At 34.4% G+C, this 57,671-nt stretch carries 64 protein-coding genes, 3 pseudogenes and 1 riboswitch (2 of these 68 cut by a window edge); of the genes and pseudogenes, 15 read left to right on the forward strand and 52 right to left on the reverse strand.

What is annotated here, in order from left to right; all coding sequences use genetic code 11:
* Positions 1 to 1,014: the 3' portion of a catalase gene (locus tag MKX31_RS12910; RefSeq protein ID WP_064475654.1), read on the forward strand. It extends 366 nt beyond the left edge of the window; the window shows 1,014 of its 1,380 coding nt (coding positions 367-1,380); the start codon falls outside the window, past its left edge; its stop codon occupies positions 1,012 to 1,014.
* Positions 1,015 to 1,153: 139 nt separating this feature from the next.
* Here the strand turns inward: MKX31_RS12910 and MKX31_RS12915 are convergent, their stop codons facing one another.
* From MKX31_RS12915 to MKX31_RS12950, 8 genes and pseudogenes are all read right to left on the reverse strand, one after another.
* Positions 1,154 to 1,666, reverse strand: a complete 513-nt coding sequence (locus tag MKX31_RS12915; protein ID WP_064475655.1) for a hypothetical protein — start codon at positions 1,664 to 1,666, stop codon at positions 1,154 to 1,156.
* A gap of 112 nt (positions 1,667 to 1,778) precedes the next feature.
* Positions 1,779 to 3,533: an adenine deaminase C-terminal domain-containing protein gene (locus MKX31_RS12920; protein WP_064475656.1), complete on the reverse strand. Its 1,755-nt coding sequence runs from the start codon at positions 3,531 to 3,533 to the stop codon at positions 1,779 to 1,781.
* Positions 3,534 to 3,832: 299 nt separating this feature from the next.
* Positions 3,833 to 4,999 carry a serine hydrolase domain-containing protein gene (locus MKX31_RS12925; protein WP_064475657.1) on the reverse strand — a complete coding sequence of 389 codons (1,167 nt, stop codon included), beginning with the start codon at positions 4,997 to 4,999 and terminating at the stop codon, positions 3,833 to 3,835.
* A gap of 258 nt (positions 5,000 to 5,257) precedes the next feature.
* Positions 5,258 to 5,764: a DUF3902 family protein gene (locus MKX31_RS12930; RefSeq protein ID WP_088046659.1), complete on the reverse strand. Its 507-nt coding sequence runs from the start codon at positions 5,762 to 5,764 to the stop codon at positions 5,258 to 5,260.
* Between the two features lie 276 nt (positions 5,765 to 6,040).
* Positions 6,041 to 6,175, reverse strand: a pseudogene (locus tag MKX31_RS12935) (AAA family ATPase); the annotation flags it as partial.
* Between the two features lie 144 nt (positions 6,176 to 6,319).
* Positions 6,320 to 6,613, reverse strand: coding sequence for a putative quinol monooxygenase (locus tag MKX31_RS12940; RefSeq protein ID WP_064475659.1), 294 nt, complete (start codon positions 6,611 to 6,613; stop codon positions 6,320 to 6,322).
* A 44-nt stretch (positions 6,614 to 6,657) separates the two neighbouring features.
* The gene (locus tag MKX31_RS12945; protein WP_088046658.1) at positions 6,658 to 7,296 is read right to left on the reverse strand and encodes a nitroreductase family protein; all 639 of its coding nucleotides are present in this window, start codon (positions 7,294 to 7,296) and stop codon (positions 6,658 to 6,660) included.
* Between the two features lie 18 nt (positions 7,297 to 7,314).
* Positions 7,315 to 7,743, reverse strand: a complete 429-nt coding sequence (locus MKX31_RS12950) for a MarR family winged helix-turn-helix transcriptional regulator (RefSeq protein ID WP_064475661.1) — start codon at positions 7,741 to 7,743, stop codon at positions 7,315 to 7,317.
* Positions 7,744 to 8,007: 264 nt separating this feature from the next.
* On the opposite strand from MKX31_RS12950, the gene tet reads away from it, so the two are divergent.
* Positions 8,008 to 9,951: a tetracycline resistance ribosomal protection protein gene (gene tet, locus MKX31_RS12955; protein ID WP_088046657.1), complete on the forward strand. Its 1,944-nt coding sequence runs from the start codon at positions 8,008 to 8,010 to the stop codon at positions 9,949 to 9,951.
* 48 nt (positions 9,952 to 9,999) lie between these two features.
* Here the strand turns inward: tet and MKX31_RS12960 are convergent, their stop codons facing one another.
* The gene (locus MKX31_RS12960) at positions 10,000 to 10,644 is read right to left on the reverse strand and encodes an alpha/beta hydrolase (protein WP_088046656.1); all 645 of its coding nucleotides are present in this window, start codon (positions 10,642 to 10,644) and stop codon (positions 10,000 to 10,002) included.
* Between the two features lie 21 nt (positions 10,645 to 10,665).
* On the reverse strand, positions 10,666 to 11,133 hold the full coding sequence (locus tag MKX31_RS12965) for an NUDIX hydrolase (RefSeq protein WP_088046655.1): 468 nt from the start codon (positions 11,131 to 11,133) through the stop codon (positions 10,666 to 10,668).
* Positions 11,134 to 11,269: 136 nt separating this feature from the next.
* Here MKX31_RS12965 and MKX31_RS29285 point away from each other — a divergent pair.
* Positions 11,270 to 11,413, forward strand: a pseudogene (locus MKX31_RS29285) (DUF4240 domain-containing protein); the annotation flags it as partial.
* 55 nt (positions 11,414 to 11,468) lie between these two features.
* Here the strand turns inward: MKX31_RS29285 and MKX31_RS12970 are convergent.
* From MKX31_RS12970 to MKX31_RS13010, 9 genes are all read right to left on the reverse strand, one after another.
* Entirely contained in the window at positions 11,469 to 12,506 is a 1,038-nt protein-coding gene (locus tag MKX31_RS12970) for an SDR family oxidoreductase (RefSeq protein ID WP_064475665.1), read from the reverse strand.
* 183 nt (positions 12,507 to 12,689) lie between these two features.
* Positions 12,690 to 13,361 (reverse strand): ABC transporter ATP-binding protein, encoded by a 672-nt coding sequence (locus MKX31_RS12975; protein ID WP_000522857.1) that lies wholly within the window; start codon positions 13,359 to 13,361, stop codon positions 12,690 to 12,692.
* Complete coding sequence (locus tag MKX31_RS12980; RefSeq protein WP_340980955.1) at positions 13,361 to 14,626, reverse strand: ABC transporter permease; 1,266 nt, start codon at positions 14,624 to 14,626, stop codon at positions 13,361 to 13,363. The genes MKX31_RS12975 and MKX31_RS12980 overlap by 1 nt, the downstream gene beginning before the upstream one ends.
* A 2-nt stretch (positions 14,627 to 14,628) precedes the next feature.
* Positions 14,629 to 15,714, reverse strand: a complete 1,086-nt coding sequence (locus tag MKX31_RS12985) for an ABC transporter permease (RefSeq protein WP_340980956.1) — start codon at positions 15,712 to 15,714, stop codon at positions 14,629 to 14,631.
* A gap of 65 nt (positions 15,715 to 15,779) precedes the next feature.
* Entirely contained in the window at positions 15,780 to 16,148 is a 369-nt protein-coding gene (locus MKX31_RS12990) for a hypothetical protein (RefSeq protein WP_088048318.1), read from the reverse strand.
* 207 nt (positions 16,149 to 16,355) lie between these two features.
* Positions 16,356 to 17,303, reverse strand: coding sequence for a serine hydrolase domain-containing protein (locus tag MKX31_RS12995; RefSeq protein ID WP_088048317.1), 948 nt, complete (start codon positions 17,301 to 17,303; stop codon positions 16,356 to 16,358).
* Positions 17,304 to 17,326: 23 nt separating this feature from the next.
* Positions 17,327 to 18,217, reverse strand: a complete 891-nt coding sequence (locus MKX31_RS13000) for an AraC family transcriptional regulator (RefSeq protein ID WP_088048316.1) — start codon at positions 18,215 to 18,217, stop codon at positions 17,327 to 17,329.
* A 48-nt stretch (positions 18,218 to 18,265) separates the two neighbouring features.
* On the reverse strand, positions 18,266 to 18,736 hold the full coding sequence (locus tag MKX31_RS13005; RefSeq protein ID WP_088048315.1) for a GNAT family N-acetyltransferase: 471 nt from the start codon (positions 18,734 to 18,736) through the stop codon (positions 18,266 to 18,268).
* Positions 18,737 to 18,753: 17 nt separating this feature from the next.
* Positions 18,754 to 19,155, reverse strand: a complete 402-nt coding sequence (locus MKX31_RS13010; protein WP_000610481.1) for a DUF3980 domain-containing protein — start codon at positions 19,153 to 19,155, stop codon at positions 18,754 to 18,756.
* 96 nt (positions 19,156 to 19,251) lie between these two features.
* Between MKX31_RS13010 and MKX31_RS13015 the strand changes: the two genes are divergently transcribed.
* Positions 19,252 to 19,719, forward strand: coding sequence for an NUDIX hydrolase (locus MKX31_RS13015; RefSeq protein WP_098111781.1), 468 nt, complete (start codon positions 19,252 to 19,254; stop codon positions 19,717 to 19,719).
* Positions 19,720 to 19,737: 18 nt separating this feature from the next.
* Here MKX31_RS13015 and MKX31_RS13020 read toward each other — a convergent pair whose 3' ends face one another.
* Entirely contained in the window at positions 19,738 to 20,649 is a 912-nt protein-coding gene (locus tag MKX31_RS13020) for a DMT family transporter (RefSeq protein ID WP_088048314.1), read from the reverse strand.
* A gap of 124 nt (positions 20,650 to 20,773) precedes the next feature.
* Here MKX31_RS13020 and pdxR point away from each other — a divergent pair, with 124 nt between their 5' ends.
* Positions 20,774 to 22,216, forward strand: coding sequence for a MocR-like pyridoxine biosynthesis transcription factor PdxR (pdxR, locus tag MKX31_RS13025; RefSeq protein ID WP_064475673.1), 1,443 nt, complete (start codon positions 20,774 to 20,776; stop codon positions 22,214 to 22,216).
* A gap of 81 nt (positions 22,217 to 22,297) precedes the next feature.
* Positions 22,298 to 22,738, forward strand: a complete 441-nt coding sequence (locus tag MKX31_RS13030) for a YaiI/YqxD family protein (RefSeq protein WP_064475674.1) — start codon at positions 22,298 to 22,300, stop codon at positions 22,736 to 22,738.
* An 86-nt stretch (positions 22,739 to 22,824) separates the two neighbouring features.
* Here the strand turns inward: MKX31_RS13030 and MKX31_RS13035 are convergent, their stop codons facing one another.
* From MKX31_RS13035 to MKX31_RS13080, 10 genes are all read right to left on the reverse strand, one after another.
* On the reverse strand, positions 22,825 to 23,139 hold the full coding sequence (locus tag MKX31_RS13035; RefSeq protein ID WP_064475675.1) for a DUF3892 domain-containing protein: 315 nt from the start codon (positions 23,137 to 23,139) through the stop codon (positions 22,825 to 22,827).
* A 63-nt stretch (positions 23,140 to 23,202) separates the two neighbouring features.
* Positions 23,203 to 24,198 carry a sensor histidine kinase gene (locus MKX31_RS13040; protein WP_088048313.1) on the reverse strand — a complete coding sequence of 332 codons (996 nt, stop codon included), beginning with the start codon at positions 24,196 to 24,198 and terminating at the stop codon, positions 23,203 to 23,205.
* Complete coding sequence (locus MKX31_RS13045) at positions 24,195 to 24,866, reverse strand: response regulator transcription factor (protein WP_340980957.1); 672 nt, start codon at positions 24,864 to 24,866, stop codon at positions 24,195 to 24,197. The genes MKX31_RS13040 and MKX31_RS13045 overlap by 4 nt, the downstream gene beginning before the upstream one ends.
* Positions 24,853 to 25,887: an alpha/beta fold hydrolase gene (locus MKX31_RS13050; protein WP_064475678.1), complete on the reverse strand. Its 1,035-nt coding sequence runs from the start codon at positions 25,885 to 25,887 to the stop codon at positions 24,853 to 24,855. Before MKX31_RS13050 ends, MKX31_RS13045 begins: the two co-directional genes overlap by 14 nt.
* A gap of 105 nt (positions 25,888 to 25,992) precedes the next feature.
* Positions 25,993 to 26,817 (reverse strand): DUF2785 domain-containing protein, encoded by an 825-nt coding sequence (locus MKX31_RS13055; protein ID WP_340980958.1) that lies wholly within the window; start codon positions 26,815 to 26,817, stop codon positions 25,993 to 25,995.
* Between the two features lie 236 nt (positions 26,818 to 27,053).
* On the reverse strand, positions 27,054 to 27,596 hold the full coding sequence (locus MKX31_RS13060; protein WP_064475680.1) for a GrpB family protein: 543 nt from the start codon (positions 27,594 to 27,596) through the stop codon (positions 27,054 to 27,056).
* Between the two features lie 43 nt (positions 27,597 to 27,639).
* Entirely contained in the window at positions 27,640 to 28,308 is a 669-nt protein-coding gene (locus MKX31_RS13065; RefSeq protein ID WP_154131961.1) for a hypothetical protein, read from the reverse strand.
* A gap of 112 nt (positions 28,309 to 28,420) precedes the next feature.
* Positions 28,421 to 29,164 carry a metallophosphoesterase family protein gene (locus tag MKX31_RS13070; protein ID WP_340980959.1) on the reverse strand — a complete coding sequence of 248 codons (744 nt, stop codon included), beginning with the start codon at positions 29,162 to 29,164 and terminating at the stop codon, positions 28,421 to 28,423.
* Between the two features lie 13 nt (positions 29,165 to 29,177).
* Positions 29,178 to 30,116 carry an aminoglycoside phosphotransferase family protein gene (locus MKX31_RS13075; protein ID WP_103656004.1) on the reverse strand — a complete coding sequence of 313 codons (939 nt, stop codon included), beginning with the start codon at positions 30,114 to 30,116 and terminating at the stop codon, positions 29,178 to 29,180.
* Between the two features lie 14 nt (positions 30,117 to 30,130).
* Entirely contained in the window at positions 30,131 to 30,928 is a 798-nt protein-coding gene (locus MKX31_RS13080) for a VOC family protein (protein WP_098111786.1), read from the reverse strand.
* 98 nt (positions 30,929 to 31,026) lie between these two features.
* On the opposite strand from MKX31_RS13080, the gene MKX31_RS13085 reads away from it, so the two are divergent.
* Entirely contained in the window at positions 31,027 to 32,037 is a 1,011-nt protein-coding gene (locus tag MKX31_RS13085; RefSeq protein ID WP_064475974.1) for a sulfite exporter TauE/SafE family protein, read from the forward strand.
* A 39-nt stretch (positions 32,038 to 32,076) separates the two neighbouring features.
* On the opposite strand, the gene MKX31_RS13090 is transcribed toward MKX31_RS13085, so the two are convergent.
* Positions 32,077 to 32,526: a GNAT family N-acetyltransferase gene (locus tag MKX31_RS13090; protein WP_064475685.1), complete on the reverse strand. Its 450-nt coding sequence runs from the start codon at positions 32,524 to 32,526 to the stop codon at positions 32,077 to 32,079.
* Positions 32,527 to 32,849: 323 nt separating this feature from the next.
* Positions 32,850 to 33,042: riboswitch (Lysine riboswitch) on the forward strand.
* 112 nt (positions 33,043 to 33,154) lie between these two features.
* Here MKX31_RS13090 and MKX31_RS13095 point away from each other — a divergent pair.
* From MKX31_RS13095 to MKX31_RS13105, 3 genes are all read left to right on the forward strand, one after another.
* Entirely contained in the window at positions 33,155 to 34,621 is a 1,467-nt protein-coding gene (locus MKX31_RS13095) for an amino acid permease (RefSeq protein ID WP_064475686.1), read from the forward strand.
* Between the two features lie 113 nt (positions 34,622 to 34,734).
* Positions 34,735 to 35,040: an iron-sulfur cluster biosynthesis family protein gene (locus tag MKX31_RS13100; protein WP_064475687.1), complete on the forward strand. Its 306-nt coding sequence runs from the start codon at positions 34,735 to 34,737 to the stop codon at positions 35,038 to 35,040.
* Between the two features lie 33 nt (positions 35,041 to 35,073).
* Entirely contained in the window at positions 35,074 to 35,844 is a 771-nt protein-coding gene (locus MKX31_RS13105) for a DNA alkylation repair protein (protein WP_064475688.1), read from the forward strand.
* Between the two features lie 63 nt (positions 35,845 to 35,907).
* Here the strand turns inward: MKX31_RS13105 and MKX31_RS13110 are convergent.
* Positions 35,908 to 35,982 (reverse strand): annotated as a pseudogene (locus MKX31_RS13110) (DUF2716 domain-containing protein); the annotation flags it as partial.
* A gap of 240 nt (positions 35,983 to 36,222) precedes the next feature.
* Here MKX31_RS13110 and MKX31_RS13115 point away from each other — a divergent pair.
* Positions 36,223 to 36,984: a class I SAM-dependent methyltransferase gene (locus MKX31_RS13115; RefSeq protein ID WP_088048307.1), complete on the forward strand. Its 762-nt coding sequence runs from the start codon at positions 36,223 to 36,225 to the stop codon at positions 36,982 to 36,984.
* A gap of 49 nt (positions 36,985 to 37,033) precedes the next feature.
* On the opposite strand, the gene MKX31_RS13120 is transcribed toward MKX31_RS13115, so the two are convergent.
* Both MKX31_RS13120 and MKX31_RS13125 read right to left on the reverse strand, forming a co-directional pair.
* Complete coding sequence (locus MKX31_RS13120) at positions 37,034 to 37,891, reverse strand: PhzF family phenazine biosynthesis protein (RefSeq protein WP_340980960.1); 858 nt, start codon at positions 37,889 to 37,891, stop codon at positions 37,034 to 37,036.
* Between the two features lie 206 nt (positions 37,892 to 38,097).
* Positions 38,098 to 38,286 carry a hypothetical protein gene (locus tag MKX31_RS13125; RefSeq protein ID WP_064475691.1) on the reverse strand — a complete coding sequence of 63 codons (189 nt, stop codon included), beginning with the start codon at positions 38,284 to 38,286 and terminating at the stop codon, positions 38,098 to 38,100.
* Positions 38,287 to 38,534: 248 nt separating this feature from the next.
* Between MKX31_RS13125 and MKX31_RS13130 the strand changes: the two genes are divergently transcribed.
* Positions 38,535 to 39,167 (forward strand): cephalosporin hydroxylase family protein, encoded by a 633-nt coding sequence (locus MKX31_RS13130; protein ID WP_081257278.1) that lies wholly within the window; start codon positions 38,535 to 38,537, stop codon positions 39,165 to 39,167.
* A gap of 33 nt (positions 39,168 to 39,200) precedes the next feature.
* Here the strand turns inward: MKX31_RS13130 and lepB (MKX31_RS13135) are convergent, their stop codons facing one another.
* On the reverse strand, positions 39,201 to 39,722 hold the full coding sequence (gene lepB, locus MKX31_RS13135) for a signal peptidase I (RefSeq protein WP_064475693.1): 522 nt from the start codon (positions 39,720 to 39,722) through the stop codon (positions 39,201 to 39,203).
* Between the two features lie 82 nt (positions 39,723 to 39,804).
* Complete coding sequence (locus MKX31_RS13140; RefSeq protein WP_064475694.1) at positions 39,805 to 41,958, reverse strand: peptidoglycan D,D-transpeptidase FtsI family protein; 2,154 nt, start codon at positions 41,956 to 41,958, stop codon at positions 39,805 to 39,807.
* Positions 41,959 to 42,237: 279 nt separating this feature from the next.
* On the opposite strand from MKX31_RS13140, the gene MKX31_RS13145 reads away from it, so the two are divergent.
* Entirely contained in the window at positions 42,238 to 42,816 is a 579-nt protein-coding gene (locus MKX31_RS13145) for a hypothetical protein (protein WP_149174168.1), read from the forward strand.
* A 47-nt stretch (positions 42,817 to 42,863) separates the two neighbouring features.
* On the opposite strand, the gene MKX31_RS13150 is transcribed toward MKX31_RS13145, so the two are convergent.
* The 8 genes from MKX31_RS13150 to MKX31_RS13185 all read right to left on the reverse strand — a co-directional run bounded on the left by MKX31_RS13150 (position 42,864) and on the right by MKX31_RS13185 (position 49,252).
* Complete coding sequence (locus MKX31_RS13150) at positions 42,864 to 43,592, reverse strand: NAD-dependent protein deacylase (protein ID WP_064475696.1); 729 nt, start codon at positions 43,590 to 43,592, stop codon at positions 42,864 to 42,866.
* A 75-nt stretch (positions 43,593 to 43,667) separates the two neighbouring features.
* Positions 43,668 to 44,315 carry a pyroglutamyl-peptidase I gene (gene pcp / locus MKX31_RS13155; protein WP_064475697.1) on the reverse strand — a complete coding sequence of 216 codons (648 nt, stop codon included), beginning with the start codon at positions 44,313 to 44,315 and terminating at the stop codon, positions 43,668 to 43,670.
* A 15-nt stretch (positions 44,316 to 44,330) separates the two neighbouring features.
* Positions 44,331 to 45,293 (reverse strand): DUF979 domain-containing protein, encoded by a 963-nt coding sequence (locus MKX31_RS13160; protein ID WP_064475698.1) that lies wholly within the window; start codon positions 45,291 to 45,293, stop codon positions 44,331 to 44,333.
* A 1-nt stretch (position 45,294) separates the two neighbouring features.
* Positions 45,295 to 45,990 carry a DUF969 domain-containing protein gene (locus MKX31_RS13165; protein WP_000593388.1) on the reverse strand — a complete coding sequence of 232 codons (696 nt, stop codon included), beginning with the start codon at positions 45,988 to 45,990 and terminating at the stop codon, positions 45,295 to 45,297.
* Between the two features lie 21 nt (positions 45,991 to 46,011).
* The gene (pxpA, locus tag MKX31_RS13170; RefSeq protein ID WP_064475699.1) at positions 46,012 to 46,773 is read right to left on the reverse strand and encodes a 5-oxoprolinase subunit PxpA; all 762 of its coding nucleotides are present in this window, start codon (positions 46,771 to 46,773) and stop codon (positions 46,012 to 46,014) included.
* Between the two features lie 18 nt (positions 46,774 to 46,791).
* On the reverse strand, positions 46,792 to 47,781 hold the full coding sequence (locus tag MKX31_RS13175) for a 5-oxoprolinase subunit C family protein (protein ID WP_064475700.1): 990 nt from the start codon (positions 47,779 to 47,781) through the stop codon (positions 46,792 to 46,794).
* Positions 47,772 to 48,485, reverse strand: a complete 714-nt coding sequence (pxpB, locus tag MKX31_RS13180) for a 5-oxoprolinase subunit PxpB (RefSeq protein WP_149174169.1) — start codon at positions 48,483 to 48,485, stop codon at positions 47,772 to 47,774. The genes MKX31_RS13175 and pxpB overlap by 10 nt, the downstream gene beginning before the upstream one ends.
* A gap of 14 nt (positions 48,486 to 48,499) precedes the next feature.
* Complete coding sequence (locus MKX31_RS13185) at positions 48,500 to 49,252, reverse strand: IclR family transcriptional regulator (RefSeq protein WP_340980961.1); 753 nt, start codon at positions 49,250 to 49,252, stop codon at positions 48,500 to 48,502.
* Positions 49,253 to 49,504: 252 nt separating this feature from the next.
* On the opposite strand from MKX31_RS13185, the gene MKX31_RS13190 reads away from it, so the two are divergent.
* The gene (locus MKX31_RS13190) at positions 49,505 to 49,918 is read left to right on the forward strand and encodes a hypothetical protein (RefSeq protein ID WP_064475703.1); all 414 of its coding nucleotides are present in this window, start codon (positions 49,505 to 49,507) and stop codon (positions 49,916 to 49,918) included.
* A gap of 49 nt (positions 49,919 to 49,967) precedes the next feature.
* On the opposite strand, the gene lepB (MKX31_RS13195) is transcribed toward MKX31_RS13190, so the two are convergent.
* The 4 genes from lepB (MKX31_RS13195) to MKX31_RS13210 form a co-directional block, all read right to left on the reverse strand.
* On the reverse strand, positions 49,968 to 50,519 hold the full coding sequence (gene lepB, locus MKX31_RS13195; RefSeq protein ID WP_098102128.1) for a signal peptidase I: 552 nt from the start codon (positions 50,517 to 50,519) through the stop codon (positions 49,968 to 49,970).
* A gap of 23 nt (positions 50,520 to 50,542) precedes the next feature.
* Positions 50,543 to 51,220, reverse strand: a complete 678-nt coding sequence (locus tag MKX31_RS13200; RefSeq protein WP_098102127.1) for a copper homeostasis protein CutC — start codon at positions 51,218 to 51,220, stop codon at positions 50,543 to 50,545.
* Between the two features lie 193 nt (positions 51,221 to 51,413).
* Positions 51,414 to 52,547, reverse strand: coding sequence for a stage II sporulation protein P (locus MKX31_RS13205; RefSeq protein WP_149174171.1), 1,134 nt, complete (start codon positions 52,545 to 52,547; stop codon positions 51,414 to 51,416).
* Positions 52,548 to 52,765: 218 nt separating this feature from the next.
* The gene (locus MKX31_RS13210; protein WP_064475706.1) at positions 52,766 to 53,494 is read right to left on the reverse strand and encodes an ArsR/SmtB family transcription factor; all 729 of its coding nucleotides are present in this window, start codon (positions 53,492 to 53,494) and stop codon (positions 52,766 to 52,768) included.
* Positions 53,495 to 53,563: 69 nt separating this feature from the next.
* On the opposite strand from MKX31_RS13210, the gene MKX31_RS13215 reads away from it, so the two are divergent.
* Positions 53,564 to 54,034: a DinB family protein gene (locus tag MKX31_RS13215; protein WP_222655291.1), complete on the forward strand. Its 471-nt coding sequence runs from the start codon at positions 53,564 to 53,566 to the stop codon at positions 54,032 to 54,034.
* 197 nt (positions 54,035 to 54,231) lie between these two features.
* Here the strand turns inward: MKX31_RS13215 and MKX31_RS13220 are convergent, their stop codons facing one another.
* The 4 genes from MKX31_RS13220 to MKX31_RS13235 all read right to left on the reverse strand — a co-directional run.
* A complete protein-coding gene (locus tag MKX31_RS13220; protein WP_222655290.1) occupies positions 54,232 to 55,380 on the reverse strand; it encodes an acyl-CoA dehydrogenase family protein in 1,149 nt (382 codons plus the stop codon).
* A gap of 154 nt (positions 55,381 to 55,534) precedes the next feature.
* Positions 55,535 to 56,167: a YdcF family protein gene (locus tag MKX31_RS13225; protein ID WP_000662228.1), complete on the reverse strand. Its 633-nt coding sequence runs from the start codon at positions 56,165 to 56,167 to the stop codon at positions 55,535 to 55,537.
* Between the two features lie 330 nt (positions 56,168 to 56,497).
* Positions 56,498 to 57,085, reverse strand: coding sequence for a GNAT family N-acetyltransferase (locus MKX31_RS13230; protein ID WP_064475709.1), 588 nt, complete (start codon positions 57,083 to 57,085; stop codon positions 56,498 to 56,500).
* Positions 57,086 to 57,547: 462 nt separating this feature from the next.
* A protein-coding gene (locus MKX31_RS13235) for a YjiH family protein (RefSeq protein WP_340980962.1) crosses the window boundary here: on the reverse strand, positions 57,548 to 57,671 show its final stretch. 1,205 nt of this gene lie beyond the right edge of the window; 124 of the gene's 1,329 nt are visible here — the last part of the coding sequence; its start codon lies off the right edge, out of view; it ends in the stop codon at positions 57,548 to 57,550.

Here is a 57,671-nt window from a genome sequence, read left to right on the forward strand (position 1 = left end):
TCTACAAAGTTTTATACAAAGGAAGGCATTTTCGATCTTTTATGTAATCACATTCCTGTCTTTTCTGTTCGTGATCCGATGCGTTTCCCTGAAACGATTCAAGCGTTGTTACCTTCACCTATAAATAACTTAATAGACCCTAATAAATTCTGGAGCTTTGTCGCTAGCGCACCTGAATCCATTCATTTCGTTGTCCATTTATACTCTGATGCTGGTACAGCCAAAAGTCTGCGCCACATCCCAGGACATAGTGTTAATACATATGTTTGGAGAAATGAAGAAGGTTACCGCAAGTATGTAAAGTATCATTGGTACCCATTTGAAGGTGTACAATTCATTACTAATGAGGAAGCGAATAAACTGGCTGCTGAAAACCCTGATTATAGCGGGAAAGATTTATATGATGCAATTGCAAATGGTAAACCAGTGGAATACGGGTTATATGTCCAGCTCATGGATCCGAAAGATGAATCACATCTTTCTTATGACCCTTTAGATGATACAAAAGTATGGGATGAAAAGTCATACCCTCTTATACCAGTAGGCAAAATGGTATTAAACAAAAACCCTGGAAATTATATGGAAGAAGTAGAAAAAGTCGCCTTCTCTCCTTCTAATTTACTAGACGGTGCAGAACTATCAGATGATAAAATGCTGCAAGGACGCGCTAACATTTATAGTGATTCTCAAAGAAGAAGAATTGGTTCCGAATTTCGCAAATTGACCATTAACCAACAACAAAATTGGACACCTGCTAATCAAATAACGAGCGGTGACGGAAGATACGTTGAAGGTAAACTTGAAAGAACTTCTATTACGAAACAGGATGACTTTACGCAGCCTAGTGAATTTTATGCGAAGTTAAAACCGATTGAAAAAGAACATCTTGCTAAAAACTTAGCTAGTGATTTGAAAGTTATATCCGATGATATTAGTAAGGTCGTTTTAGGGTATTTCCATAAAGTGTCTGCTGATTTAGTGAAGAGAATTGAGAGTGCGATGCAAAAGATTTAATGATATAAAAAAACGTCATTTTAAACATTAAAATGACGTTTTTTTATGGCGAAATTACTAGTAATTTCTACCGCCTCATTTACAATTCTTAACGGAATTTTACCCCTTCAAAATTTCCGTTATTTCATTTTAGATTATGTTACTCATTTCTCTTTTTCAAATAATCTTTTTCACATTGTAACGGCTTGAATTTCACTTTTTTCCCTTTCTTCTTTTTCGTTTCTATAACGATCCATTCCCCTTTTTCAATATCTAGATTTAAGTGTTTCATTACATTGATATTATCTTTTTCTTTATAAAGTAAAAATGCTTCTTGCACTGCCACAAATAAACTAGGCTGCTCTCTAAATCCACCACTATTATAAATTTTAGTTAGCGAATTATAATAAGAATCATTTTCTCTTCCGCCATACATTAAATGTGCAGCATCCAGGTCTCTTTGGCTCACTTCCCAAAAACTGTGTTCATCAATATTTAAATCAAACGTAGATTGAATGTCCCTCATAATATTTTTCACATACTTCTCATCTCGAATTTTCCTTTTTTCAAGACAATCAGAAGATAGCTCTGGTGCATCTGTTTGAGAATGTACAACTTGTTGAATAGATACACATAATATAAATACACTTAAAATATACAATATTTTTTTCATACTTACGTTTCACCTCAAGTAATTTAGATACTATATTATTTGAGGCTCACAATATTCTTATGCTAACAATGTGAAAGGCCCTATAAATGGGACTTTTATAGGGCCTTTCATATTAACATTGCTTTATTAAATTCACCGGTGAAGCCACTACCTTACTATTTTTCACATCATATATTCCTATAGGCGTTACTCTTATAAAAGGCAAGTGCGTCGCGGAAAAGAATAAAATGGTAAATGCCGGATCATCATACGCGTAGCCACGCTCTTGCAATAATTTCACCAACCGTTTCTCTTCCTGTATTAATTCATTCATTTTTAACTTAGACATAATCCCGAGCAATGGTAATGCGATTTCGTGTAATACTTCATTCTTTTCAGCTATTACCATTCCCCCACCAATCTCTTTCACTCTATGAAAAGCTGTAAGCATATCTTCTTTATTCTTCCCAATAAGAATGATGTCACCGGTACCAGAATAAGAGCTAGCAAGGCCTCCTAATTTATTTGCAAAGCCTTTTACAACTGTATTCACTCGCCACGTACCATCACGAGCAATCATCATAAGGAAACACTCATCATGATTTAGAGAAAGTTCATCACGGTTTAAATCCATTTCACTCGTGTATGGTTTAGTTATAACGTTATTCAATAAATGTATACCCATTTTATGAGAAAAAATCATATCCTCTTTTTCTATGGACCAGTTTAATAATAATGAAGTTACTTTAAATTTACTCCAGTCTATTTGTACTGATTCACTTTTGTTTATTCCGTCACGCTTCACCCATTTTCCTTTTGCAATTACACTTATTGGAACCGGGTTTTCTTTACTTTCCAAAATATTAATATTAGCTATTCTACCTGTCGCAATTGAACCATGTAGATGTTCCATATTATAATAACGAGCGATATTATAGCTTGCCATATGATAAGCATCTATTATTGGCACTCCTTGTTTTATCGCGGTAGCTATCATTACGTTCGTCATTCCATTTTCATAAAACGAAGGATGTGAGCCGTCTGTAGTAAGAATGAATCTATCAAACTGCTTTACTCCTAGTTCTAGCAATTCTTTTAGTAACACTTCTAAATCTGGACGGATTGAAGAATTTCTTAGTGAAACCGTGTAACCTTGCATAAGACGAATGAAAGCTTCCTGCCCTGTCATCGCTTCATGATCACAATCTGTACCTAACAATTTTAATTTCGCTAAAGTCGTTTCAGATGCTCCTGGAAAATGTCCTTCCACTTTTTTATGTAATCGTTTCGTTTCCTGCACCCAATATAACATTTCATCATCGCCATGTAATAACTTTGGCCACGCTGTTAGCTCGCCACCTTGAAGAACTGCTTTATGCTTAAGCCACTCTATTATTTCTTCACGATTAAATAAAGATTCCCCTTTTTGCAATTCAGTTTGCCCATCAAAACGACACCACCAATACATACTTGCTGGAATCTTTTCAAATTCATCTAATAAACGAAATGCTTCTTCACGTTGTAATGTGAAAAATAAAGTTAAATTATCATTAATAAAAGTCGTTGTCCCAAACTGCATCGCATAATTCGCTAACGTTTCAGGATTATATAATTGATATGGATGTGCATGCGGTTCTATGTAACTTGGAACTACGTACTTTCCATTACAATCAATGACTTCACATTCATGCAGTTGCGCTGGCAGCTTTTCTCCTACATAAACAATCCGGTCATCATAGATCCAAATATTTGCTTGCACCCACTCGCGCATATAGGAATTTAAATAAGTTGCGTTCTTACATAAAATGTGCGGATTTCTTTTGCCATCTATTACTTCAACATGTTCTCTTAATTGCTTGTTACTCCATCTAAACTGATTTTCTCCCAATGAATTTCACTCCAAATCAATTTACTTTTATTTATTAAAATAAAAACAATTAACAAACTAAAGTATTCTCCATTCATAACTCTCTTGTACAACCCCTATACCCTTTATTATATGTAATAATTGCAAAAATAACAATTTTCAAAATTTAAAGTATACCTCTTTGGTCCTCAATAAAAAAGGATGTCGTGTAACTGACATCCTTTTTTTATACTAAACTATACGATTGAATTACACTTGATGTCATACTATGAATGCTAATACTGTCCTTTAAAGCAGGATCCCATTCACATTCTTTTCATTTATTTCTTAAATTCAATTTGCATCATTTTATTAAACTGTGTAAGAATATCAACCGGACCTAAAGAGTTAACATTGACAGCAAATGTATGCTTGCCTCCAATTACTCCACCAGCAAAAGTCATAAACCCAGGAATTGATCCTCCGTGACCCCAAACGGAAATACCATTTGGAAGTTTAGTCTCATAGATCCCAAGGCCATATCCATCACCAACACCTTTTCCTTCTATAGGAACTGTAGTAAGCATTTCTTTTAGCTCACGTTCTTTCAGTAACTTACCACCAAGTAAAAATGAAAAGAATTTATTTAGATCGTCCGCATTAGAAATCATATCTCCAGCTGAATTAGCTAAACTCGGATTATAATACGTCATATCTTTCAGCTCACTTTTTTCATCAATTTTCATATATCCACGAGCATGATTCTTACCTGGAATTACGGGTGAATTCCCTGGTAAAAACGTATTTGACAGATCCAAAGGTTCAATAATTCGCTTTTCAATTTCTTCCGCATAACTATTTCCAGTTATTTTTTCAATAAGCATTCCCAATATTACGTATCCTGTGTTTGAATACAGCCATCCCTTACCTGGTGAAAAATCTGGAGGTAGAGAAAGTCCTATTTTCACTATTTCTTCTGCTGTATACGTTTTTTTCGAATTCATAATATCAGCGTCTTTTGACTTTAAGTATTCAGCTATACCACTCGTATGATTCAAAAGTTGACGTATCGTAATTTGATTGCCATCATACCCATTTCCTTGAATGAGACCCGGTAGCCACTTTTCAATTGGATCGTCAAGTTGCACGCGATTTTCTCCTACTAATTGAAGAACAGTCGTAGCGGTAAAAGTCTTCGTCACACTCCCAATCCGAAAGCGATATTCCGATTTCATTGGTTTCTTACTATTTAAATCCGCGACACCAGCAGTATAACTACTAATTTTTCCGTTATTAGATGTCTTAGCTAATACCCCTGGCGCTCCAACTTGGATTGTTTCCTGCATGACTCGTTTCCAACCATTCCGATTCTTTTGGTCATGTGCTTCTGACGAATTAGAAATATTTTGAGTAGACTCTGCTTTTACAGTAAAACCTGGTGTGAATAAAGTAGTACCCGCTAATAAAACTGCTAAACTCGCTAACTTAATTGAATAACATTTTTTCATAAGGCTTTCTCTCCTCTATTTATATCGTATTGATTTAAGCTATACTTTCATCCTAAATGATAAAACTCTCTTTTTTCTTATCCATTCCTTACGAAATACTTACTTTCAAAATTTGGCGACCAGATGAGAAAAAGTTCTGTAAGAAAATAAAAAAGAACGTGTCTTCATTTTATGAAAACACGTTCTCTTACATACTTTAAACCCTATATTAACTTATTATTCTATTCACTTCTTTAAACTACTAATCTTCATTCACTTTTACCATCCTGCACTAGCGTTCATACCATTTCCTATAATAGTAAGAAGTAGTGGCCACAGTACTGGTCCTAGCGTAAGAAATAGATTAATCAATATAAGTATTCTATATCTACCAGGAATATTATAATTTTTACGATTAACAAATACTACAAAAACTAATAATATTATAGTCGTTGAAAATAAAAGTAACACTAACAACCAATACCAAACCATTAAACTGAGACTCCATGGCTGTAATAGCTCGTGTACAATACCAAAGATGATTCCCAATACCGCAAAACTAAAGGTAGTAACTGTTGCTTTAATAAACAATTTACTTAATTTTTTATCGTATGTATACTTACAATATAAATCTATTATCGTGTATAAAGATAAAAATGCCATTAATACACCTAACCAAGACAATAACCAATCTCCGCCTCCTCTAACTAACAGAAACAGAAACCAACACATCCCTACTGCAGAAAAAACAAAGGAAAGAAGTATGTTTTTCAATACCGGTTTCATTCTATTTTCACACCCTTACAAAAATTTAAAAATAAATTATAATTTTTTATTTACATGCTACTCGTTATTGGTTAAACCCTATTACATCTCTTATTCATTCTATATTAATGAAACAAATATAATCTCATGAAGAATTTAACGAGAAATACTCTACTAAGGCAACCTTTTTTCCATTGGTTAAGATATAAAAAAAGTAAGTATACATTACCACGTAATTAAATATAAGTAAATAAAATTAATTTACAGTTAATTTCATTCACTTATATTAATGTCACCTTTTCCCGTCCCAGGTACATCTTCTAATAACATATGCCTCCTTGCTATGAGAGCTATGGCTGCAAGTTCAATCGATTCATCTTTTCCTATAATAACCTTCGAAATATTGTTAATAATTTTCTTTAATGTACTCATATATTTATCTCCCACCTATAATAATTCAGAAAATTAAGAAATATCATTCCCGAATTATAACACATTACGTTAGAAGTAAATATATTCCTATCAAAATAAAAAAGATGACCTCAGCCATACGCTAAAGTCATTTTTTTCTACTAATTATTTTACTAGTTCACCACTATAAACTTTTATATCAAGTGGCGCAGTTAAAAATTGTCGTGCTTTGCTAACGAAAGATGTGAAGTGTTCACTCGTATTATGACTCGCAACTGCCTCTTCATCTTTCCATACTTCTACCATCGTATATACATTTTCTTTTTCTGTATCTTTATATAAGTCATAAGATACATTTCCACTTTCTTCTCTTGAGCCATGAAGTAGTGGCTGAATTTCTTCTAAAAATGATTGTTGTTTTGCTGGATCTACTTGAAATATTGCGTGAATAATAATCATGGTGTTTCCCCTCTCATATCTCACTTATTTCTGTATTTATAAAATTACTTCCACTCAGCAACTTTTTCAATTGGAAGGCGTACTGATTGGTAACCACTGTCAGCAGCTTTTCCGATAGAAATTAACATTACTGGTACGTGACGTTCTTTATCTAATCCGAAAGCTTCTGCGATTTGATCTTTTTCAAATCCGCCAATTGGACAAGTGTCATAACCATGAGCACGAGCTGCTAACATAAATTGCATCGCTACAAGACCACCGTCAATTAGTACAGTATCTTTCATTACTTCTGGTGTAACCATTGAGAAGTAACCTGAAAGTTTTTTCATTTGATCTTCTTTTACTTCTGCTGGCATTAAACCGCGCTCTACTGCTGTACCGTAAATTTCTTCTGCGTTATCAAAGTTGTTTAAGTCACCAAACACAGCGATCATTGCTGAAGATGTTTCTACTTGAGATTGATTGAATTTCGCAAGTGGCGCAAGTGTTGCTTTCGCTTCGTCACTTTCAATCACTAAAAATCTCCATGGTTGCATGTTCACAGATGATGGTGCAAGTGTTGCTGTTGTAAGAATTTCTGTCATTTCTTCTTTACTAATTTTCACTGAAGGATCGTACTTACGAATTGAACGGCGTCCTGTTAAAATTTCGTTAAAATCATTTGTTTGTACTGAGTTAGTCATAGTTGAATTCTCCCTTTTTTAAAGTTCTTTTATATTTTCTTGAATGCGGTCTAACATTGCTAAAAGATTATCGCGCTGTTCTTCACTTAATCCTTTAAATGCAGATGCTGCAAAACGTTCTTTTTCCTCCTGATACACTTGAATTTTATTTCGTCCCTCTTCAGTTAGAGAAACTAACGTAATTCTGTTATCATCTGGATTTTTACGTCTTGTAATCATTCCATTTGCTTCTAGCTGTTTTAAATGCCTTGTAATTGCGGCATTATCAATATTCACTTCTTGCTGAAGTGCTTTTTGACTAATTTCACCTACTTCATATAACTGAAGTATAAGCTCTAATCGAGACTGGCTCATACCCGTACACCCTTCGAATTTTGAACTTACTTCTTTATTTAGAAAGTGTAATTTATATAAAATAATCGCTTCTTTCGAGCATGAACTTGTCAAAATACCCCTCCTTTACATGCAAAATAAAAATGTTTGATGTATCAATAGTTGATATGTCAATTAATATAATCTATATCGATTTAGAATGCAAGCATTTTGTTTTCATTTATATTTTTCCAAATTAAGACGCTTTGTCGCGTTACAAAAAATGTTAATTGCACTATAATAGTACTAATTTAAATGACTGGAGAGTGATTGTAATGCGGCAATACACAAATAGAAATGAGGAGATAAAAATGGAAAATGAAATGAGGATATTCACATATGACAACAATAAATATAGGGATTGTCGCGCACGTAGACGCTGGCAAGACGAGTTTGACTGAGCGTATTCTTTATGAAACGAATGTAATTAAAGAAATTGGCAGAGTTGATAGTGGAAGTACGCAAACTGACTCAATGGAATTAGAGAGACAACGCGGAATTACGATTAAAGCATCTGTTGTATCTTTCTTTATTGATGATGTAAAAGTAAATGTCATTGATACACCTGGACACGCTGATTTTATCGCTGAAGTAGAGCGATCATTCCGCGTTTTAGACGGTGCAATTTTAGTTATTTCTGCTGTTGAAGGTGTGCAAGCACAAACAAAAATTTTAATGCGGACATTGCAGAAACTAAACATACCAACAATATTATTCGTAAATAAAATTGATCGTAATGGCGCAAATACTGAAAAAGTTATGAAACAAATAAAAGAGGTTCTTTCAAATGAAGCATTCCCTTTCTACTCTGTAGAAAACGAAGGAACAAAGGAAGCACGAATTATTAAATACAAATCATATGACGACTGTATGGAACTGTTAGCACCATATAATGAATCATTACTTGAGTCATATGTAAATAATGAAATCGTACCGGGCACACTATTAAGAGAGGAACTCATTAAACAAATAGCGCAAGCAAATGTGTACCCGATCTTTTTCGGTTCAGCCATGACAGGTATGGGTGTAACTGAACTGCTCGAAAATATTTCAGCCTTATTTCCAGCTAAAAAGTCGGCAGAAAATGAAACATTATCCGGTGTTGTGTTTAAAATTGAACGTGAACCTTCTGGGGAAAAGATTGCATATGTAAGAGTTTTTTCTGGTCGTTTACACGTTAGAAAATATGTTGATATACAGCGCGGGGAAGCTCTGGCACATAAAGAAAAGATTAAGAAAATATGCATGTTTCATAACGGAAATGCTGTTCAAGTTTCTACCGTTTCTAGCGGAGAATTTTGCAAAGTGTGGGGACTGAGTGATATTAAAATTGGTGATATTATCGGTGAACGAACGGATTATATAAAAGACATTCACTTTGCCGAACCACAAATGGAAGCTGCTATTGAAGCAGTACCAAAAGAACGAATTCATGATCTATACGCTGCACTTATGGATCTATGTGAAGAAGATCCGCTCATTAAAGTGTGGAAAGACGATATTCATAATGAACTATATATTCGCCTTTTCGGTGAAGTACAAAAAGAAGTAATTGAAACAACACTTTATGAGAAATATAATTTGCAGGTTACTTTCTCAAATACGCGAGTTGTATGTATTGAGAAACCACTTGGCGTAGGGAATAGCGTTGAAGTAATGGGTGAAAAAGCGAATCCATTTTACGCAACAATTGGTTTTAAAATCGAACGTGGTGAGCTTAACTCTGGCATAACATATAAGTTAGGTGTTGAACTTGGATCATTGCCTTTAGCATTTCATAAAGCAATTGAAGATACTGTATTTCAAACGTTAAAACAAGGTTTATACGGATGGGAGGTTACGGACGTTATCGTCACGTTAACCCATACTGGTTATGCTAGTCCTGTTACAACAGCAAGTGACTTTAGAAATTTAACACCACTCGTTTTAATGGATGCTTTAAAGCAAGCTGACACATTTGTATATGAACCAGTTAACGAATTTGAATTGACTGTACCAGAACATGCAATTAGTACCGCGATGTATAAGCTTGCTGCTATTCCAGCCACTTTTGCAGAGCCTATATTCATTAATGATTCTTACCAGTTAACTGGGTCATTACCTGTCACGAAGACAGAGAATTTTAAGCGAATGCTTCATTCATTTACAGAAGGAGAAGGTATATTTACAACGAAGCCATCTGGTTATACAAAACTAAAGGCTCCCTTTCCTACTCGAAAACGTGTTGATTATAATCCTCTGAATCGTAAGGATTATTTGCTTCATGTGTTGAGGGCTTATTAAGTAAAAAAAGAGGTGCAATTTGCACCTCTTTTTGCATGTATTGATAGGTTAGTTTGTCCTAACAACTTCTTTAAGTTTTCCTATTATTTTTGCTATCGCTTCAATTGAATTCTCTGTTTCCAATCCCCCAACATTTACAGAATGATTTGCGTTTTTGACAACTTCAATTTGTAAATTCGTTTTATGTAACTGATCGATTTGATCTGCATTATATTGGTGATCTTTATCTCCAATTACTAATAGCCCTTCATGATGACTATGTAGGATCGAATCAAAAATGGAATCAAAAGTTAGTAAAGGTGTAAGTAGTATCATTTTTGACTGTAAAAACTCTTCCCTCTTCATTAAATCATTTGCAATCGGAATCGTTCCGAGTGACTTCCCTAAAAACATTGTATGATTGTATTGCTCACCTTTTAATACTTTTTTCATTACAGGATTAATATCATCCATCATTATTTTCGTTACTTCTTCGATTGGTTTATTCATTACTTGTTCGTCATAAGAATAATGAATATGTACTACATCTATTTTATTTTCGAGCATAAGCATCGTCGCATAATAAAATAACGGTTTATCGTAATTGTATCCTGAACCTGAGAACATAAAGCAAACCGTACTAGAACCTTTTTCGATATGTGTGTAACGAATTACCTTGTCATTTATATGTACCTCTTTTTTAGTCCCCTTCACCGTTTTCTCCTCCGAATACGTTTACTTTTGTAAAACGATATGTTCTGTATGAACTGCGATATCCTTTATTTTCTCTTTTATAAATGCTGGCTGTAAGTTATATGCATGTAACTCTTCTACCGGCACCCACTTAAATAGATATGTTCCACCCTCTTCTTCCAAAATATATTGATCCGCTCCATTTGCAGGTAACTCCTGTAGCTCTACTTCATAATAAAAACTAATCTCATGAAACTTCCTCTCAGAAAGTGTAAAGAAATTTTCTACTGACCATATTAATCTCTTCCCTTTAATAGGAACAGCTAGTTCTTCTGCAAATTCTCGTTGTAACGCATCTTCACTATTTTCTAGCATTTTCACTCTTCCGCCTGGTACGTACCAAAAATCTTCACCGTCACCTTGCAGAATGAGTATTTTATTATCATGTTTACAAATTGCTCCGACCCGATAATTAAAACATGTTTCTTCAACTTTAAATGTTAGATCCATACCGATTGCCCCCTATACTTTATTTGAAAATCGCTATAAAACTATTATGTATGTGCTGTACAAATAAGATTACTAAATTTTTCTATTTCATTCAATAGTTTTTGAATCTTCTGATTTTTTATCATTACAGGGATATAGTTACTTTACACTTTATCCTGTCTTATCTAATGAAAAATTCGACGATATAGATATCGAGTTTGACTGGAATGAAGATGACGAAAAAGGTTTGAAAAAGATGTTTCCTAGGTTATGGGAAATGTATGGGGAAGAACCGAGAGAAATATTAGGACTCTGTTTAACCAATAGACAGAGTCCTGTTTTCATAGAATCCTTATTTACACTCTCTTTGTTTCATTCCACTTATCTAACAGCTCCTTTTCTCTTTCAATTGAAATACCTGCTTTTAATTCCCATTCGTCCACACTCTTCATCCACTCATACACATCTGTAACTGTATGTTCTAATTTCCTAAAAGTAAGTCCTTCTTTAACAGCTCTCTCAATACTAATATAAAAACCACCTTTCCAAGGCTTTGTCTCACCTTCTAATAAAAAAGTTTCAGGAAGCCATAGTGGCATCTCTGTCCAAGGCTGCACTTTATGTTCATTCATAAACGATTCATCTATCCAAACGAATGCGGCATCACTATTCGTAACCTTTTTGCACGTATTTAATAGCTCTTCCATCGTCAATTCATAATTTGGACCTGTAACATTGAATGTACCTGCTTTATTATTTTCTGCCATGTTGAGTCCAAAGCTCGCGACATCTTTTATATCAACGAATTGCACTGGACGATTTTTTCTGCCTGGTACTAACACTTTACCTCCTTTTGCTACACGCTGAATCCAGTATGTTAGTCGATCTGTATAATCAAACATTCCTGAAAGAAGTCCTGCTCTTACGTGTAAAACACGCCCTGGCCAATATTTATCTGCTTCTTTTTCGCATAATACTTTCAGTGCACCATAATGCTCATAAGGAGATATTTCACCATTCTCTACAGCCTTTATTTGCTCTTCCATTGGTTCAGGTTGTAATATATAGTCTTCTTTTATGTCATGCGGAATCCAATCTTTATATACGGAAAGGCTAGAGATGAATATATAGTGTTCAATATTATCTTTCAGTACTTCTCCAACATTTCTAATGTGATGCGGAGAAAACCCACACGTATCCACGACAACATCCCATTTTCGATTTTCTAAACTTGATACATCATCACTTCTGTCACCGATAAGCTGCTCCACTTCAGGAAAAACTTCTTTGTTTGTTCCGCGGTTAAATAATGTAACTTCATGCCTTCTGTTCAAAGCCTCTTTTACAACAGCTCTTCCCAAAAATCGTGTACCACCTAGTATTAAAATCTTCATGGTTCTCCCCCATTTGTGATTAAAAATCCTTTCTTTTGTTAAACGATTTTTTGTGCTGGAAAGTTACGGGGAATTTGTTATTTTACTTTAATTCTACAAATAAACAAGAATCCATTTTGAAAAATTAATCAATACGGATTCTTAAATTAGATATAATTATTTTACTGTATATTTGTTGAATTACTAACTCTGCACAATTTCCCCATCAACTAACTCAATAATTCTATTACACTTATTCGCTACTTCCATATCATGCGTTACAATAATAATTGTTCGTCCTTCTTCATTCAGTTGTAATAGCAAGCTCATAATTTCTTCTCCTGTTTTTCTATCTAAATTTCCAGTCGGTTCATCAGCCAATATTAATTCTGGTTCGCCTACTAACGCTCTAGCAATTGCGACGCGCTGCTGTTGTCCACCTGATAACTCGTCCGGTGTTTTATGCATATGTTCTTTTAAACCTACTTTTTCTAAATAGAACTTCGCCTTATTTTCTCTTTCTCGTTTCCTTAGCTTTCTATACGTGAGTGGTAGTGCTACATTATCCAGTACAGTATGTTCTTTTAACAATGCAAAATATTGAAAAATAAATCCAATCATTTCATTTCTTGTTTTATGAACTTTATTCGCTCTAATTTCATTTAATGGTTTTCCATTTAACGTATATTCACCCTCATTTGGCATATCAATTAACCCTATAACATTTAATAGTGTACTTTTCCCTGAGCCTGATCGCCCCATTATTGCTATAATTTCGCCCTTATTTATTGTTAAGTTTATACCGTTTAAGGCGAACGTATTGTGATTCTTGTTACTATACACCTTTTTAATATCTATTAGTTCAATTAAACCCATTATTCCATCCCACCTATTAATGTTTTCGGTTCGAGTTTTCTAATAAATAAGAAGACAATTACATTCGAGACAATGATGATCAATAATAAGAAAAGAAATACTAAAAATAATATAGGCATGTCCAATTTAAAGTCTAATGCCGATACTGCTTTAAAATCCTTTGACATTTGCAGCAGCTTCCCATACCTCCATGAAAAGTAAGCTATTGACATTCCTAAGCCCACTATTGCTACAATAATGTTTTCTAAAACAATTTGAATAAACATTCCAAATTTACTTTCGCCAAAAACTATTTTTATACCAAATTCCCTCTTTCTCATTAAGATAGAAACGATGGTTGTTACCGCCATTCCGACGATCGAGAATAGAATGAATAAGATTCCTACTATAAGTTGAGGTAATTCAGAATAGCTGTTAAGAGTAACATCTATATTTATTTCATCACCTAAATTTTTCAAATGAAACGTTCCACCGTTTCCTTTAAGTTGAATTGATTCTTCTAGTTTCTTTACATCTGCATCTTTTCGTAAATGTAAAACTGTACTTTGATGCAGTCTTAAAAACATTCCTTCATAATTTTCATATCTATTAGATGACATAGGCATTATCATTGCGTAATCCAACTTCAAATAAACGTTCGTTGTATTATTATCTACGATAAATTTATTCTCTGGTAAAAAGCCTATAATTGTATATTGATTATTAATTGTATCCCCAACTTGAAAATATTTCTTAAAGTAAGAACCCATTAATACTTTTGTTTTTTCTTCACTATTTTTTGGAAAATCTTCATGCAAGAAACCCTCTTTAGGTTTTAAATGTAAACCTAATAATTTATAGTAATTTTCATCTACAACAATTGTTTGAACAGTAGGTCTTTCATCGTGAAACGTTTTATGTTTCAAATCAGCAATCATATTGTTTTGAAGTGGTCTATTACTTGATTCTATTTCAATTAAACTCTCCTCGTATGTACCATACGAAATCACGTCTTTATTTTGATGAATTGTATTATAAACCGCTTTAATTTGCTCTTTATTAAATTGATTGCTTTGTAACCTATCTGTCGTCCTTTCAAAAGTAACTAAATATGTTTTATCCACATTTAATGCTGAGCTGGATTTATCGTTTAGATGGTGTAAATTATAAAATACATTAATTGAACTCGTTATAGTTGCTAATCCAAATGTAATCTGTATTAGAAGAAGTACCGAAAATAGAAATCTCTTTTTTAATGCTATGAACGCACTTTTTATTCTCATCATTTTTACTCCTTTAATGCTTTAGCAGGTTCACTTTTAAGCACATATACAAATGGTATAACAGAGAGGATAAAAGCTATATTAAGTGAAAGAAATACACACATTACAATATGAGTAGGCTGTAAACTAATGCTATAGCTTGTAGACTCTATAATACTTTCACTCAAAGTGCTAAAAATCCATTGTATGCATATCGCACAGGCTGATGCGATGATTGCACATAAAAATAATTGACTAAATATAAAAATAAAAAGATTTACATTACTTGCTCCCAAAGATTTCCTTAGCGAAAGACTTTTTTTCTTCGTATAAATCCAATAATAACTTACTATTATACTGGTAATTAAAGCTATACAAAAAAGCCTAAATGGAAAACTTAATAACTCTTTCACAGCTTTACTTGAGTTTTTTTCTTTCTCAAAATTCTCTTTTTCACTTATCACTTTGGCATTTATATCTTTATTGTTCTGGTTTATATGCTGTATGAAAGTGTTTATTTCCTTTATAGGGTTTTCGTTAGAACGAACGATCATTTGGAATGTATTTTCATTTTGGATCATTTTTTTCACTTCATCTGGCATATCATATAAAGCGACGTAAATTTTAATATTATACTCATATCCAGTATTTGCTCCAGCTACACCTTTAACTGTATATTCCTTATTAAATAGTTTTATTGTTTCCGTATCCTTATAAATCTTCTTCCCGACTATTACACTATTTTCTTCATTTTGTTCCATCTGAGAACCTTTTAGCAAAGGTGGAGACCAATTTTTATTAAGGAGACCATTCATTGTTGCTCGGCCGATACCCGGAATAGTAATACGAATATCATTTGTAATAACACTAGCATTTTTAAAATCAGTCTCTACTAACGTCTGGAATTGTTTGAAATTTAATTCCCCTATATTAGTAAGTTGAACGGAATAGTAATAATTAAAATAACCATTTTTTCTATCATAAAATTTCTCATCATAATAATCTTTCGTCGACATTGCTATAAGTATCAGCCATATTGTCAATACAAACGCAATAAATAACATAATGAATATTGCTTTGTTTACCACTATTTCTTTTAATACTAAATTCATATATCCTCCTCATTTTAAAAACCGCGAAAAAGGTATTTATCCTTTTTCACGGTTTTTGTTGATTGTTATCTAATTACCATTTCCTTAGAGGTGTAGGCACTATCCCCTTTCATTACCCATTCATGACCCGAATAACCAGTGGTAATTGGCCCTCTGGATGAAACTTTAACGTTCACACGATCTGTAATTTTAGCATTATTCTTTTCTACCTCTTTAGAAGACCCATCATCAAAGCTAGCCCTTACAGTCATCTTGTAAAAATGAGGTTCATTTGTTTGCGCAGTGTAGGCGTGTCCGGTAGCCTTTCCTCCGCTCCCTTCCCATTTCCCATAAGAATCCCAACTAATCGAAGCAAATGAAACGGAAGAAACCATACCTAATAAACAAGCAGTTAGCCCTGTAGTAGCTAGAGTTTTTTGAAGTAAGTTTTTCATATAAACTCAATCTCCCTTGTTTAAAATATTCACTTAAATATTTAAGTATTTTCAGGCCTTGTCCTCATTATACATAAAAAAAATAATCTCATATTAAAAAATCCTAATTTTTACATTTTCCACACAACCCTTACATTGCTCTGAACTTTCCGTCATAAAAGAAAAAGATGGTATGAAACTCCCATTCACACCATCTTTTTGCTTCCGTTATTTATTTGATCCTGTATAAGGAAGAATATATTTCACAATCAATTCCCATCTATCCCGTACATTCGGCATAACTTCAGAAGCAATTACTACAACCAAATCCTTCTTCGGAATACAACAAATCAAATTCCCACCATCGCCCATTGCACAGTATGAAAAGATTCCAGCCTCTTCTCGTAACCACCATAAGTAACCATATTGATTTTGGTTCATTTCTGTCGATTCTTTTATCCATGATTTTGATAGTATTTGTTTTCCATTATGAATACCTTCATTCAAAAACATCTGTCCAAACTTAGCCATATCTTTAACTGTTAACGTTAGTCCCCAGCCGCCTGTCGAAATACCATTTGGATCATGAACCCATCCTTTTACATCTTTTCCGAATAAGTCATCGAATCCAAATGCTTTCATATTGTAGTTTGGGATTTTTCTCATGCCGAGTGGTTGAAATAAGTACTCATTCGCAAATTCACGCGCACTTTTTCCTGTTACGTTCGTTATAATCGCTGATAGTATATGAGCTCCTGCAGATGAGTATTTAAAAGATCCGATTTCTCCGCCATTCCCCATTCTATTAAGTGTATACTGTATCCAATCCTCTTGTGTACATAGTTCTTCTAACGGTTCCTGCCAGTCTACGAAAGGATGTGGAGCTTTCATCATAAGAAGATGTCGTACTGTTATTTCAGATGAATTAACGTTATATTCCGGGAAAAATTCTATTACTCTTTGATCAACGCTTTTTATATAGCCTTTATCTACACATAGTCCAATTAACGCAGAAATAATCGTTTTTGTGACTGACGCTATATGAAATGCATCATCTGGACCGTGACCGTTATAATATTTTTCAAAAATAACATCACCTTTTTGTACTACTAACATACCATTCATATTTTCATATTCTTCTTTTATAATCTGATCTAACTTTTCAGCAGTTTGCATTGTTCTTCCCCCTTAATCAATGATTAAAAAGGTTCGATAGGTACATATATATCAACTATATGTTTATTTTCCGGGTGCTGCTTTGGGTCATTTTTATACATTTCAAAAGGATACGAATTTCTCGGTTTATATCCGCTATTTGGTAGCCACTCGCCGTATAAGAAATCCCATGCTCCTTTATATTCGTTTTGGAATATTTCAAAATGGCCTATCGCATACTTGCCTGAAGGTATTACCATTATTCCAATGTCACTCGTTTCTACTGCGGATTCATTCGGAATTGTTATACAAAGACTCGTTCTTAAATGATTGTCTTCTGTAAATTCATGATGATCATGATAAATGGTTAATACTTTCGTATCCTCGAATACATGGTAGTTTTGCTTCGATGCGTAATAAAATAGTTTCTCTATCATTTTTGGAAAAGCAATCGTTAACTCTTCATATGTACCGATATGCCTTATGTATGCGACGTTTATATCGTCTGCTGATACAATTTCAACATTTCCTCGAACCTTCTTACACTCATTGTATTGAGAAGTTCCGCTTACGTCTTTGCAATTCTTGCTATTGTGGTTTCGATATTGAGACGGACTTACTCCGTAATAATTTTTAAATGTGCGGGAGAAAACTGCTGAATCTGTAAAACCAAAATGGTAAGCGATATCCGTAATCGTCATATCTGTGCGATATGTAAGTAGATTCGTTGCCCTTTCTAACTTCAATCGGTTTACATACCGTGATAATGGCTCGTCTACGATCCCCTTAAAAATCCGATGAAAATGAAACTTTGAAAATCCTGCTACATCCGCTAGCTCTTCAATTGAAATTGAATCATTTATGTTTGATTCTATATAATCTTGTACCTTATAAATGCGTCTTAAGTACTCATTTCTACTTTGTTTACTCTCCATACTTTTATCTCCTCACAACAAAAAGGCTAACGTTAAGCTAGCCTACTTTTATACATTTTTCAAAAACAAAACTCTACTACCGCCATTCCCATCATAATTTGTATGTACCGATACACCCTCTATCTCATCATCCCCGGCATCAATTCGAAAACCGATTTCTTGATGAAACTGTATCGACTTTTTGTTAATTGGTGACGTAATTGCTTTTACAACTTTACGATTATTTGCACGAGCGATATCAAAGAAATAAGAATACAATGTCGATGCAATTCCTCTTCTTCTATACTTCGGATTGACACCGATAAAATGAACATATGCTTCATCTTTATATGTTTGTGAAAAGAATCCACATAAGAAACCTAACGTTTCGCCATCTTCTTCAATGATAAAACTCGTTTCTTGAAAATGAACGAAGAACAGTTTTGGCAACATAGCAGCCATATCTCTACCGCCCCACCAATCATTTAAAACAGAATGAATCTTTACATAATCTTCCCCTTGGATGTTTCTTACTTGCATATGTTTCTCCCTTTCACTCACTTCATTTTTTCATAAATTTTAATAACCGTTTCTACTAAAAGGATGAATACCCATATTCCACAAAATACAAGAACAGACTGAAATATCGATCCAATTATCATAACACCAACTGCACCTGTTATTGAAAAAGATATTCCACCAAGCCCTGGATCCTGTATAAATGCTCCAGCAGAAAAAGCGGTTATAATTGATACTATTAAATAAATAACACTCATTATTTTTAATATTTTTATAGAAAGATACGAAGTTTGTTCTTTCTCCACTTGTGATAATTCGATTTCCCCGCTCGCAATTCCTTTTTGCAAACAGTCCTCACATAAAAATTCTTCCTTAATTTTTTTACCCCCATGTATTGTACCCGTTATCTCTTTACACCTTGAACATTTTCGATTTATCATGTTGTTACCACTCCAATCTATTAAGATTATACTTATATCATTCTGCATTTACCTTAATATCCCTTTTATGTATTTTATAGAGAAAGGTCGTGTTTTATGATTTCAAAACTTACGTTTAGCTCGAAAAAGCGTACCGTTCATTATGTATTAAGACCTAGTTGTTATGCAGTTATTTTCCATTCATCTTCTTCAATGATTGCTGTTATCCAAAAAGCAGACCGTTACTTTTTACCTGGTGGTGGTATGGAAGGTAATGAAACAAAAGAAGAGTGTTTGCACCGTGAACTACTAGAGGAATTAGGATGGGCAATTGAAATTGATCAATATATCGGTAATGCGGCTCGATATTTTTATGCAGAAAAGGAAGATATATATTATTTAAATGACGGGTTCTTTTATATTGCGAACATGGTGCAGAAACAAACTGAAAACTGTGAGGATGATCATGTTCTAAGGTGGATGTCTCCTTTACTTGCTGTAGAGCTTCTCATTCATGATCATCAAAAATGGGCCGTTGAGCAAGCTCTTTTATTACGAAAACAAAAGGGATCTCCTTCTATATGAAAGAGATCCTTTTTACTACTAACTTACTTTTTTCAAATTAAGTGCAGGCTTTTTGATTCCGCCTTTTTTTACAACATATAAACCGATAAAGATAATAAGACCGCCAACGAGCTGCATCATATTAATTTGCTCTCCAATTGTAACTGCCGCAAAGATAACTGCGAACAATGGTACGAGATACATATAAACCATTACTTTCGTTGAGCCTATTTGACTAATACCGACATACCACATTGCTAGTCCGAAGATGGTCGCAAAGATGATTGAATATGCTAGTGAACCCCAGCTTGGCGTATCTACTGGCCATGTTAAAGAGTTTACATTGAATAAACAGTATATAACTAGTGGTACAATTCCAATTAAAGTAGACCATGATGTAACTCTCATTGCGGAGTACTTTGTAATAAGAGGTTGCGCTAATATTGGATACCATCCCCACGCAATTGCTGCGACTAATCCAATTACATTTCCGAGCCACGCATATTCGTAAGTAGCTCCTCCTATATGTCCTGTTAATAAAACGAATGCTGCACCAATAAACGCTATTATTGAACCTATTTGTACTTTCATCGAAAAACGTTCTTGTTTGTGCAATACTGCTAATATCCCTGTAAAAATAGGTGACATCGCAATTAATAATGAGGCGTTCGTTGCTGAAGTATATTTCACAGATAGCATAAACATCGTTTGATACATTGCCGTACCAACGATACCGACTGCTACTAGTCGTAACCAATCTTTTCTTTCAATACGTAATGAGCGTTCCATTAAAAATGTAATAAGTAATAATACCGGAGATGCTACTAAAAATCGTAAACTATTAAATTGAATGGATGACATATATGCCACGCCATACTTTCCAATTGTATAATTTGCTCCCCATACTAATGCTACTGATACTAGGAGCCACTCCATTTGCCATCGTTTCATCCGAATCTCCCCTTCCATATTTAGCATAGTAAAATTGGCTGGATATAGCACCGTCCAATTGGCTGTTTTTTTCCCCAGCCAATTTGTTATACTTAATGTATATAAGAGATGCGGAGGCGTTTGTATGGAATGGAAGCTAGATAACGACAGTAAAATCCCAATTTATCAGCAAGTAGTTGACTTTATTGAGAAACGTATTACATACGGAGAACTTCCTCCTGGAAGCTTCCTCCCTTCCGAACGGAAATTAGCTACGCAGTTAAATGTAAACCGAAGTACGGTAACGACTGCTTATAATGAACTACGTGCTATGGGGATTGTGGAAAGTACGACTGGTAAAGGGACACGTGTAAGTACACATATGTGGGGCGTTTCTCCAACATTAACTCCGAATTGGAGAAATTTCGTAGAAGGTGGTACTTTTTTACCAAACTTACCGTTACTTCGCCATATTCGGGCAGAAGTACAACAAAATGAAAATATCATTGATTTCGCAAACGGCGAGCTCGGTTGTAACCTTTATCCTCACGATCAACTACAGACAATTTTACGAGAACAACCGTTAACGCATTCATTAAGTTATGATCATCCGCAAGGCTATCTCCCGCTAAGACAAGCGGTCGTAAAATATATGAAAGAATATTTAAAAGTTGAAGCGACTGAACAATCCATAATGATTACATCTGGCGCACAGCAAGCACTTCACCTTATCGTACAATGTTTATTAAATCCAGGTGATGCAGTTGCTTTCGAAAGTCCTTCACACTGCTATTCCTTACCGTTATTCCAATCAGCAGGTATTCGTATTTTCCCATTACCTGTCGATGAACACGGTATTAACCCAGACGATGTGCAAGAGTTATATAGAAAGCACCGTATTAAAATGATATTTTTAAATCCAAACTTCCAAAATCCTACGGGCACAATGCTTCATCCAAACCGTAGAAAAAAACTGTTATCACTTTGCGCAGACTTACGAATTGCGATTGTGGAAGATGATCCGTCCAGCTTACTTACGTTAGAAAAGAAACAACCTTGCCCTACTTTAAAATCGATTGATGAAAACGGAACTGTCATTTATGTACATTCCTTATCTAAAATGATTGCACCAGGTTTACGAGTTGGCTGGCTTGTCGCTCCGCAGTCTGTAGTAGAAAGGTTATCTGACGCAAGGCACCAAATGGAATTAGGTATGAGCATTTTCCCGCAGTGGCTTATGCAACAATTTTTCGAAACTGTACCATTTCAGTCTCATATCGTACCGTTACGAAAACAATTAGCAGAAAAAAGAGACGTTATCGTTCGCGCCCTAAATGAGCAACTTCACGATAAAATCTCTTTTTCAAACCCGACTGGCGGTATATACATATGGGGAAAATTAAAAGAACCGATAAACGAAAAACAACTCATTATGCAAAGTTTAAAACAAGAAATCGCCTTTATGCCCGGTAGTATTTTCGGTGCGAAAGATGGTTATATTCGTTTATCTTATGGAAAAGTGAATATTAATCAAATTGAGGAAGGTATTTCTCGTTTGCGAGAAGCTATTTTAGTTTGTGGAAAATGACTTTACATAAAGCTTTATCGTTTGACAAAAGAAAAATCTACCATTATTATCAACACGAACCTAGTTATAGGAGTGATAAAAATGAAAATTTACGTTGATGCAGATGCTTGTCCTGTAAAAGATGTAATTATTTTAGAGGCTACGAATGCAGAAATCCCTGTAACCCTCGTTACTAGTTTTTCTCATTATTCTAATGCAGAACAACCAAAAGGTGTGGAAACAATTTATGTTGATTCCGGAGCAGATGCTGCGGATTACCGCATAATGCAGTTAGCAAAAAAAGAAGATTTAATCGTAACGCAAGATTACGGTCTTGCTTCGCTTGCTTTAGCAAAAGGCTGTATCGTGCTACATCATAAAGGCTATAAGTATACGAATGATAACATTGAACAATTGTTACAAACACGATATTTAAGTGCAATGGTTCGAAAAAGTGGTAAACGTACAAAGGGACCGAAACCATTTACAGCAGAAGATAAAGAGAAATTTAGAGAGCTCTTTAAAAGTATGATCGCACTTTAAAAATGAATCGTCTATTTGCTAGGAAAACTTCGCAAAACAAAGAAGAGAATATCCAAATGAACATTCTCTTCTTGAAGTTTACCCTTTTAAAATGAAGGTAAATTATCTAAGTTATTTTCTTTTATTCCATCCGGTTCATTACGTATAATATCTCTACCATACTTATGAAATACGTCCACATGAGCTAACTTCCCCGATTTTGCTTCACTAAGAGCAGTCATATAATCTAACTCTCTCCCGCTACTTGTTTTAAACGCTATTAAATCACCATCATCATTTTTACGAACGGCAACAATTTGTTCTGCTCCTGAATTGACTTCATGGTCTACTTCAAATTGAGCTTGTTCTTCTCCTTGATGTAAGTAATCATTATAAACTTTTTCAAAGTCTTTTTTATCCATAACATTCACCTCCAACACATTTTATTAGTATGGTTGGGAGGGGGTGATTTTATGTAATTTGCTCTAAACTTTTGTATTTTCAAATGAAAACATAGTACCCTCACTATTTGATTGTAAAGTGTATTTTATATCGAACATCTTTGATATATCTTCAATATTTTTCAAACCAAGTCCCGTACCTTTACTATTTATATCAAACCCAATCCCATTATCTCTAAAGGAAACCATATCTTCATCTATAATAATTTTGATTTTTTTAGCTTTTGAATGTTTAAGGACATTTTGAAAAATATTATCAAATAACCTTTGAATCCATAACTCATTACTATTCCATATCAACTCTTTATCTTGTGGATTATATACTAATTCAATTTTATGAATGCTATACAAATAGCTCCATTTTTTAATCATATTTTCTATTAAATTATGTATATTAACTTCATCATTCACAATATAAGTATTCTCTAAGGTCTCTGTAGATTGAATATTAAATTCGTTAGTTAAATCACTTATATATTGTATCTGCTCATACATTGATTCAAGTACTGGTGCTTGTTCCTTGTACTCACCTTCTAAATAATATAATTGTAATCTGACCGCTGTTAAGGGTGTATTAATATCATGCCGTAATTTATTTAATAGTTCCTTTTTTATTTGTTCCTGCTGTTGTAGTTCTAATTCTCTATAAGTTGTTCTTTCTATAAGCAAGTTCACTGATTTAATCAGCTCTCCCATTTCATCATCGCTTTTAACATTTATTATATTAGGGATTTTCTTATCACTAGCTAAATCTCGAATCGTTTGATTTAATACATTAATTTTATTTAATACTGTGTTAATCGATTTTGAAAATACAAAAGCTAATATTAATAGTGATAATAAAAATATTATTAACATCGTAGGATATGCATAGGATTCGTGAAAAGGAATGTTCTGATTTTTAATTTTAAAGACAACATTATAAATAACTGATGCAAAGATACTAATTGACAACAATAATAGTGGTACGCTAATAATAGCGGAGAATAATAGTAACTGATATTTTTTCTTTAAGTTCATTTCTTCATATAGGTATTTAATCTATACCCTTCTCCATATATGTTCTGAATAATATCACCTGTTTTATCATCAATTTTGGTTCTAATTTTCTTTATATATACGTTCATGATATTTTGATTTCTATCTTCGAGTTGCCATAGGTAATCATAGAAGTGTTCTTTAGATAAAATTCTATCTCTATTTTCATATAAATAGAAGAATATTTTTCGTTCAATTGCTGTAAAAGCAACTTCATTACGCAAATCATTCATAAAAACTCTTTTATATTCTGCATCTATAAATAAATGGTTAATTTGCGTGAACGTACCATATTGATTATCTAACATTTTCTGAATCCTTAACAACAACTCTCTAGGATCAAAAGGTTTTATCATGTATTCTTCTCCAATGGTCAAACCTTTTAGTTTACTATCCATATCATTCCTAGCTGATAGAAATATAATTGGAATATTTAATCCTAGATTTTTTATTTTCTTTGTAATTTGATAACCATCTTCGCCTGGTAACATAACATCCATTATGACTAAATCTATTACATGAATTATATCAAGAACTTTCCTTCCCTCTTTCTCCCAACACACATTATACTTCTCACGCTGTAAAATTTTTTGTAATAAATCTCCTATAATCAAATCGTCTTCAACAATTAATATGTTATATACTTTCATTATGTAGACCTTTCATCGCTAAAATAACAATTGCTTTGTTCTTCACTACTTTATTCTTAATAAAATCCATAGCAATTTTGTATATTTCATCAGGAGCATATAAATAAATACTATGTGTACCTTCAATTATTTTTACATCAGCTAATAATAACTTGCTAGCAAACTCCTTATAATCTTCGTTTTTTTGCTTTGTATACTTCGAATCTTTATATTGCCTAGCAATCGCATCTATAAATAACATAGGTGTTTCTTTTGGGATCGATAAAGAATTTGATTTTTTACCGTTATTGTAGCTTTGTAAAAGTTCTTGCTTCATATCATCATTAAAAGCCCTCTTATACGTAAGCGCTTTATAAATATCTTTTTCCTGTTCGTTTAAAAAGGACTGACGAATGACTTCGGGATTATAAGTAATAGAGGGAGCTAATCTCTGAAAACCAATTTTCGTTAAAATATTCATCCCTTTTATTTTTAATGAATCAACCATACCTATTTTATTAGTCACGTACTGTTTAGGTAAACCAATATCTAACGCAATAATCCCTTTTACTTCACTTGGATATTTTTGTGCCCAATAAATAGCCTCTATACCCGATAGAGAGTGTGGTACTAAAATGTAAGGTGGTTTATTTCCACTTCGAATAAGCGCTTCTCTCGTTTGTTCTAATATCGTATCAATATCTCTATCATCTTGAAAAACATCACTGTATCCATAACCCGCTCTCTCAATTACAGAAATCTTGTTTTCTTTCGAAAATTTACTATATAAGCCTTTCAATTCATAAACAGGAGCGGCAATTCCAGATCCGGCCATAAATACAAACGTATCCTCCCCGCTCCCCTCATTATAAACATTCACTTTTTTATTGTCGAAATTAACAAGTTCGCCTTCATTGTTCATTAATTTCGATTCCATTTTTAATTGATAGTTATGATATATAAATACAGCGCCTGTTCCAAAGAAAATCATACTAACACACATTAAAAATATTATTTTCACTGACTTTAATAATTTTTTCATTTGACACCCCTTTCAAACTATATTGAAAGGGTACAATATAAAAATAAATTTCTTATAAATTTTCAAAATTAATATCTATTCATTGTTTCTAAGGATGGACCATTTTTAATACCTACGCAAACCCTTCAAAGTCTCCAATATATCATCTGTAAAGGCTGTACTACCTTCTGCCTCTAAAACTCTAAAATAATAACTTCTTAAAAAAGTTCTAATATTTTGTACTAAAATAGCATGCTGCGGATGTCGGATGTCTTCAACAGTTGCTATACTATGTAGCCAATTGCTCCACTCTTCTCCAATTAAAATATTTTGGTTACGTAACGACATAATTGGCGCTACTAATCTTTCATCCTCAAAGTGTACATATACGTAATCACTCAATCGAACCTTCTGACGAACAGCAGCTAGTATTGCATATGAAAACTCACGATTTTGTATTGTACGTGCTAACGCATCTAGTGCATCAGCCGCATGCGCCGTAGAGTGTGCCCAGCCTTTTCCTTCTACGTATCCTCTTACATCTTCTTCTAAATATACATATTCCAGCACTTGTTCTGCCACACTGTATAGTTGTTCTTCAGATAACAGTGGTTCTCTTTCATGAACAGATAAAATAAGTGGCGGAATTAATACGGAGAATGCACGTTTAAATACAGAGTCTGTGCCCTTTTCACCAATTTTATAAAATAAATAATCAGGACTAATCGCTTGTAGCATTAACCCTCTTAATTCTTTTTGTCTAAACACATCATTTGTAATCCATGTGTGAAGCGTACTATAAATTAAATCATCACGTAATTCAGCATCAGGTGAACCGATATAATCTAGCATCCACTGCGCATATGGATATGCATCTACGTCTTCTGGTACAGCATAATTATTATTTTTAATTTGTAGTAGTTCTTCTTTTAATTCTAGTACTTCATTCATTATATTTCCTGTCCCCTTTTTACTTTATTAACTTATTTCCGCCTTATCCCCTGTAATTGCCTATCCTTATATGAACTTGATTCAATTATATATAATTTATCCTGATAAATAAAAGGAAATACTTTAGAACATCGCAGTCTCTCACCTTATTTACATGCATTTCATGTAAGTTTAATTTATAAAATAAAGGATGTTTTTTCTTTTGTATTCAAACGTAGTTACAATCAAAGGTTGCATCATTTTAGAACTTGCTTAATAAATTCTGTTTTAGCTTTTGTGTAAGCTTCTCTATCTTGGTTAAATCTTTTAGCTAAATCTTGTTTAAGATTTGAATAATCATAAACTAATTGTGGATTTTCTCGTAAGCGGTTACGAAATAAAAGTTGATGCTCCCATTGCTCAGTTCCTTTAACCATTAAATGAAGGTGAGCTACACGCCTATTATTCTTAACTTTCACAAAGAACCTTCTCCAAGGTTTTTCATCCAATTCTGGGCTTACATAATGCCAATTATATACGGCCAATTCCGCTAAAATATCTAGTACTCTATTAAATGATTCTATTTCAGCCATTAGATCAATGATAGGTTTTGCAGGTAAACCAGGTATGGATGTACTTCCTATATGTATTACTTTGCTTATACCGAGAGGAGCAAGCAGTTCATATAGTTGCTGCTCTTCACATCTGCCTTTATCTTGCCAATCAGGATTTGCATTAACTATCTCTACTGACTCATTCGCCCATACAGGCCAATTGTTCGGATTCTCTTTTGTATCCATCCAAAACATCTCCTTTCACGAATTTTTTGCTGTATAAACAATATTAAATTTCTTTAAACACAACTACTGGATCATCAAAGTTATTATTCCGAAATATAACATCCGCACAACTTTTCGGATTATACTCATCTATATACATCTTACAGGCCGCATGATATCTGTTTAAAAACATTTTCTCTGCTTCTTCATAACTTCCAAAAGCTTCTGTTTCCCGCTTTGTACCACGTTTTCTCGCAATCTCAAAATCTGTATTTAAGAAAATTTTATAGTCAAATAAATGCTCTACGTCTTTTTTCAATAGAAACGTTCCATCTACTATTAATATCATATTTTGCTTGGCCACTTGTGGCTTATTATGTACAGGCATATCCGTTATTAAGTTATGAGAAATCGTTTCATACTGTAAATTCCCGTTAAGCTCTAAAGGCTTTAATAATCTTTCTTTAAAAGCTGTATAATCGTGTGCATCTTCGTAATACCCTCTTGCAGATTCTTTTCCTTTTGCATAGCGAACCGCTCTCGGGTTATGAAAATCATCAATGCTGGCGCGTGTTACTGGTAATCCTCGTTTTTTTATTTCTTCAGCTATTTCGTTTGCAAGTGTTGTTTTTCCTGAAGCTGTAATACCACTTACTCCAACTCTTGTTGGATGGGTTAAGTTTAATTTTAAAATATGATCTACAATTTCTTTCATGCGTTGTATTCGGTTCAAGATATTTCCTCCTACAATCAGTTTACATAATATAATTATAGGTAACAATTCGTTTCATTATTTGTCGGTAAGTCGATATCCTATTTCGAATCGTTGATATATTATGATTGGCTTACTTTCCCTTAAACCCTCGATACAATGCAGTCCGTAATTCTTGTTTGTATTCTTCAATTTCTGGCATATCGAGTTCTTCTGCTAGTCTGATAGCTAATTCAATATCATACGGTACACGTACGAGTTGAATGGAAAAGCTCGCTGCTTCTTTTTCATTGTAAGTTCCTTCGAATATTAAATAAGAAGCTTGTGTAATTTCCAGAGGATTACCTACGCTACCAGCATTACATAACGTTTTCCCTCTGAAATTTTGAACGAATGCTTGGTGAACGTCACCGTAGCAAACGACATCTGGTTTTCTTTCCCCTTCTATATTCTCTGTGAGCTCACTATTTTCGAACATACTAATACGCTCTTCTCTTGAGGCATGTGGTTGAATTCTTTCATATAAACTTCTCGGTGAAGCGTGGAACATACGAATCAGTTTGCCGCTCATAAAAAATTCGATTGAAAATGGTAAGCTTCTTAAATAGTCATTTTGTTCTTCCAATAATTGTTTTTGATGCCATTTTAACGCTTCAAATTCAGTCGGTTTTGTAATGAAATCATCCCAGTTCCCCATTACAACTCCTTCACATTCTTTACGAACGATTTCAATTACTTCGCTAGAATGCGGACCTTTTCCTACTAAATCTCCAAGACAAATAATACGTTCAATTCCTCTTAATTTAATATCTTTCAGTACTGATTCTAATGCCGGAATATTACCATGTATATCTGAAATTACCGCAATTTTATCCAAATGAATCCCTCCGTTATTTATTGTTTATTATATCCTCATGTTGTGATTGATACCATTTTGGAATATAAGATGAAAAATGATTATGATCTTCTATAATTCGGTTCAATCTTTCTTTCATATCCTCTACTAAATGTGGTGTAGTTCGGTTTGTCCATACGATATCCGCTGGGAATGTCATCGCTGCATATAATGAATACAGTTTCCAAAAGTGGATTGACGGATCGCCTCCGCAATAACCGTGAACTTGTCCAACCGCAAATGGTTTACTTATTCTTGTAGTAAAAATCGCTACGTTATAAAAATCGTGTATTGGGTCACCAAAATCATATCCTCCAAAATCGATAACGATAAATTTCTTATTATGAATCATACTATTTGCTGGATGGAAGTCATCGTGTAAAAAGGTAATAGGGCGATTTTTCAATAATTGTTTATGCTCCCCTACAAAACTTAATACTGGCTTCAAATTAAGGAAGTCTATTTCATAGTTTGCTAACGCTTCTACGTATCTTTCGTATTTATTCCATCGAACCGTTTCCCATTTATTACTTGCACTTTCTCTTCCAATTGAGTGGATCCTCTTTAGTACTTCTCCTGCTTTTCTTCCTGCATTATACTGTTCTTCCACCGATAGCTTCCCTAAACCTTCTTCACCATTTACACCTTGGGCCCATTCAAATACTTGTACACATTTATTTAATTCCTCAAGTTTTATGAAATGAATTAACTTGGGCGTTGGAATATGTAATAACTCTAATTGTTTCATATACGTATATTCTTCTTGTTTACGTTCAAAATGAACAGCATCACATACTTTCACAAAATAAGTTTCTTCGTTCTTTAATTCAACTTTATATTTTTCTTCATGTGAAAAACCTTTTGAAATAGCTGTACACTTTACAATACGAGGCCATTCTAGTTGTCTCTCTATCTCTCTAAGCATTTCCTTCACAACGTTCACCTCTATCAATATATGTACAAACTACCTAACACTTCATGCTCTCGTTTATTTTCACCTTTAAACTCCACTGCAAATGGATATTCGCCATGACGCTTCAAACGTTCTAGTACTAACCCTTCTCCTATTGGTTCACAAAACTGCACATGAACATCACCAAATGATACGCTTTGACACTCCGCATTCCATTCTTCATTCTTTGTGATTGAGCTTGCAGTTAGCCCCATTACTTCTTTCCATTTCCGTACTGTTTCTCGAACATTTTTCACTGCGTAATGAATCGTTTCAATTTGTTGTACTTTATTTTTATGTTCAGTGATCGTCCCTATGTTACGTAAATCGTTTCTTCTTTCTTCGTCCGTTTCATTCCATTCTATAAAGAAAGGTAATTTCGGTCCGTTTTCCTCTTGCTTTACAAATAACATTTTCCACTCTAAAAGACGGCCATCTTTTCTTATACGTTTTCCTTCAAATGGTCCTATCGTATGTAAACCGTGCTTACTAAAATTATTTGCTAGGTCTTCAATGGCATCTGTTCGAATTGCGATTTGTAGCATTCCTTCTCCGTCTTCTAATTTCACTACTGTTTCTTGTACTAATGGATTGTCTGCTTTCTTCGCTTTTTCTTCATGCTGCACTGCTAAAAATTCGATATATGATAAATCAAAATAACATAAACTATTCCAAGTACCCCAAGTAATATGCTCTCCGCCTACTGCAGTATGAAATCCATGCTCCTGCATTTGTTTTGCCGCTTCCTCCGGTGTACCATGTACCGCGTGTACGAGATGATCGAATCGTAACATGTCTTTCTCCCCTTTCTCTCCATCCTTTTATTGTATATTTTATTTTTCTTTCATTCAATTCAAAAAACTTTAAAACCTAGTTGATTTATACGATTAATATGTATTATAATGAAACAAATTTAATTATTGCTGATTGGAAAAACCAAAGGCACTTTTCTCATACGGGAAAAGTGCCTTTTTCATTTATTATTACAGGGGGATTATTTATGCAGAAATTAATTGTCTTTGCTATTATTGGATTTTTCGCTCAATTGATTGATGGGGCACTTGGAATGGCGTACGGGGTAACATCTACCTCACTATTATTAATGTTTGGTATCGCACCGGCTGTAGCTTCCGCATCTGTTCACTTAGCTGAAGTCGTTACAACCGCCGCTTCTGGTGCATCTCACATCAAATTTGGAAACGTTGATAAATATACCGTTTCCAGGCTTACATTACCAGGAGCAATTGGCGCATTTATTGGAGCATGTTTTTTAAGCAATTTACCTGGGGATGTAATTAAGCCGTACATTTCCGTATTTTTATTTACTTTAGGGGTTTATATTTTATTACGATTCCTCATTCAAAAACAAATTGTCACTTCAAAAAAACGTATGTCTGCAAAACAACTTGTTCCGCTTGGTTTATTTGCTGGATTCGTTGATTCAACTGGTGGTGGTGGCTGGGGCCCGATTACGACACCTGTGCTTCTAGCAAGAGGAAATGAAGCTAGAAAAGTTATCGGATCTGTAGATACGAGCGAGTTTCCGGTTTCACTCGCTGCAACAATCGGATTCTTCATTTCACTTGGCTGGGAACAAGTAAGTTGGGTTTGGGTATTTTCTCTCATGCTCGGTGGTATCGTTGCGGCACCAATCGCTGCATGGCTAGTACGCATCGTTCCTTCTCATTTACTTGGCGTATTAGTTGGTGGCCTTATTATCTTTACAAACATTCGTACACTGCTTACTACATTTAAAGTGGACCCTACTATTATTTCACTTTCTTACGTGGCAGTTGGTCTTGTCGTTATTATTTCTATTTTCATTGCTGTTCGCAATCATTCCAAGCGTTCTAACGCATCGACAACCGGATATCCGAATGATCAAAAACAAATGCTACCATAACGATAAAAATACCGCCCGATATACTTCGAGCGGTATTTTTTATTTTTCTATTTTCCAATTAATCATCGTTTCTGTAGTGCTAATTCTCTTCATATGTAATTTCTCTAATACACGAATCGAGCTTTCATTTTCAAGAAGTGTCTCCGCAATAATCGTTTCTACTTCTCCTGTTTGAAAAGCCCAATTTATTAATTCTCTTACAGCTTCTGTCGCATACCCTTTATTCCAATATTTCTCAATAAATCCGTAACCAATTTCTACTGTATGTTCCTCATTTGGTTTCCCTTTAAATCCTATATCACCTAGAACGATGTCATCTTCTTTGCGAATGACATACCACGCGCCCCAAGGTAATAAAACCTTATTTTGTTTTACATTTTCTACATGCCCTACAATATGCGGACCACTGTTATATCCTTGCTCGTTAGCAACTTGCATACTCTCTTCTGTACACGGTACTATATAGAGTCTTTCTGTTTCTAATTTCATGTTAATTTCCCCTTTTTTGCTTAAACGTTATTTTAATTATAACAAAAAATATGACCTTATTATGAATGTCGAATTATATTTTCAGAATTTTCTTTTAGTTTTAAAGGGTTTTTCAATATTTTTTGCGAAACATTTGTATAACAATTTCTTTATTTGTTTTTTGTTACATAACAGTAGGTTCGGGTGGAGTTTTGCAAGCGTTTCCTATACAATAACCGATATTTTTTGACTTTTTCTAACAAAATATCTTGCAATATATTCAGAAAGTCATTACAATTGCCATATATTAAAAATCTTAGCAATATATCAAATCCTCATCAATCCGATGAGGTAGAGGTTGCGACTTTTATGAGTAAAACGGACGAGACACAGAGAATGTCACCAACTCCGTTTGAAAGGAAAAGTTGCCGAAGTTTATATTTCTTCTCTGGAAATATGAGCTGGGGCTGTCTCCGAAAGGAACAGAACTGTCACGTTTACAAAATTACCGTGTAAACGTGGGGTGCTATCTTAACGGAAGGGTATGATGGGGTGGTTATTTGTGAAACGTTCCGCCTAATTCCTTTGGCGGTTTTTTGTATTTTTCTCCCCCGCTCCTTCCTAACCTACAAGAAAAGGAGTGTTGAACATGAATAGCGCAGCAAATCAATCTACCTCTAAAACGCAAACTACACAAGGACAAGGTGAATTAAAACGCGGATTAAAATCTCGTCACCTTACGATGATTTCTCTCGGTGGTACAATCGGTACCGGACTATTTCTTGCCAGCGGTGGTGTCATCCATACAGCTGGTCCTGGCGGTGCACTAGTCGCATACGCCGCAATTGGAATTATGGTTTACTTTTTAATGACAAGCTTAGCTGAACTCGCGGCTTACATGCCTGTTACCGGATCTTTTAGCACGTATGCAACAAAATTTGTTGATCCATCACTTGGCTTTGCACTTGGATGGAACTATTGGTATAACTGGGCCATTACAATTGCCGCTGAACTCGCGGCTGTAACATTAATTATGAAATTTTGGTTCCCAGATACCCCTTCTCTTATTTGGAGTGGATTATGTTTAGCTATTATTTTCCTTTTAAACTATTTATCTGTTAAAGGGTTTGGTGAATCTGAATATTGGTTCGCACTTATTAAAGTAGTTACTATTATTATCTTTTTAATTGTCGGCTTTATGATGATTTTCGGAATTATGGGCGGCGAATCTGTTGGCTTTAAAAACTTCACTGTTGCAGATGCACCATTTAATGGCGGCATTATGGCAATTATCGGTGTATTTATGGCTGCTGGGTTCTCATTCCAAGGAACTGAATTATTAGGTGTAGCTGCTGGTGAAACTGCTGATCCAGAGCGTAACATTCCAAAAGCAATTCGTTCTATCTTTTGGCGTATTCTTTTATTCTATATCCTTGCGATTCTCGTTATCGGTTTATTAATTCCTTATACGACTGAAAGCCTTGCTGCAAGCGATGTAACAGTAAGTCCATTTACACTTATTTTTGAAAAAGCGGGCGTTGCCTTTGCTGCTTCTGTTATGAACGCTGTTATTTTAACGGCAGTATTGTCTGCTGGTAACTCTGGTATGTATGCATCAACTCGTATGCTTTGGGACTTAGCTCGCCAAGGAAAAGCACCAAAGTTTCTTGGTAAATTAGATAGCCGCGGTGTACCTGTTAACGCATTAATCGTAACGTCAATTGTCGGTAGTATCGCTTTCATTGCCTCTTTATTCGGTGACGGTGTTGTATACATTTGGTTATTAAACGCATCTGGAATGTCTGGCTTTATCGCATGGGTCGGAATTGCAATTAGTCATTACCGTTTCCGTAAAGCATATATCGCACAAGGAAAAGATTTGAAAGACTTACCATATAGAGCAAAATGGTTCCCGTTCGGTCCAATTTTCGCATTTGCACTTTGTGTCATCGTAATTTTAGGTCAAAACTACGGCGCATTTATGGGCGAATCAATCGATTGGAACGGTGTACTCGTTTCTTACATCGGTTTACCACTCTTCTTAGTACTATGGTTAGGATATAAATTTACGAAGAAAACGAAAGTGATTCCGCTCGATAAATGTGAATTGAAATAAAGTGAAACGAGCAAACAAATATGTTTGCTCGTTTTTTATTCCAATGCTTCTCCCTTTATTATTGCTCCTGTTTTTGCAATAATAAAGGAAATATAAATAAAGGTTGGGATACGATGAACATTCGCATTACTGATGAAGCAAAAGCAGCTATACATAGATTAGAACGTGAAGACAAAAAGATTATTCGCATTAGAGGGACAATGACAAACTCTTGTAGTATTTTCGTTGATGTGGATTTAATTTGGGATACATATAATGCAGATGACGTTGTATATGAAGATGCTGATTTTACCGTACAAATGGATTCATTTACGAAAGACTATACTGGTGATACGGTGAAACTTGATTATAAGACGACTGGTTTTAGTATTACGACTCCGAGTGAGACTTTAGTTTATGGGCTGTCGATTAAAAAATAAAAATTGTTTTTAACTGATCAATGAGGTGAAAACATGGGTAAATATGTTCCGTTAAAATTTTTATTTAATGAAGAATTAGCAGAAAGTATGGCTGATTCTATTTATAAACACGATCCTACTTTCTCTAAAAGCATCTTTGTAGATTCTGTAACATGTAAAGTTGAAAATTTAGAGTTAAAGCAACGTATTGAAGTAATAGCAGATGAATTACACAATGTATTACAAAAAGATTTTAATGAAGCAATACATATTTTACTGAAAACATTGGGACCAGAAAATACAACAGAAGTAGGTACTTTTACAAACGGATATATGTACATGCCTATTGCAAAATACGTTGAAAAATATGGACTTAACCATTTTGAAGCCTCATGTAACGCCATGTATGAAATAACAAAAAGAAATACTGCTGAATATGCCATTCGGCCTTTTCTCGAAACATACCATGAAGACACACTACACATATTACAACAGTGGATTCATGACGAAAACAGCCATATTAGAAGATTAGTTTCCGAAGGTACAAGACCAAGACTTCCTTGGGCTAAAAAAATGGGAGCTCTAAAGGGTGACTTTAAGAACAATTTACAACTTCTTGAACCATTAATGAATGATCCTTCTAAATATGTCCAAAAATCTGTAGCCAATCATATTAACGATATTACGAAAGAAGATAAAGAACTCGTTTTTCAATGGTTACAGCAATTACGTGATAAACAACATCCTGTTAACCCTTGGATTATAAAACATGGGTTACGAACGATTATTAAAAATGGTACTTTGCCAAAAGATTTTTGTTTTTGAGTATTTTAAACAAAACCGCTTATGCTTCAAGAATGAAGTATAAGCGGTTTTCACTTTCAAATATTATCCTTGTCTTAAAATATTTCGAAAAATTTCCGGCTTATTTCGTTCAAAGCTTTCTATAAGCTCTTTTCCAAATTTGATCGTCCTCTTTGTCTGTAAACTCCATCCAATTTTCCATTAAACAACTGCCTTCCCTTATAACTTCAAAGGATTTCCACTCGATTATCCCGAATATACAAATAACCACTCTAACAAGGAGCGAATTTATATGAATCTATTCGAACATGAAACGTAAAACCGTTCCACTTTAATAAGAGGTCCTCCTTTTTTCTTTTCTCATCATATCATTTACTTACAAAATAGGAGGATATAATTATGAAACGTGATTTATTATTTTTAACTTTATTAGAAAGTGCTAATACAAATTTTAGCGGTTGGGATTTTTCTTTTATTTCAGAAACTGGTCGAATGAAGAGCGAGCCTTTATCATGGCCATACGGCAGCACTGCTTTTCAACTTATGCAGCGTGCAGAATCAATGCTCGATATGGGTACTGGCGGCGGAGAGTTTTTATCTATGTTACAACCGTTCCCATCAACTATTTTTGCGACTGAGGGCTATGCTCCAAACGTGCCAATTGCTCGGAAGAAATTAGAACCTTTAGGGGTTACAGTTATAGAGGTAACAGATGATACTGCTTTACCATTTCAAGATGGTCAGTTTGATTTAATCATAAATCAACATGAATCATATGCTGCCTCTGAGGTAAACAGAATCCTTTCTCCTAATGGAATATTTCTTACACAACAAGTTGGTGGTCTCGATTGTGCGGAACTAAATGAACAGTTTAGCACACCGCTAAATAGCGAATTTGCAAGTTGGTCGCTTGAAACGGCATGTAGTGAGTTAAAGGAAAATGGATTTACTATTTTAGAAGCAAAAGAAGAGTTCCCTTTTCAACGCTTTTACGACATTGGCGCTATCGTCTATTATTTAAAAGCGATTCCGTGGCAAATTCCTGATTTTACTGTCGAAGGTTATTATGAGGAATTATATCGTATACATGAAATCATCTTACAAAAAGGTTATTTTGATGTGAAGCAACATCGTTTTATGATTAAGGCGATTCGCAGTTAATCATGGAGCATTTGAAAAAGAGATGGATCTACCATCTCTTTTTTTATTTTCACTCAATATTTTCTATATTTAAACACTTCGTTTCACAGTAATAGCCTTTGCCACCAACATAAACTTTTTCTATTTTATTCTCGCTATTGGTTGCTAATTTAACTAATATTTCGGAAGGCGAGTGTAAAGAATAACCTTGTTCAAATACATAGACTTCTTTTTGTAAGTAGCGCTGTTCATAAAGATAGCAAGCTAATGCACCGTTTGAAGTTCCAGTCGCTGCTTCTTCATTAATGTCGTATAGTGGAGCAAAATTTCTGCATATAATTCGATTGTCATTAAAAGTATATAGATGCATCCCGACAACATTATAATACTTGCTGATTTCTTTAATTTTTTCAAAATTAGGTTGTATTGTATGTAATTGTGTTTCGCTTTTTATAGGAACTAAAATATCTTTTAAGCCCGTGGAGACAATTTGAATTGGGTATGTATTGTCTATATCTTTAATGTCAAAGCAGTCGATAAACTCATTTGGAGATATAACATCATAGAATATCGGTTCGTTTTGTTCCATGAATATGATGTCATCTTTTATGGTAATAGCAAGAACACCGCTGTTCGTTTCAATCGTATAGCGATTCTTGAAAAGTTTATTTACATGCATCAGTATCGTGAAAGAGGCAATTGTCGCATGACCACATAAATCAACTTCCTCTTTTGGTGTAAAATACTCAATTTTATAATCAGCAATTTCAGATTCTGATATAAATGCGGTTTCCGCATAGCCCAGTTGTTTGGCTATTGCCATTTTTTGAGTAGTGGTCAATGTATTCTCTATAAATACCACTCCTGCTTTATTTCCGCCTTTATGATCCTTGCTAAATGCACTTGCAACATAAACAGATATTTTCATAAGATACCTTCCTCCCCTATAATAAATTGTAGCATAGAACGTACTACATATATATATTGTTGGATAAATTAGCCATAAAGCAAGAGACAAACTATTTTTTAGTATCTGAACTCTCCAAAAAATAGTTTGTCTAGAGCCTGAGAGTTGGATCTATCATCTCTTTTTTCCCGTTTATTTTTAAAAATTTTGTGGTGGCTTCTAGATTGTTAAGTACGTTCACGTCTCGCAATCGCATCAGCTAATGTAATAAGTTGCTTGCGCGTTATCTTTCCAGCTAACTTTTCTTTTATAACTTTTTCCATTTCTTTTGTAATAATCATACCTTCTATTGCTAGAGTCGCTTTAGCTGCCTCGAAAGCTTTATTCAGTTCTTCTTCACTTTTGAATGCCGTAATTTAAGTTATCTCCTTCACATCATTTTCATTTCCTTTTCTAATGAAGCAAATTGTGTACTTATACATACGTTCCTTTTCCCCTCATCTACATATTTAAATTGCATTTTGATTAGACCTTGCTGAATTAAGTTTTTTATTATACAAAAAATTGGTTTTTAATGAGGTATTTTGCTCATTTTTATTAAAAAACATTCTCCTTATAATTATATTTCACATAATATATTGTACAACTTTCGTTTCAGAAAGGAGTGTTCAAAATCGATAACATAAGTAGCGAATTTTTAAAACAATATTACGATAGTCGAGTCTGGTTATATGATACACATTGGCTTGGGGTCCCCATTCTCAAACTTCCCACTGATCTTTTTTTGTATCAAGAAATTATTTACGAATTAAAACCCGATTTAATTATTGAATGTGGTACTTGTTATGGTGGTAGTGCGTTGTATTTAGCTTCTATATTAGATCTAATTGGAAAAGGTCACGTTCTTACTATTGATATATTCCCACAACCAAATCGTCCATCTCATGACCGCATTACGTATGTAACATCTTCTTCTGTTTCTGTACAGGCCGTCCAAACCATTTTAAGTATGCGCAAACCTGATGATGTAATTTTAGTTATTTTAGATTCTGATCATAGTAAAGAGCATGTCTCAAAAGAACTTTTACTTTATAAGTCTATCGTTACTACTGGCAGTTATATTATTGTAGAGGATACATCTATTAATGGAAATCCTGTTTCGCCCGATTGGGGGGCAGGTCCAATGGAAGCTGTAGAAGAGTTTTTAACTAAAAATAACAATTTCATAATCGATGAATCTAAGCATAAGTTTTTCATCTCATTTAATCCAAAAGGTTTTTTAAAGAAGATAAAGTGAAACTTTAATAAGTGGGGTTGTGTATAACCCCACTTATTCTATAATCTTCATTTTTGAAAAAGGATAATATACAAATTCCACTTTGCCTATTATATTATCTTCTTCAATATATCCTAAGCCGTTTCGACTATCTCTACTAAGTTCACGATTATCTCCCATTACAAATAACTTATTTGGCGGGATTTTTGTCTTTTGAAAGTTGTAAAACACTTGCGTATTATTGAATAAATCTTTATTTGTATACGGTTCTTCTTGCTTTTTATCATTCACATATACTGATCCATTCGTTATGTTAATTACGTCACCAGGAAGTCCTATTACTCGTTTTACATAATATTTCGACTCATCCTCTTCCTTTATAATGACAATTTCTCCGTGCTCTATATTAGAAAAATGTACTGCTGCTTTATTTACAAATACGTAGTCTTCTTCATATAAAGTCGGTTGCATCGATTTCCCTTCCACTTTACATAAAGTAAAAGAATGATAGGCTACTACCAAAACAAACGCGAAGAGTATGTATTTCCCCCAGCCTCTTTTAATCTCCTGTTTCATATCCATTCCCACCTTATTTAAACGCTTTTTAACTCAAAAAATATATCACTGCACAATATGTCTCCATGCAGTGATACTATTTTTACTGGGCCTTGTTCGGCTGTTCTACTGGGACTGGATTTCCACTCGCTCTTTTCGTTTTCAATTCAAAATACGCATCCAAAATCTCTTTACCAATCGCGGAATTAACTCCTGATTTGTCATCATTCACCCAAGGTACAACAACTGAAAAAGCTACTTCCGGATCAGCATCATATGGTGCATAACCGGCAAGAGTTAAATTATAACATTTTTTTCGGTTATTGTTTTCATCTCTTCCAATATCACTTTCTCCACCGTATACAGTTTCAGCTGTTCCTGTTTTTCCAGCTGGTTTATACGGTAATCCTTTAAACGTTGCCGTACCTGTTCCGTCAGTTTCTTGAAAAACTCTTCTAAATCCTTCTTTTACATGATTAATGTATGAAGTGTCCATATCCACTCGATTTAAAATAACTGGTTCAATAGACCGAACAACTTTTCCAACATCCTCTGGTCTATGTGGTTGCTCTCTCACTTCTTGTACAATTTGTGGTTTCATTCGGTAACCACCGTTTGCAATTGTTGACATATATTGAGCAAGTTGAAGCGGCGTATATGTATCATACTGTCCAATCGCGTAATCAAGTAAAAAGCCAGGTATGTTATCTGTTCTACCCATTTGACCAATCGATTCATTCGGTAAGTCAATTCCAGTCGGTACGCCTAAGCCAAACTGTCTAAAGTAGTAGCGTATTTTATTAAATGTTTCTTTTTTAATATCTAGCGGATTGTTTGGTACATAATTTACACCTGCCATTTTTAATGCTGTATTAAACATATAAACGTTTGATGAAACTTGTAAAGCTCTTAAATCATCAATATCACCAAAATCTTTCCACGATTTCTTTGGCTTGACACTTCCTTTAAAATACATTGGTGCATCGAAGAAATGCGTATACGGCTTTATTGTTTCAGTTTGATATCCGGCTAATAATGTAGCCCCTTTCACAGTTGACCCTAATTCATAAGAACTTGTCATCGTCCCTAAAGCGAAGTCTTCTATTTGCATGCCGCCATCTTTATTTACAATTTTCTTTCCTGCCATTGATAAAATTTGGCCATTTTTCGGGTTCATCATTACTACAAACGCACGATCCATCATCGGCTCTGCAGAATGAAATGCTCGTAAATTCTTTTCAAGACTTTCCTCTACTTTTTTCTGTAACTCCATATCAACAGTTAACATTAAATTATTTCCGCTTTTTCCTTCAGTCACTTTTTCCGTCCGAATAATATTTCCTGCTTTATCCGTAATGTTTTTAGACTGTTCTTTCGTTCCATGTAATGCATCTTCGTACTGTTTCTCGATGTAGCTCTTACCAATACGGTCATTTCGGTTATAATCACGCACTAAATAATAATCTAACTGTTCTCTCGGTAAGCCCTCATTTTCAGTAGAAACGCTACCAAGTATGGAACGAAGTATTTTATCATTTGGGTATTCACGTTCCCAATCCACTGTCGTATCCACTCCTGGCAAAATTGCCAATCTTTCACTTACGATTGCATATTCATTTTGGCTTACATCTTTTTTAACGATTTGCGGCGTCATTTTATATCCCGCATTCATCCTACTTTTAATTGCTAGTACTTCTAGATCCTCTTTTGATAGTTCGCTTAATTCTTCTTGCGTAATTCTTTCACGGCGCAACTCTTCAACTTTTTTATCTAATTCTTTCCCCTCTATCTCTTGCTTCCTAAATGTACTCTCATCTTCTTTCGTTACTTTTTCTGCTGCTCGTTTTTCATTTAACTGCATCCAAAAATCTTTTTTATCTGTTTCTGTTAACTTAGCTATATCTTCTGGCGACATTTCTATTAGCTGAGCTAACTGTCTCGCTACTTGTAAAACTTCTTTCGAATCTACTCCTTTCATTTTCGTATATGTAACGGTTCGTAGTGGTTTATTATTTACAATCACTTGACCTTGCCGATCAAACATTTTCCCTCTAGGAACAGGAGTGCTTACCGTTACATCTTCCTTTTTGTTCACTTCATTTCTATACGTTTCTCCATCAATGATTTGTACTTTACCTAATTGAATTATAATAGCTGAAAATAAAAGAAAGACGATAAAAAATAGTACATTTAATCGAAATGGAATGTGGGTCTTTTTCTTTTTCGATTGTTTCTTCTGCTCCTTTTTCTGTCTCATTTCGCTCCCTCGCTTCATTCTATTAACATTTCTACACAGAACCATTATGTATCAAATTTATTTATATGATATATATAGAATTTTATATTAATTACTAAAGAAATAAAAGATTTAATTTTCAGTATTTTAATTTTATACCCTATTTATTACCATTCCCTTATTAAGAAATAACATGAATGTTATTCTAAAAGAAAGTGTGTATACAATTGTTTTTTCATACCATTCATTTACATTTCTTTGTATACTAACAATAAAAGACACCACTAAGGAGAAAATGAAATGACAGATTCATTTACAATACATACTAATACGTCATATTGTTTAAACTTTATGATTTATATTCAAAATATTTATCTCAACCAAAAAGAGAATAAAGAAAATTTGCGGTTTCCTTACATAGCAAAACAAGTAAATTTTTCTACTGAATTTGAAGATAATTTCAAAGAATTATGGCATACACTCCGTAAACAAATTGCTAATGAGAGATATGATTTACAGATTTTTTATGAGGAAAACCATATCTTTTATGAGAAGCTCTTTGACACTCAATTATGTAATGAGGACTCCTTTCAAGAGTTAGTATGTAGTTTTAAAGTATGGTGGACTAGCATAGCAGGTCAGCTTTCATTAGAACATTCTGTAAGTGAGTATAGTGAGCAACTTTATAATGATTTGGTTTTATACGTAAAGCAACACCAAATAGAGCCTTTACAACATCTACATATTAGCTTACTTTATGACGACTGTGTATTCGTTAAAGGTAATACTACTTCTTACTCTGCTATTTTACCTACGAAACGCTTTTTTATTAATTATAGAGATGTGGTTACTACATTATCGAAGTGCTTTAAACTGTGATTATCCAAATAAAAAACTGAGGTGGATACCTCAGTTTTTTCGATAACTTATTTCATTGAGGCTAACCCTTCAACAAACTCACCAATCTTATTTTGAAAAACAAAATCAAAGTTATATTCTCGTCCTGTTAACTCTTCATTTACTAAAATTGTCGTTGCCCCTATCTCCCTCTTTGCGATTTCCGGGAATGAAGCGACAGGTTGTACTTTTAATGACGTTCCCATAACGATAAGCACATCTGTTTCATATAAACGTTGTATCGCATTTTGATATTGCGGCAATGTATCTCCGTATAAAACAACGTCTGGATTTAAAATGAAATTACACTTCTCGCAGCGAGGCACTTCATGATCAATCATATACTGCAAATCATATCCCGCTTTACACTTCGGACAGTGTGCTGTTTGAAGTGTTCCATGTAAATCAATGACATGTTTACTACCACCTAGTTGATGTAAACCATCAATATTTTGCGTTAAAATCGTAATATCTTTCCCTTGTTCTTCTAATTCAGCTAAAAAGCGATGCCCGCGATTTGGTTTATATTGATGAAACGTATTAATTTGAAAGATTTCTTTATAATGCTTCCAAAATTCTTTCGGACTTCTATTATAATATCCCCTTGATAAATACATCTCTACATTCGCATCAGCATACAATCCATTTGCTGAACGAAAATCTGGGATACCACTTTCCGTACTTGCTCCTGCACCTGTTAACACTGTAATTTTCTTCGCTTGCTCTAAAATTGAACGTACTTCTTCAAATTGTTGCACAAAAATCACCTCTATGTATATTGCTATACTTATTATACCAGTTGTTTACAGGAGGTGTTGTATGATTCGTTTTATTTAATGCGTCGTACCCCCAATTTCTACAATATCGACCTCAACTGTCGTCGTTACCTCTACTGCTGATTCTATCCCTTTACGAATAGTAGAAAGTGACATACTCGGTTGGCCTGGATAATTGCTCGCTTGTTCTGGTAAGAATGGAATATGAACAAATCCACCTTTTATTTTCTTACCATGTTTCTCTAATTCATGCATGAGACCGTAGAATAAATGATTACAAACGAATGTACCTGCTGTTTGTGAAACGGAAGCCGGTATGCCTTCTTCTTGAAGTCTTTTTACAATTGCTTTCATCGGAAGCGTAGACCAATAGGCAGCCGGTCCTTCTTCCACAACCGGTACATCTACCGGCTGGTTCCCTTCATTGTCGGCAATTCTTGCATCATCAATATTAATTGCGACACGCTCTATCGTAATATCTGGTCTGCCTCCAGCTTGTCCAATACATATAATCATTTCAGGGTTTAGTTCTTCTATATACTCTTTTAATACGCTGATTGATTTATGAAATACCGTTGGGACTTGTTTGCTAATAATCTTGTACTCTCCAATTGTTTTTTCATGTAAACTTTTTGCGACTTCCCAAGCTGGGTTGATGCTTTCTCCGCCGAACGGATCAAATCCTGTTAGTAATACTGTTTTCATAGTTTTCCCTCCTAATTAGAAACGATATACAAGGCCGTACATAATAAACATATTTATGATAAAGATTGAAAGAGCAATTGGTACTTGTGCTTTAATAACTGCATTTTTATCTTTTAGCTCTAAAAGCATCGCCGGAACGATATTAAAGTTTGCTGCCATTGGCGTAAGTAGCGTTCCGCAATATCCAGCAAACATACCGAGTGCTGCCATAATTGCTGGATTCCCACCATGCATTTGAACAATTAAAGGTAAACCAATTCCGCCAGTAATAACGGCAAACGCTGCGAATGCATTTCCCATTACGACTGTAAAAAGCATCATTCCTAAACAATACGCCATAACAGCTACGAACGGATACTCTGTCGGTAATACTTGACCGACTAAATCAGAAACGACTTGTCCAACGCCAGACTTTGCGAAAATACCGCCAAGTGCCGCTAACATCTGTGGTAAAATAACAGCCCAGCCGACAGCTTGTAATAGTCTGCTTCCTTCTTGTACAGGCGTTGTTATTTTCGATTTTGTAATACGCATCGCTGCAACGAATGCAAGTAATGCCCCTAGTGCTAATGCTACTAGCGTTACTTTATCTGGATCAACAAGGGAAACATTTCCCCATTTGATTTTCCCTAACGTTAACGTACCGATAATTGTAAAAATAGGAATTAATAGTGCAGGCATAAAAATTTTATTTTTTAATTTCTCAGCATGTTTCACACGTTCTTGTACAGGTACTTCTTTCTCTTCTGATTTTGTTACTTTATTTAGTGAAGCTAACACGACCATAGCGAGCACAATACAACCAACGTAAAACGAAGGGATTATATTTCCGAATAAAAACGTAACTGCAAATAATGCCCAAAATAAGCTAGAACCCCATCGATTTGGATGTTCACGATCAAATGCAATACGAACAGCGATAAAGGCAACGATTATACCTAATACGTAATAAATTGTATCCATTGTGATGATGTTCATTTTATATTGCCTCCTTCTCTTCTTTTTCTTTTGATGTCATCGTTTTCGCTATATATTTATCAAATCTTCTAAATCTGATCCAGCTGACAATAAGCGCAGATATTGCAGTTGGAATACCCCAAAGCGCCATATCCCACACACCGACATGCATACCTACTGAATCGAAGAATCCTTTCATTAATAAAATCGCACCAGTCGCGATAAATATATCCTCTCCGAAAAACCAAGCTGTATTTTCCGCAGCTGCTGCGTTTGCTTTAATCTTTTCTCTTAACTTTTCAGGTAACTTACCATATTTACCTTGCGCAGCCCCTTCTGCCATCGGTGCAACGAGTGGCCTTACTGTTTGTGCATGACCACCAATATTCAGTCCAAGTGCTGCTGATGATTCTCTTATCGTAAAATATGACATTAACACTCTTCCAGTTGTTGCGCCTTTTGATTTCGTTATAAGTGCTTCTGCTCTTTCTTTTAAACCGTAACGCTCTAAAATTCCGATTACCGGTAAAGTTAGTATAATCGGCATAGACATATATCTATTTTCTATGAAAAATTTACCGAACATGCTAATCACATCATAAAAGCTTAATCCTGAAACCATACCAGTAACAATACCTGCAACCATAACTACTAATAATGTATTTAATCTAAATAAAAAGCCCACTGCAACAAGTAGTATCCCGATTAATTTAATCATTCCAGCACTTCCCCCTATTTTTTATTTCGGTGCACAAATAGAAATACCATTAAATTCGAATGTTCTGTATATTTTTCTCGCAAATTGGACTGCTTTCTCTCCATCACCATGTAAACAAATTGTTTGTGCTTGAACTGCTACTTTCTCTCCGTTCACCGCGTTTACGTAGCCTTCTTTCACCATTTGAAGCACTTGCTTTATCGCTTCTTCTTCATTTTTTATAAGTGCATTTTCTTCTGTCCGGCTCGTTAACGTTCCATCTTGCTTATACGTACGATCAGCAAAAGCTTCTTGTACGAGAGTTATATTGTATTTTTCCGCAGCCTGTATAAACGCCTCGCTATTTGCTAATCCGTAAAGTAATAGCTTGGGATTACTATGATAAATTGCTTTTGCGATTGCATCTGCAATTTCCGGATTTGTCGCCGCCATATTATATAGGGCACCGTGCGGTTTTACATGATGCATGTTCCCGCCTGCCGCTTTCACAAAAGCATCTAATGCACCGATTTGATATAAAACGTAATCGTATACTTCACTCGCTGAAACATTCATGTTTCTTCTTCCAAATCCAATTAAATCAGGAAAACCAGGATGCGCGCCAATTGCTACGTTATGCTGCAGTGCCTTTTCGACCGTTTTCCTCATTACAGTCGGATCACCCGCATGAAAACCGCAAGCAACGTTTATAGAGGAAACGAACGGAAGAATTTCATCATCATTCCCCATTTTATAAGCTCCAAAACTTTCTCCTAAATCACAATTTAAATCGATTGTCGTCACGATATTCCCCTCCTAATGTCAGCTTCGTAAAGTGATGAATTTCTTTAATAGATTCATATTTACTTCTTGTTCTATGTACAATTGTTCCGCTTCTTCCAGCGTAATTTTCTCAAAAGAAACATAATCCCCCGGTTTTAACTGAGCAAGAAGTGGTAAATCTACTGAAATAATATTTCCCATTCTCGGATAGCCACCTGTCGTTTGCCTATCTGCCATTAATATAATCGGCTGTCCTCCATTAGGAACTTGAATGGTCCCAAATGTAACCGGACTCGATAAAATCTCTTTTTCTTCAATCCTATTTAAAACTTCTCCTTCAACTCTATAGCCCATACGATCAGCGTAATTAGATACTTTATACTCTTTCGTGAAAAATGCCCTTATACTTTCTTCTGTAAATTGATCATATTCAAAATCAGTTATAACGCGAAGCTTAGGATATTTCTTATACTTTGGCAGTACGCCGCTGCTAATTGCCCATTTCGTTTTGACTCGCTCATCCTTTTGTAAGTCTTGAATGAAACGCCTTGCCATTTCTGTGTGTGTACCAATTTGAAAATAATCTCCTTTTTTCAGCATTCTTCCTTCAATACCACCAATCGCAGCACGTATGTAAGTACTTTTGCTTCCCATTGTACGATCAATCTGTATACCACCTGCAAAAGTCACATACGCTCTGCAACCACTTTTCACTTTCCCAAAACAAAGCATGCTACCTTCTTCCGCTAAAATGGGACGCCATAATGGAATACGCTCTCCATTCAATAACGGCTCCATATTTGCTCCGCCAATCGCAAGTAAAGTCGTTTTCTTTATTAACAATTTAGGTCCCATAATTGTCATTTCAAGTCCCGCTTCATTCTCTTCATTACCGACTAACATATTAATCATCCGAAGTGCACTTTGATCCATGGCCCCGCCAACTGGTACACCGTATTGTTGATAATGAGATCGCCCTAAATCTTGGACTGTTGTAAACATTCCCGCATGCAAAACCTCTACATCCATTCTTTAGCCCCCTCAAGTGATACATACTCTTCCTTCGTTATTGGGATAAATCGTAAATACATACCACTTTGAATATATGTCGGTGTTTCTTCTTCTGTATTAAATAATGAAATAGGAGTTCGGCCAATAATATTCCATCCTCCTGGTGTTTCAAGTGGATATATACCTGTTTGATTTCCACCAATACCTACCGAACCAGCAGGTATTTGTAACCGTGGTGTTTCTTTTCTAGGTGTTTCTAGTTCTTTTGATAGTCCTCCTAAATACGGGAACCCTGGTGTAAAACCTAACATATACACAAAATATGTTGTCTCGCTATGTATGCGAATCACATCCTCCGCTCGTAATCCTCTACAATGCGCGACCTCTTCTAAATCAGGTCCATATTCTCCCCCGTAGCAAACAGGTATAGAAATATATTTCACATCTTGGTTCACTTCTTCTTTATACGAATTACACAGCTCTTTTATATATTGGCAAACGTAATGATATGATCCTTCACTTCTCTCATTTCGCTTCCATACTTCGTATACATTGTAGTAGACCGCTAATGAAGTGAAAGATGGTACACACTCAACCATTCCTGTAAACGGGTGCCGTCTCAACGCTTGAAATAATCGCTGCACTTTTTCGTATGTCTCCATCCCAATTTCTTCACCAAATGTAACAATCATTGCTTGATCTCCTAATGCAGAAAATTTCATCCCACTCCCTCTTTCTATGCCAAAAAGCCAAGTTCTTTCGAAATGCGATGTGCTGTTTCTTTCACCTTCGCAATAAAATATGAAATGTTACTTTCGCTATACTCAATTGCTAAACCTGAAATACTAATACCCGCTATAACTGTTCCATCGCTTGCAAAAATGGGCGCTGCTATAGCCGCTGTATGATTTTCTAACTCCGAGTAGCTAATTGTGTGACCTTCCTTTTTCGCCATTTGTAACACTTCTAACAATTGCTCCTTATCCACGATTGTTCCATCTGCAAACTGTTTTAAATCCGTTTCCTCTATGTACTTCCATGTCTCTTTCTCAGAGAAATACGATAGTAAAATTCTCGGACATGCACCAGCATAAAGCGGTGCTCTTCTTCCAACCGCGGTATACACGCGTACAGGCTGAACGCCTTCCATCTTTTCCACATAAATCGCGTCATTACCATCTTGAATAATTAAATTAACTGCCTGCCCTAAACTATTTCTAAGCTCTTTCATATATGGAATCGCAATATTTCTTACGGATAATCTTTGTGAAACAAGTTGACCGAACCGTAAAAAAACGACTCCGAGACGATATTTCCCCTTTTCGTTTTTTTGTAAAAACTCCATTTCTTCTAACGAGCCAATTAAACGATAAACAGATGTTTTCGGCATACTCGTAAGCTGAACCATCTCTGTTAAACTTAGCTCTTCATGCTCATAAAACAACTCTAAAATATCCATTGTCTTAACTGCCGTTTTATTTATACTCATTCTATCTCCCTCTCATTCCGAATTTCGGAACTTAAATTCCGTTTTTCGAAACAAACATATAATTTAAAATTATAAAATATTCTTTCAATTCTATCAATATTTTTTTAAGTATGTGACCTGATATATTTTGTCAGTAATTTTAAAAACGTAAACAATTAAATGCATTTGTAAATTTTTACATCAAACTATTACATCTCCACTATATTTCTATTATTATAATATATGCAAAACAAAATGTAAGGAGTGTTTCTTTTGAAAAAGCTGCTAGTGATTCCTGCTATTATGTTGTCTTTTTGTATAGGTTATAAGGTAACATTTGCGACAAATGAAGATACTCATTCAACCGCTAAAATTGCCCAACATCATAAAATAGCGAACGAAGAAATTCATTTTTTCGGATCAAGTATTTCTGGCTTTAACTATTCTCATGGAGATGAATTAAGTGTTCTTGTAAAAAATATAGGTGATTCTCCTTTTAGTTACACTTTATATAATGCTAAAGATTCTTGGATGATTGACGGAACTTTAAAACCTGGGGAACAAGCGATCAATGAATTTAGTATAAATTGGAGTGATTGGCTTCCTGAAGGTGAATACAAGATAAAATTTAGAAATAATGATGGTTCTCTTTCAAAAGTTCAAGTTATAGCAAAACCTAACATATAAATAAGGCACAAAAAAAGTATGGAAGAATATTTCTTCCATACTTTTTGTTTTATAACGCTCTTACTTGTTTCAACGGCCAGAAAACAGCTTGTCCTTTTCCGACAATCTCATCTTCTGAAATGAATCCGAACATACGACCATCTTTCGAAACTTCACGATTATCTCCTAAAACAAACACTTGGCCTTCTGGCACTTTCGTTTTTCCTGTGATTTGTTCTAACGTAAAGTCTGGAGTTAATACACGGCCTGCTGCTTTTTCTTTAAACTCGTTTAAATATGGTTCTTCCATCGCTTTTCCGTTTACATATAAAACATCGTTTTTATACTCAACTGTATCGCCTGGTAAACCAATTACTCGTTTTACTAAATCGTACCCTTCTTTTCCGTGGAAGACGATAATATCAAAGCGATCTAATCCACTTATACTATAACCGATCTTATTCACAAGAACTCGTTCGTTATTTTCTAAAGTGGGCATCATCGATTCACCTTGTACTAATGAGGGTGTAAATAAAACACCGCGAATAATAGCAATTAGGACAAGGGTAAATCCTATCGTTTTAGCCCATGAGAATAATTCTTTCTTCGTATTTTCCTTCATCGTTTCTCCTCTTTCTTATGTGCTTATTTTATTATTTGAACTAATTCTTGTACTAAATTCGGATCAATTTCAGAAAAACATGATTTCCCTTCTCTTACCGCTGTACCGACATGAGCTTGCGTGATTCCAGTTTCATCTAGCAATTGCTTTATATTTTCTTTCGTCACGCCAGCTCCAACTACAAGCTGAATTTGACCATCGCTTACCTTTTTCATTTCTGTAAGCACCGGTATATTCTCTACTATATTTCCTTGTCCACCTGAAGTTAAAACGTGAGTCACTTTATGAAACTTCTTTAAAGTTTCCATCGCTTCTACTGGATTTTCTATATCATCTATTGCACGGTGGTACGTTACATTTATTCCATCTACAACAGATAGTAAATCCGCTAATTTCTCGTCATCCACTTCATTTCGTTCGTTTAATACGCCTAATACAACACCAGCTGCACCTAACTTCTGTGCGATGATTATATCTTCCTTCATCATTTCAATTTCTTCTTCCGTATATGTAAAAGACTTCGCATGCGGACGAATCATAACGTGAATCGGTATATGTACCGCTTCTACCGCTTTTTTAATAAATGCATAACTCGGCGTTAAACCGCCTTCTGTATAAGATGTAATTAATTCAATTCGCTTCCCGCCAGCTCGTTCAATTCGTTTCACATCTTCTAAACATGTTGCAATAACCTCTAGCATGAGATGACCTCTTTTCGTGCTTTTTTCTTATTATAACATTAGTAAAAATAAGAAACCTAGCTTTCTCCTATAAAACTGTAAAAAGAAGAATGAAAAGAAAGATTTTTTTATTGATTGCGTTTATTGGTAATTTTATATTCTACAAAAAAAAGGAGCGATACCTAGCACTTCGGACTAGGTATCGCTCCTTTTTTTAGTTATTTTTCTTAGTTACTTCATTATAATAGTGGCTAAATGCTTCTACTAATGCGTCAACTGACGCATACAATTCTTCTGGTGTATTATCTACCCCTCCCATTTCAATAAGTAATGCATTCGGAGAAAGGTCTTGATTATATACTCCGTTCCCGCTTTTACGATCTTTAATAAAAATCCCTCGGCTTAAACCGTAATACTTCTCATCTAAATATGAATTTATTGTCGTTACTATTTTTTTATTTTTTTCATAGTTAGGATTTTCTCGTCCTAAAATAAAATAGAGCCTAGCATAATTCTTTCCGTTAATATTTTTTGTTGTAATATTTTTTCGGGCATCATCTCTATGAAGGTCCATTGGGAACATAATATTTTTATCTTGTGCTAATTTATCTTGTAATATTTGACGGGATCCTTTGTAAGATTGGGCCCAATTTAATTTTTTATTTCGCAGAAAATCCCTCATATTTGTCGTATCATGTGAAACACCTATTCCTTTTTCTTCTAACTTTTGTTTTAAATAGTTTCCAACAAACGTAATATTCACTTCATTATTTGTACTGGAAGCATCATCAGGTATCGTAGCACCTGGAATAAGAGGAATAAACGCTTCCCAACTATGTGTATGATAAATAAAAACTTTATTTTGTGTATTTGAATTTTCACCAGTAGAATTGTTTTCTTTCCCACTCTTTGGGTGTTCAATAGCAGTACCTTTATCTTTAATGTTATCTAAAGGAATACTGGATTCTTCAGGAATGTTCGTATAATCTGTTCCTTCCCCAGCAATTAATATTTCCGAATAAAATTGATTCATATTAGGAAGTTCCCGGGTTAATAAACTTCGGAGATCATTTACATTAATGTTTGTAGAAAGTGATAGTAAAAAAGATTCTAAAGACGCTCGTCCTTTTTCTTTATGAAATTCTTCTGCAAAATAACGATTTTCACTTCCTATCATATACATAAGTCCTTTAGTAGAATTCGTTCCTAATAACTGATTTATATAAAATGATTTAAATACGCTTGAATTACTAGAAATGAAGAATGAAGTGAGGATACATATAATAGTGAATAAAATACATATCACTATATACCTTACATTTAATACTTTCAGTTTCACTTTATTCATTTTATATCTCCCTTCATTTACTATATTCTTACGCATAATTTTTAAGTAATATGATTAATAATTTAATAGAACTGCCTCAACTACTATGTTTTCATTTAACCTCTTTCTGTAAAGTGAATGAGCTTAAAGTTGCTGTACGCAAATATCATCAAAGGTTTTAAAAGAAATTAAATAACCTGAGTCTATATAAATATAGAACTCAGGTTATTTAATACTATCTATTTGACCGGAGGCATTGCATTTTGATTGACTTTTTTATTTTCCATGTCAATGTCTAATTGATCTTTCAATAGCTTCACACCTTTTTTTGTAAGATGGACAGCCCGACTCTTATCCGTTTTTGTAATCCATTCCTGTTCAAAAAATAGTTTTGCTATTGCAGATCCTAACCAACCAGAAATATGGTAGCGTCGTTCACTCCAATCAAGACAAGGTTTTGCAAATACTCTCCTTTTTATCTCTGCCGTTTCAATATTTATTCCAAAGTTCAGAAACCACCCCTTACCTTGTTCCGTTACAATGTATTCTCCTTCCTTTAAAATTATAAATTCCCTATGTAGTAATTTTTCAGTTATCTCTACACCGAGTCTGCCTGCAAGATGATCATAGCAAGTTCGCGCATAACGAATTTGTTTTAGCTGATCCGATTGTTTTAAAGACCGAACTTGGACTGTTGGTGCAATTGTTCCTAACTTTTCAAGAACTTCTGCTACCTCTTGATTAGCAAGTCGATAGTAACGATGTCTACCATGTTGTTCAACTGTAAGTAGATTTCCCTCTACTAATTTAGAAAGATGAGAACTAATCGTTGGATGTGACACCTTTGCCATATAAGCCAATTCGCTAGCAGGTAGTGCCTGATTATTCATTAGACAATCTAAGATAATTGCTCTTGTAGGTTCAGCAATTAGTTTAGCTATATATGAGATATTCGGATATACATTCATATTTCGATGATACCCTAACTATTAAACTGATACAATTATTTTAAGTTTAATAGTAAAGGAGAATGTATTATGAATGCAATTGATCTTAGTATATTAAATTTGAAAGAAACGAGAAGGCGCTCAGAAAAATTATGGAATTCTCTTCCCGATAATTTTCTTAATTGGAAGCCTGATCATGAAGCTATGTCCTTTGGTGAGATGATTCGTCATGTATGGAGCTCAACTTTTTATTATCATATGATTTTAAAAAACAACGGCTCAATAAATGACATACGTATCCCGTATGATGACGAGCCAATTACTTGTGTAAAAAAAGAAATTGAATTGGCACAAGTATACTTTACTGACTTTATAGAATATGTACAATCCATAAACAAAGCTGAGCTAGATTCAACTCTTATTGATCGAAGCGATGTTGGCTATCAACGATATTTAGGGGACATGCTATTACGAATTGCCTATCATGATGCGGTCCATACAGGTCAATTTTTACAATATTTACGAATGGTAAACTTGGAAAGACCTTTAATTTGGGATTAAAAGTTGTCAAACTAACATTGCAATACATATTCATTCAGCCAATAACAATCCAAAATCATGATAACCATTTATACTAAAAATCTACATCTCAATCTGATACGTCGCACACATAAAAAGCACGTGTTCGATTATTAATCAAACACGTGCTTTCAAAACAACTATATTGTCCATAAACAATAAAATATAAGTTAAAAAAACTACGATTGAAACGCCGCATCCGCTAATATAGATAGTGTTGCATCATCCATCGGCGGATTGTGTAATCCTGCTCTGACGTTTAAATAGTAACGATGAAGTGGATTTTTTTCTGATAAACTTTTTGCTCCTACTATGCGCATTGCTTTATCTACAATTGATATTGCCGCATTCGTTACGGCATATTTCACTGCTGCTAATTCGGCTTGCAATGATAGTTTATCCTCTGCTTCATCGTACTTTTTCGCAATTTGATATAAAAAGACGCGAGCTTGCATAAGCTCAAGTTCTAATTCTCCAACTAATCTTCTAACATTCGGCAATAAACTAATAGAATGATTTAAACTATTTGGCTTGTATGATCCCGCAAACTGAACTGCATAATTTCTTGCTGATTGTGCAATTCCTAAATAACATGCTGGTATATGTAGCAACCAGCCAATACCCTTTTGTTTCACTTTCCCGCCCTTTACATCTGTAAAAAAGCGACTTTCTATCTCTACATTTTGTAAGACAAGGTCATGACTAGCAGTCCCTCGCATCGCAACGCTATCCCACGTTTCTTCAATGGATACACCGAGCGTATTTCTCAGAATGACAAACTCACCAACTTCTTCTCGGCCTTCAATACTCGCTGAAATAATAAAATAATCAAGTATTGGCGCCATCGTTGTAAAAGTTTTTCTTCCATTTATAATCCACTTCTCGCCTTGTTGAACCGCTATTGTTTCTGGTTTACCGCCACGCGTCGGACTCCCTGTTTTTGGTTCTGTTGCTGCCCGGTTAAAGAGTGCACCGTTACGCACTTCTTCGCAAAACCATTTGAACATCTCATCATTCCAAGAGTGATTTTCCGCTAGCTCTTTCACAATGCCAATATGCCAGCCAATTGATAATGCAGTAGCTCCGCAGCCTTCCGCGATTTTCTCTTGAAATAAAACGAAGTCATATAAAGAAATCGCACTACCACCAAATTCCTTTGGTAACGTTAATTTCGTATATCCGATATCTTTCAAATCACTCATATTTTCATACGGAAATGACCCTAATTCACTTAGTTGATGCTCCCTTTCCATGAACTTTGGAAGCAATTTATTTATTTGTGCAATAATGAAAGATTGTTCTTCTGTTTCAACAAATGAGAGTGCCATACTATAATCTCCTTTATGCTCGATTCATCAACCGCTCACTTTTTCATTATGATTATATGAAGCTACCTCTCTATTGTTTCACTATTCCGATAAAAATACAATGTTTTTGACTAATAAGAAAAGTTCCTATTTAAAGATAGGTTCTTTTCTTATATTAGTCTCCCTTCAATGCCTTTAATGGCAAAGAGGTTACATATCCAATGTACGAGAATAATTCTTTAAAGAAGAATGGAATTTCTGTATCTAACGTTTTATATGCTGATGTCGGCGTTGGTGAAGCATACGCTTCAATATTAATATGTTTTGCGATTCTCATTGCGCGTTTCATATGAAGTGGATCACTTACAATCGTGTATGTGCGTATTCCGTTCTCTATTCCAACTTCCTTCGCATTCTTTAAGTTTTCTTCTGTGAAAAGGGATTTTGTTTCAATTAAAATATCTTCCTCTTTTACACCTTGTTTCATTGCATATACTCTTGCAGTACGCGCTTCCTCAAGTTCTGCCTCGAACTTTGTACCACCTGTAAAAATAATCTTTTTAATATCTCCGTTCTTATATAAAGAAATCGCATGATTAATTCTTTCTTTAAATACAGGAGATGGTTTTCCGTTCCAAGAAGCTGCTCCTAGTACGATACCAGCATCCGTTTTCACGCCATCATTTGTTTTAAAACGATAACTCCAAATATCGTAAGCTGCATAACTTACATATAAAATAGCAGAACAAATCATTAGTAAAAATACTTGAAAGATTCGTCTTTTCTTACTCTTCTTATTTTCTTTCATTTGTAATTGCCTCCGTACATCATCCATACTTCTATAAAAAAACATTTATATCAAATCGTTTCGTTTGAGTTTATTTAAAAGAAGGAACTTTACTTGTTATTTATGTATAAAAGGGTTTTCATTTAAAATTGAGGATTATCAATTCATTTTTATTTGCGGTTTTCATTACATGTTTTAAATTCATAAGTTTATTACCATACAACTACATTGTAACGAATTTTTTCTCAGAAGGGAACGATGAAACAAAAGGAATTAAAATAAAGTAGCATTTTGTAAGAAAAAAGGTATATTTTTCATACATCACGAACAATATACCTTTCAAAACACGAATTATAACTTTTCTTTATACAACTCTAAATTTTCTAATAAACGTGCTTTCACAACTGGCCATTCGCTTACGATAATACTATACACAACCGCATCTCTCACATGTCCACTTGGCAATTTCCTTTCATTTCTAAGCACACCTTCTTTAACTGCACCTAACCTTTCAATTGCTCGTTGTGCATTTTCGTTTCTTGCATCTGTCTTAATTTGTACCCTCAGCATACGCAGTTTTTCAAAAGCATACTGGAGAAGCATATACTTACACTCTGTATTGATACTCGTACGTTGCACACTTGGATGATACCACGTTTGTCCTAACTCGACTGTTTTATCTTCTACTGAAATATTATATAGACGTGTACTTCCTACAATCGTATTCGTCTGTTGATCCACTACAACGAAAGGTATTTGAGTACCCTTCCCATAACCCTGTATCGCTTTTTGAACGTATTGTTGCATATCTTGCACATTATCCATTTTAGAAATTAAATACGCCCAAATATCCCGATTTCCTTCTACAATCGAAAACAAAGTTTCGACATCATCACTATCTATTATCCGTAACTTTGCTCTTTCGTGAATGATTTCCATTTGTAAGCCCCCTTTGTTGTTACTATATCATACGAAACAAAAACGCTTTATAAGAATAATAGAATTTTTTTAAAAGAATTCCTTTTCAGATATAATCTTCTCGTATAAGGTAGGAAGGCTCATCAATAACCTTTAAAAAGGAAAATTTTGATAATTCCCAATAAATTCTATATAATGATAAACGGGAGGGGATAAAAATGCTAGATCAAATTACTTGGGGAACGCCAGGCAGCTTATTATGCTTAGGTTTCTTTTTTGCAGGACTAGGAATCTTCTTAAGAAGCATGACGTCATATTCAAAAAATAAATAAAAACATCACAAAAACAGAAAATAGTATATTTTCACGTTTTAGGATATTTGATTTTCTTAGCTTGATAGTAATGTGGGAGTAGCCCGCTTTTAAACAAAAGAAGCCTTCTGTAAAAAGGCTTCTTTATTTATAGCTTTATCTGTTAAAAACTTTAAAGCAACAAATAAGCAATCGGTGTAATAATAAGTAACGTTAAAATCGTTCTTTGTACGTAGAGAATAATAAGTTCTGATACTTTTAACGGAATGTCTGTCGATAAAATACAAGGAATGGAA

Source organism: Bacillus sp. FSL M8-0063 (assembly GCF_038005545.1).
Classification (GTDB): Bacteria; Bacillota; Bacilli; order Bacillales; family Bacillaceae_G; genus Bacillus_A; species Bacillus_A wiedmannii.

Bases quoted from the DNA above. Each gene is read 5' to 3' on its own strand.
- MKX31_RS13080 (WP_098111786.1), bottom strand. From the start codon at position 30,928: ATGTTACGATTCGATCATCTCGTACACGCGGTACATGGTACACCGGAG.
- lepB (WP_064475693.1), bottom strand. From the start codon at position 39,722: ATGAAACAGGAGATTAAAAGAGGCTGGGGGAAATACATACTCTTCGCG.
- MKX31_RS13060 (WP_064475680.1), bottom strand. From the start codon at position 27,596: ATGGATACAAAAGAGAATCCGAACAATTGGCCTGTATGGGCGAATGAG.
- MKX31_RS12975 (WP_000522857.1), bottom strand. From the start codon at position 13,361: ATGGGTTTAATTGAACTAATAGATATTAAAAAGGTGTATAGTAACAAG.
- MKX31_RS13225 (WP_000662228.1), bottom strand. From the start codon at position 56,167: ATGAAAGAAAATAAGAAGAGTAAGAAAAGACGAATCTTTCAAGTATTT.
- MKX31_RS12965 (WP_088046655.1), bottom strand. From the start codon at position 11,133: ATGGATCTAACATTTAAAGTTGAAGAAACATGTTTTAATTATCGGGTC.
- pxpB (WP_149174169.1), bottom strand. From the start codon at position 48,485: ATGAAATTTTCTGCATTAGGAGATCAAGCAATGATTGTTACATTTGGT.
- MKX31_RS12945 (WP_088046658.1), bottom strand. From the start codon at position 7,296: ATGACTAACTCAGTACAAACAAATGATTTTAACGAAATTTTAACAGGA.
- MKX31_RS13100 (WP_064475687.1), top strand. From the start codon at position 34,735: ATGAACATTCGCATTACTGATGAAGCAAAAGCAGCTATACATAGATTA.
- MKX31_RS13000 (WP_088048316.1), bottom strand. From the start codon at position 18,217: ATGGAGAGTAAACAAAGTAGAAATGAGTACTTAAGACGCATTTATAAG.
- MKX31_RS13090 (WP_064475685.1), bottom strand. From the start codon at position 32,526: ATGAAATTAGAAACAGAAAGACTCTATATAGTACCGTGTACAGAAGAG.
- MKX31_RS13010 (WP_000610481.1), bottom strand. From the start codon at position 19,155: ATGATAAATCGAAAATGTTCAAGGTGTAAAGAGATAACGGGTACAATA.
- MKX31_RS13050 (WP_064475678.1), bottom strand. From the start codon at position 25,887: ATGAAAAAATTATTAAAGTCAGTGAAAATAATATTTTTAATGTGTGTT.
- MKX31_RS12990 (WP_088048318.1), bottom strand. From the start codon at position 16,148: ATGAAAAACTTACTTCAAAAAACTCTAGCTACTACAGGGCTAACTGCT.
- MKX31_RS13210 (WP_064475706.1), bottom strand. From the start codon at position 53,494: ATGAATGTATATCCGAATATCTCATATATAGCTAAACTAATTGCTGAA.
- MKX31_RS13175 (WP_064475700.1), bottom strand. From the start codon at position 47,781: ATGGATGTAGAGGTTTTGCATGCGGGAATGTTTACAACAGTCCAAGAT.
- MKX31_RS13055 (WP_340980958.1), bottom strand. From the start codon at position 26,817: ATGAATGAAGTACTAGAATTAAAAGAAGAACTACTACAAATTAAAAAT.
- MKX31_RS13205 (WP_149174171.1), bottom strand. From the start codon at position 52,547: ATGAATAAAGTGAAACTGAAAGTATTAAATGTAAGGTATATAGTGATA.
- MKX31_RS13185 (WP_340980961.1), bottom strand. From the start codon at position 49,252: ATGAGTATAAATAAAACGGCAGTTAAGACAATGGATATTTTAGAGTTG.
- MKX31_RS13220 (WP_222655290.1), bottom strand. From the start codon at position 55,380: ATGGCACTCTCATTTGTTGAAACAGAAGAACAATCTTTCATTATTGCA.
- MKX31_RS13230 (WP_064475709.1), bottom strand. From the start codon at position 57,085: ATGGAAATCATTCACGAAAGAGCAAAGTTACGGATAATAGATAGTGAT.
- MKX31_RS13160 (WP_064475698.1), bottom strand. From the start codon at position 45,293: ATGAACATCATCACAATGGATACAATTTATTACGTATTAGGTATAATC.
- MKX31_RS12940 (WP_064475659.1), bottom strand. From the start codon at position 6,613: ATGATTATTATTCACGCAATATTTCAAGTAGATCCAGCAAAACAACAA.
- MKX31_RS13085 (WP_064475974.1), top strand. From the start codon at position 31,027: ATGTATTATAATGAAACAAATTTAATTATTGCTGATTGGAAAAACCAA.
- MKX31_RS12970 (WP_064475665.1), bottom strand. From the start codon at position 12,506: ATGAAGATTTTAATACTAGGTGGTACACGATTTTTGGGAAGAGCTGTT.
- tet (WP_088046657.1), top strand. From the start codon at position 8,008: ATGACAACAATAAATATAGGGATTGTCGCGCACGTAGACGCTGGCAAG.
- pdxR (WP_064475673.1), top strand. From the start codon at position 20,774: ATGGAATGGAAGCTAGATAACGACAGTAAAATCCCAATTTATCAGCAA.
- MKX31_RS13115 (WP_088048307.1), top strand. From the start codon at position 36,223: ATGAAACGTGATTTATTATTTTTAACTTTATTAGAAAGTGCTAATACA.
- MKX31_RS12930 (WP_088046659.1), bottom strand. From the start codon at position 5,764: ATGAAACCGGTATTGAAAAACATACTTCTTTCCTTTGTTTTTTCTGCA.
- MKX31_RS13045 (WP_340980957.1), bottom strand. From the start codon at position 24,866: ATGAAAGTATATAACATATTAATTGTTGAAGACGATTTGATTATAGGA.
- MKX31_RS13120 (WP_340980960.1), bottom strand. From the start codon at position 37,891: ATGAAAATATCTGTTTATGTTGCAAGTGCATTTAGCAAGGATCATAAA.
- MKX31_RS12915 (WP_064475655.1), bottom strand. From the start codon at position 1,666: ATGAAAAAAATATTGTATATTTTAAGTGTATTTATATTATGTGTATCT.
- MKX31_RS12985 (WP_340980956.1), bottom strand. From the start codon at position 15,714: ATGAATTTAGTATTAAAAGAAATAGTGGTAAACAAAGCAATATTCATT.
- MKX31_RS13200 (WP_098102127.1), bottom strand. From the start codon at position 51,220: ATGCTAGAGGTTATTGCAACATGTTTAGAAGATGTGAAACGAATTGAA.
- MKX31_RS13040 (WP_088048313.1), bottom strand. From the start codon at position 24,198: ATGAACTTAAAGAAAAAATATCAGTTACTATTATTCTCCGCTATTATT.
- MKX31_RS12980 (WP_340980955.1), bottom strand. From the start codon at position 14,626: ATGATGAGAATAAAAAGTGCGTTCATAGCATTAAAAAAGAGATTTCTA.
- MKX31_RS12995 (WP_088048317.1), bottom strand. From the start codon at position 17,303: ATGCAAACTGCTGAAAAGTTAGATCAGATTATAAAAGAAGAATATGAA.
- MKX31_RS13035 (WP_064475675.1), bottom strand. From the start codon at position 23,139: ATGGATAAAAAAGACTTTGAAAAAGTTTATAATGATTACTTACATCAA.
- MKX31_RS13215 (WP_222655291.1), top strand. From the start codon at position 53,564: ATGAATGCAATTGATCTTAGTATATTAAATTTGAAAGAAACGAGAAGG.
- MKX31_RS12925 (WP_064475657.1), bottom strand. From the start codon at position 4,999: ATGAAAAAATGTTATTCAATTAAGTTAGCGAGTTTAGCAGTTTTATTA.
- MKX31_RS13140 (WP_064475694.1), bottom strand. From the start codon at position 41,958: ATGAGACAGAAAAAGGAGCAGAAGAAACAATCGAAAAAGAAAAAGACC.
- lepB (WP_098102128.1), bottom strand. From the start codon at position 50,519: ATGAAGGAAAATACGAAGAAAGAATTATTCTCATGGGCTAAAACGATA.
- MKX31_RS13095 (WP_064475686.1), top strand. From the start codon at position 33,155: ATGAATAGCGCAGCAAATCAATCTACCTCTAAAACGCAAACTACACAA.
- MKX31_RS13020 (WP_088048314.1), bottom strand. From the start codon at position 20,649: ATGAAACGATGGCAAATGGAGTGGCTCCTAGTATCAGTAGCATTAGTA.
- MKX31_RS13030 (WP_064475674.1), top strand. From the start codon at position 22,298: ATGAAAATTTACGTTGATGCAGATGCTTGTCCTGTAAAAGATGTAATT.
- pcp (WP_064475697.1), bottom strand. From the start codon at position 44,315: ATGAAAACAGTATTACTAACAGGATTTGATCCGTTCGGCGGAGAAAGC.
- MKX31_RS13015 (WP_098111781.1), top strand. From the start codon at position 19,252: ATGATTTCAAAACTTACGTTTAGCTCGAAAAAGCGTACCGTTCATTAT.
- MKX31_RS13105 (WP_064475688.1), top strand. From the start codon at position 35,074: ATGGGTAAATATGTTCCGTTAAAATTTTTATTTAATGAAGAATTAGCA.
- MKX31_RS13005 (WP_088048315.1), bottom strand. From the start codon at position 18,736: ATGCAAGTAAGAAACATCCAAGGGGAAGATTATGTAAAGATTCATTCT.
- MKX31_RS13145 (WP_149174168.1), top strand. From the start codon at position 42,238: ATGACAGATTCATTTACAATACATACTAATACGTCATATTGTTTAAAC.
- MKX31_RS13165 (WP_000593388.1), bottom strand. From the start codon at position 45,990: ATGATTAAATTAATCGGGATACTACTTGTTGCAGTGGGCTTTTTATTT.